Origin of the sequence: Paenibacillus sp. HB172176 (assembly GCF_011947265.1) — a bacterium.
Classification (GTDB): Bacteria; Bacillota; Bacilli; order Paenibacillales; family Paenibacillaceae; genus Pristimantibacillus.
The window spans coordinates 115,344-173,014 of the sequence record NZ_JAATHD010000011.1 but is presented as its reverse complement, the minus strand read 5'-3'; the positions used below and the strand labels follow the sequence as shown (position 1 = coordinate 173,014).

Genomic DNA, 57,671 nt, shown 5'->3' with positions numbered 1-57,671 from the left:
CATGTTGGCGGAACGGCGCAAATCCCTCCTATGGAGCTTGTGCAAGAGGAGCATGTCGGCGGCGCATCCGTCATAGGCATCCGGGATTCGGACGCGCTGGTCGGCTATGTGCAGCAAATTCTGTCTTCCGACGAAACCATTCCTGAGCAAACGGAGTCTGCCGACCCATCAACCGATTCATCGGGCAGCGACGGCTCGGGCGCCAGCTCGTCCAGCAGTCAGTAGCTGGTCGCTGGCGCTGGAACGGACAGCACTTGCAGCGTAAACCAAAGGCAGCCGAAGAGACTGCCTTTCTTGACAGTATAGCGTATAAAATGTCTGAGTGGAGTTGTCTGCCTGCCGTGTTGGCTCTCTCAGGATTGGACGACAGGGAGCCTCGTCTCCGCGCACTTTACGCTCTGCAAGTCGATTTTTTCGACTTACGACCTCGTCTTCGCGCACTTCACGCTCTGCAAGTCGATTTTTTCGTCTTGCAGCCCCGTCTCCGCGCACTTCACGCTCTGCAAGTCGATTTTTTCGACTTACGACCTCGTCTCCGCGCACTTTACGCTCTGCAAGTCGATTTTTTCGACTTACGACCTCGTCTCCGCGCACTTCACGCTCTGCAAGTCGATTTTTTCGACTTGCGGCCCCGTCTCCGCTACACATTGTTGCCCAGCAGCCTGTAAATGATGACTGCAGCCTGCGCTCTCGTCGCTTGGGCCTCGGGAGCAAACTTACCCTCTCCAACCCCTTGGATGATTCCCGCTTCCTGCATGCTTCTTACGGCCTGAACGGCATAAGGGCTGATCGACGACTGATCTGCGAACACAGCCTGCTCCGCCTTCCCCTCCAATTGCAGGTTCAAAACCTTCATAGCACGGAACAGCATAACCGCCATATCCTGCCTGCTGACGGGGTCGTCAATCCCGAAGAAGCTCTCCGATTTGCCTTCAACGATTCCGAGCTGCTCAGCGCTGGCGACAGGGGTATAGTACCAAGTCGCAGGCAACACATCCGCAAACTTTGTTACCGCAGCGGGATCATTCAGATCGAATGCGTTCATTAGCATCGTGATGAACTGGGCTCTTGTCACGCTCCCGTCCGGATCAAATTTCCCTTCACCGACTCCTTCAATCATCGTTCTTGCCGCCATGCCTTCGATGGCGTCCTTCGCCCAATCCACATGGGCAATATCCATGAAGGTCACATCCGCATAAGCCGCCGCGTAAGGACTGAAGTGCTTCGGCTTGAATTCCGCCTGTCCGGAAGCCGTGTTATATTTGCTATTCTTGACAACCTCAAGCTTGCCGTCATCGGTTACGTAGTAAATGACGATCGTGTGCGGATTCTCGCCCGGCTTCAAAGTATACGGTATTCCAACTGTTATCTCATTGCCGTGGAAGGATTCCATGAGTTTGCCGTCTACGCTGAGCTTGAAATCATAAACGACGGCGCCTTCTCCCAATTGTTCTCTTAATTCCTCTGACAGCCTTGATGAATCCAGGGCTGCAACGGACAGCTCCAGATTGGCTGAAGCGGTATGTGTCCCGTTTTTCAATAGCTTCGGATTGATCGTTACGGTTGCAAACCCGGTATCCACCCTTATCGCCTTCAGCTCCTTGTCTCCTGCCATCCGGATTTGCTCCACTCCAATCTGTACTTGAACCTCCTTCGTTCCCTCTCCCGGCTTCACCTCGATCAGCACCTGTTTATCCGTCGCGGCCTCAATCGCTCCCAGCAGCTCTTCCGCTTGAATCGCTACCGCCGCCACTCCGCTGTCGTCCGCCTCCGCTTCTACTTTGATAGCCGACGATGGAAGAGGCGTTGGCTTCGGTGTTGCGGACGATGTCGGCGACGGCGTTGCCGATGGTGCAACAGACGGTGTCGGCGATGGCGTTGCCGATGGTGCAACAGACGGTGTCGGCGATGGCGTTGCCGATGGTACAATAGACGGCGACGGTGACGGGTCGGCGCCTCCAGATGCGACTTGTACGGATAAACTGTCATCCAACGTACTGTCATAGGATACCAGCTGCTCATCTTCCCTAACAATTTGAGTTATTCTCGTCAGGCTGACATGAGCTTCTCCTTCGCTGATCGCTTTGAATGTGATGGTAAATAACAGCTTGTCTCCTGATATTCCCGGCACTTCACCTATTAAAGAATGGGCCAATATTAACGGGTTCCTATCATTGATCAAAACGGGAAACACATCTTCGACATGCTGCACGGTTTGAACCACTTTCAAGCGATCAGCATCGTAAGCAACTCGAACATCGATTCCGTATAGATTCTTCAAATCATTCCCTTCCACCGTCACCTGGAAGGTATCCCCCTTCTTCACCGACGAGCTTGCCGTCTTCAAGGAAATGAAAGGATTCCCCTCCGCGGCAACAACCGCAGAAAACAGCCCCGTATACAAAAGCAGCAAAGACAGGATCAAAATCCAAAACTTGCGGGCCATATGCTCTCACACCTTCCCAATCCGCCCTTCCGGATACATTCCGGAAGGGCTTGTATTCCTTTATTATCCAGTCACCTTTATTGTCCAGTCAGTTTCCTAGCGATCAACGTCAAATCCATTATGCCTATTTCGCCGTCATCATTCAGATCGGCGGCTTCATATATACTCCATTCAGGATCTGCGGAAGTTCTGCCGTACATGCCGACCAGAATACCCAAATCGCCGATAGAGAACTTGCCGTCACCGTTCAAATCCCCTGGCAGGATGTCCAGAATCGTGACCGAATGAGGAGCGGTGACAACTTCCGATTCCTCCCCAACCGTATTGGTAATAACATGCTGCCCTGCCGTGAATAATCCCTCTGCCTGTTGATCTGTAGACTTCGCAGCGAACGTTAGCTTCAGCAAATCGCCGTCAGCCGACAAAGCATCGTTGCCGCCGCTGGAGAGGATCAGGCGAACGCCGTTGTCCGAATCTTCCGTATGGGTTACGATGTTGAAATTCGGCAACAACGCCTCCGCAGACACAAACTCGAATAATTCCGGATCAAAACCCACCGTCAGATCTTCTCCTACTATTTCACCCGTCACCTGGTTCAATCCGAGCGTGAGCTCGTATAGTTGTCCTTCCTGAACAGTCTGCATTCCTGAAAGTATTCCTGAAGCTGACACCGGGGACACATCTACAGGAGGTTCCGGATCGACCGGATCTGTTCCTGGATCAGCGTTGACAGGCTTCAACTCAATACTATGGACTGCGCCGGTGTAGTTATACACATTAAAATAGCCCTCTGACGCAATAGGGTTGTTTTCGTCGGTATCCAGAAAGTTCAATACCGTGTTCCCATCCACTTTCAGTATGACGCGCTCTCCTTCTTCCGTCTGAACCGCCCCGAATTCGATTTCATATTCCCCGCCGGCAGGCATAACCGTATTCGGAATAATTTGAATCATGGTTTGACCCGGCTTCCAGCTTTGCAGCTCGATATCATACTCTTTAATGACGACCAGATAACCCTGATTGCTGCCCACCCAAGTAGGGTCGCCAGCCCGCTCGGAGCGAATCGCAAAGCCATACCAGCCCGTACCGTACCCATCGATCTTCGCTTTGAAACGAATCAATCCGCTGCCGAACTTCGCGCCGTCATAGCCATAAACGCCGTTGCCGTACATCTCGACAGTGCCGTCGGTATGATAGACAGAATCCGAAACCGTCCAATGCTCGCTGTCGCTCAGATGATCGTCCAAGTTAATAATCGGATATTCCGACGTTTGAACGGTAACAGGGATTTCCGCTTTCAAGGTCGGGTCTTCCTGCGATTCGGCCGTTATAACAGCCGTTCCTTCGGAAACGCCGGTTGCCAGCCCGGTGTCCGTAACGGTCGCGACGGATGGATCGCTTGAGCTCCAGTTGATCCCCTTGGAAGTAGCGTCAGATGGAACGACCGTCGCTTCGATTTGTCTGCTTCCGCCCGGCTCGAGAGCCAGGTGGTCAGGACTTGCTTGAATAGCCGTTACAGGCACATGGGCCATCGATACAACGATATCGTCGAACCATAGTTCGCTGAAGCCTCCCACGTAGAAGCCTATCGTTCCCGATGGATTGGAGCTTGGATTGGAGCCTTCCAGCTTCAGCTCTCCATCCACATATACGCGAATATTCGCGCCATCGGCCACGATTCGGAACTCATATTCTGTATCCGGCAACAAATCCTCATCAGGAAGGACATTGGTTTCAAGCTCTGCCCAATCCTTATTATAGAGAATCCACTTGGAGCTGCCGTCCGCAAATTTCTTGTATCCGATAATGCCCGATTTGCCGGAAACTTGACGGTCGTATACATAGAATGTTCCCAGCTCCGGTATCACTGCAGGCGTTTTCAGCTTGAAAGTCATCTCGTAATTCTCAACCGTCTTCGGATGAAGCGCGTTGGCGCCCTTGACAATTCTATACATCTTATTGCTGTTCACCGTCACGATGCTCCGGTTGGGGTCCACCGGCCATCCGCTTGCCCCCGATTCGAAATCTGTGGAGATCAGAATGTCCGATATGATAATGGCGGCAGAGGCGGTTGCTGCCGGATTGACCGTCGATGTGACAGTAATCACGGTCTCCCCTTTGGCCAGCGCGGTCACTACTCCACTCTCATCTACAGAAGCGATCTCCGGATTGGAGCTTTCCCAGACCACTTCACGGTCGGCGGCATCCGACGGATCGAATTGGACCGTGAGCGGCAGCTGCTCTCCCATCACCATATTGTAGCTGCTCTTATCCAGCAGCAATCCGGTAACATCCTCGCCGGGAACCGCGAACTTGATGTCGTCGAACAGGAGATAGTCGAAGCCGCCGGCATAGAATCCGACTCGACCGGAAGGAATATGTGTCGGATCGGCAGCCTTCAGCTTGAGCTCGTCGTTGAGATAGACACTGATTTCCGCTCCCTTGACGATTACCTTTATGTTGTAGACCGTATCCGGCAACAGCTCCGGAGCTTCCAGCTTATTCTCCTTAACGGTAGCCCAAGCTCCATTATAGAGGAGCCAGGAGGCGGTGCCGTCCGCAAGCTTGCGATACCCGATCCGGCCGCTGGTGCCGCTCCGATCCTGCCGATCAAAGATGTAGAACGTGGCCGCTCCCGCAATCGTTGGAGGCGTTTTCATCTTGAAGCTCAGCTCGTAATTGCTGAACTCATTCTCATTCAGCGTCGTTGCGCCTTTGAGCAGCTTATACATATGGTTGCCGTCGTCCATAGCCACGACGCTCCGGTTCGCATCGCTCGGCCATTCGTTGCGGCCGTTCTCGAAATCCGTATACTCCATAATCCCGTCGCCGACTTCAACCGTTACCTGGATCTCATCCTTCAAGAGCGGGTTGTCGGCGGAGAATGCCGTAACGACTGCATTTCCCAGATTAATCCCCTTCAAAGTGCCGTCCGCATCCACCTTCACAATATCCGGGTCGCTGGACACATATTGAATGTCCTGACTTGATGCGTTCCAAGGAAGAACCTCCGCGTACAGCGAATACTTTTTCCCGATTCCGATAGTGACGGCATCTTCATACAACTGAACCTCTTCAATGGGAATGACATCCGGCGCCAGATACGGTCCGACCTTTCCGGTGGTTCCCATCTCGCTGAACGGAATCGTCTGGAACCCCGGAATTTGCTCGAACACCTCCGCGTCCTCCTTCAGGTTCAGATCGCCTCCGGCCAGATCAACGAAGCCGGGATCTTGATCCGTCACCCAATTGTTCGCATATTGAACCAGATCGAGATTATCCAGCGCTCCATTCTCATTCGTCGCGCTGCTTCTTGTCTTCGTCGGATTGTATACGACATTGTTCTCGAACGTGTTGGTGTCCGGATAATACCGATTCTCTGTGAAGAAATCCGCGAGCTCCGGATATTTCTCCAGATGCGGCATGCCTTCGAAGTTGTTGTAGCGGTCGAACAAATCATGCCACGGGCCCATATAATTTTTGCTGATTTGCTGCTCCGGAGCATCCCCCAGGTACAGATCCGCAAATTCATAAGGAACCTTCGCATCGATGAATAGATTATTGCGTGTTTGATTATGAGCGCCTCCGTTGTTCAGAATGGCAGAGTTGCCCATTTTGTAAAATATATTTTCTTCAATCGTAATTCCCATCGTGAAGTTGTCCGGATATACGCCTTGCACACCGGCCTTTCCTTCTCCGATATTGTGGAAATAGTTCCCGCGAATGATCGAGCCTCGCTCTTGCGGAGCAGCCCCCAGATTCATATAGATAGCGCCGAGATCCGAGAACGTCTTGCATACATCATAGATGTTGTTGTTTTCCACCAGATGATCGTTGCCAAAAATCAGAATGCCGGGATGAGGCGCGTCATGAATTTCGCTGCCGGTCACCCGATTCCCGGCTCCAGTCAGAATGACGGCTGGATTATAGGCCTTGTGGTAATAGGCGAAATCATGGATGTGGCTGTTCACCACCGCATTGTTGCCCGGCTCCAGCGTCAGTCTGTCCCCGCCGTTCAGAATAACGCCCGTTCCCCCGATATGGTGGATATGGGTGCTGATGACGGCATGATTCACGCCGTCCGCCTTGGCGAAATCATTATACAGCCACCGGCTCGGAGTATTGATCTGCACTCCGCCGTTGGCGAAGTTTCGGATCTCGCAATGTACGATCTGAACACTGTCTCCACCCATGATTACCACTGCTGAATCTCTTCCATTCTCCAGGATCAGATCCTCGAAGTTGACATGCGAGACGTTGACGGCGTTGATCATCGGAGTATTCAACATCGAGACGGTAATCTCCGGATCGTCTGCCTGGAAGGCGACTGTCGGCATGAAATAAAGCACGCCCTCGCTCCGGTCAATATAATACTCCCCGGGCATGTCGATCTCTTCCAGCAGGTTCTGGGCGAAATGGAAGTCCGGATACCAGTTTTTGAACAGACCGCTCATTTCTCCGTAAGCCAGCGTAATCGTCTTGTTGGTCGTATCGATGGAGGCGATTTTGTTGTAGGACCATTCCCAGCTGTAGCCGAAAATCCCGTCCAGCCAAATATCGTCAGCCTGACTCCATAGCTCCGGCCTCTGATAGGTATACTTGAAAGTACCGCCCCGGGTCTGAAGATCGGGATCCTTGCGAGTTGGACCCGCATCGATAATATCGCCCATCTGAACCGTTCCATTGTTAGGCCAGCGGGCCAGAGTCATGTCTTGACCGTCTATGTACAGCTCCATAGGAGGAACCTCGCTGACATCATTGGCTTTGTAATAGCCATGACGGCTCATGACGCCGTAATCGGTAATGCCATGGCCCTTCAAGTCCGCCTGCAGCACCTTGGTCCGAGCATCCTCGCTGATGATCCGGTTCAGAATCGCCGGGTCCGAGACCGCGGTGAACCAGCTCTTCTCCAGCGCCAAGCCGCCGTTCAGTCTTACGCTTTCGCCGGGGTAGGCTTGGTAGGTTATCGGCTTATCCGCCGTCCCCGAATCCTGTTCCTCCAAGAGGAAGCTTCCAGCCCGATTGTACACGCCGCCCCTCAGATACACGGTGACGCCTCCGTCTGGAAGACCCTCGTCCTGCTTCAGCTCGCGGATTGCATCCCTCGCCTCTTCCAGAGTCTGGAAGGGCGCCTCCAGCGTTCCAGGATTGGAACCGCTTCCATCATTGGACACATAGAAGACAGCGCCTGGACTCGGAGCTTCCTCCGCCTGAATTCCGGTAACCGGGAAACATCCGAGCAACAAGATGACCATCACAAAAACGACAAGCTTTCTTCTTATTCCAATTCTCATAACCCTTATTCCTCCTTCTCATGCTATCAATGGAGCGCCGCCGGTCGGCCATTGTTCCGCTATCGAACGACCGGCAGCGCTCTTTCAGTCTCTCTAATCTGTTTGGGCAGCCTTACTTAACAAGTCCCTTTTCCTTCAAGTACTCGTTAAATTGCTTGGTCACCTCCTCTACGTACTTCTCTTCGCCCGCTTTTTTCAGTCTTTCATACAATTCAGGCCAGGTTTCGTCGAAATCCAGAGTTCCTGTCGCAAGGCCCTTCTTGTATTCACCCCACACCGCATTCAAGTTTGCGATTTCCGTAATGACCGGCTCGGAATTGAACTTGAAATCGCCCACCGGATTTACATTCGGAGTGGCATTGATTTCCTTCGTTTTCTCCCATACGTCAGCCGGTTGGCCTTCCTTCAGATAGGCATTGAATACGCTGCCGAACACCCAATCCATATTGGGCTTGTAGCTGGAATTTTCCTTGGCCTTCACCACATTATCGGATAATTTGTCATAATGGACGCCCTCCACTCCGTTCGTCAACAGGTTGTACAGCGTCTTGTCTGAATTGACCAGGTTGAGGAACATCATAGCGCGCTCGGGATTCTCGGAAGTCCGACTGATTGCCTGATTGGTTGTGGCGGAATAGCCGTTGGAGAACCAATCGGTAACTGGAATCGTAATCACTTCATTGCCGCCGTTCTTCGCCTTCACTTCCGCTTCCACGCCCGGCTTCAGAACATTGTTGAATTGAACAGCCATAAGTCCCTTGGTCTCGTAATCCCCCATCTTGGCTGTGGCCGCGTCTTTATAGATATAGCCGGCTTTGTACCATTTGCTCGCCAGTCTGAAATTGTCCAAATCCTCTTGGGGATAACGGAGAAGCTCATAGCTGTCATCTCCCCGTTTAATATAGAAGTGGTCGTCAAGTCCCGGCAAAACCCAGAGGTCTTCACTGTTCAAGCCCGTTACCGCGCTGCTGAAGGTACTGCCGAATGGAATAACGTCCGGCTCGTTCTGCTTGATCTGCTCCAGGAAAGGCTCGATATCGGTAATCGTCTTGATCGATGCGGGATCCAGATTGTACTTGTCCGCATAGCGCTTCTGAACGATGAAACCAAGTCGATTGCCGTTAATTTGCTGATTGGGAATACCGTAAATATGGCCGTCGATCGATAACCCGTCCCACATGACCTGAGGAACATCATTCATCAGATCAGGCGCATAATCCGTCAGCAAATCATCCAAAGGCTGAATGGCGCCTTTTCTCACCAATTCCTCCTGCTTCAGCAGATAGCCTGTCCAGAGAATATCGAACTTCTCGCCCGAAGCCAGAATGGTGTTCATCTTCTGGACATAATCGCCGATCGACACCGGCATCAGATTGACCGTGGCATTCAGCTTTTCCTTGGTAATCTTGTTGACTTCTTTCTCTACCGTCTTCTGATCCGGCTGCAATTGGGATAACGGATAATACCATGTGAGCTTAACCGGAGACAGCGTCTCCCCCGTTTCGGCCGTGGCCGACGCATTGCTCGTCGGCGGTGTCGTGCTTTCCTCGGCCGCGCCGTTATTGTTTCCTTTCCCGCAGCCTACCATCAGCATGGCAGACAGCGAAAGCACCATTGAAGCCTTCATCCATTTGTTCATTCTTCGTGACCTCCTGAATTTCATATTATGTTCTATGTTAACCCTTGAGGGAGCCAACCGTTAGCCCTTTGACAAAAAAACGCTGGAAGAACGGGAAGATAACCAGCATCGGCCCGCCGGCCAGAACCGCAATCGCCATCCGTGCGGAATTGCTCGGAAATTCCGACAGGTTAATCCCCATCTGACTGGCAAACTCCGAATTGGAGGTCAGGAATTCCATACTGTTCAGAATTCGCACCAGCAAGAGCTGCAGCGGCACCAGGTTCTGATTGTCAATATAGAGCATGGCATTAAACCACTCGTTCCAGTAAGCAAAAGAAATCAACAGCCCCATCGTGGCGAGTGCCGGCGTGGACAGCGGAATAATGATGGTAAAGAAAATCCGGAATTCCCTGGCGCCGTCGATTTTGGCGGATTCGATAATTTCCAGAGGAATCTTGGACATAAAGCCTTTCATGACCATGATATTAAACGGAGACAGCAGCACGGGAAGAATGAGCGCTAACAGCGTATCCTTCAAATGCAGGTACTGTGTCATAAGAATGTAGATGGGTACCAGCCCGCCGCTGAACAGCATCGTGAAGAAGACATAGAAGGTGGTGATTCTGTTGTACCGGTAGTCCCTTCTCGAAATCACATAGGCGGTCATTGCCGTAATGAGCAAGCCGAGCAAAGTGCCTGTCACTGTGATCAATGTTGTAATACCGTAGGCACGAAGAATCATATCCGGGGACTGAAGAATGTACCGGTACGCGTCCAGGCTGAAGGTTTCAGGGATAAACTGATAGCCGTTCTTCATAATGCTGCCCTCACTCGTCAGAGATATAACAATAACGAGAGCGAAGGGCAGCACCATCAGAATGGAAATGACAACAAATACGAAATGAATCGCGCCCTGATAGGGTTCAAATTTGTCTTTCATAAGATGCCTCCTGAGAGATTTTTCGCAACGGTTAAGCCGGCTGTATACGCGCCTACCATAGAGAGTGATCCGGATTGATTTTTTTGACAATAGAATTGGCCATAAGCACCAGCACCAGTCCCACAACCGACTGATACAATCCTGTTGCGGCGGACATCCCGACATTGCCCAGCTCTCGCAGCGAACGGTATACGTAGGTGTCGATGACATCGGTAGCGCCATAGAGGAAGCCTGAATTATTGGGAATAAAATAATGCAGACCGAAGTCTCCGCGGAACATGCCGCCTATGGACAGAATCAACATAATGATCACTAGCGGCGCCAGCAGCGGAATGGTAATTTTCATCGCCATCTGTCTCTTCGTAGCCCCGTCAATCTTGGCGGCTTCGTAATACTCGCCGTTAATCCCCATTATTCCCGCAAAATAGATGAGCGTGGAAAATCCTGCCGCCTTCCATATATGAAAGATAATGAGAATATAGGGCCACGCTTCCGGATTCTGATACCAGCTTACCGGGTCCGCTCCGAAGGAAAGCAGCATTCGGTTCAGAAAGCCTTCGGAATGGTTCAGAAAGGCATAAGCGATATACCCGACCAGCACCCACGAGAGAAAATGGGGCAAAAACAGCGAAGTCTGATAAACCTTGGTCCACCTGGCCCGGATTTCATTCAACATAACAGCAAACAGAATCGCGATACAGGTCGTCAACAAAAGATAGGCGCCATTATAAAGGATCGTATTGCGGGTGATGCGCCAGGCTGCGTCTCCGGTGAACAAGTATTTGAAGTTCTCCAGTCCTGCCCAGTCGCTCCCGAATATTCCTTTGTCGTACCTGTACTTCTTGAAAGCAATCAATAACCCGACCATAGGAAGGTACGCAAAAATGAGTTTGTATACGATCCCCGGCAAGGATAAAATGAACAGCTCCCGGTTTTTCCAAAAATGACGCATTTCCCTTCCAACAAAATTCAGCATAGATTTAGTTCCTCCTGTTCAACGATGCTTGCTGAGGTGTGACAGGTCTAACAGTAGGACATGAATGGCGGAAACGGTACTGTACATACGCAAGATATCTGCAAAAACACATGTACATATCCCATTTTGCTGCAACTGAAGGCCCTTCAAGCGATGTACAGTCAGGGTAAGTCGGGGAGAGTAATCAACAAAGAAAAACCCTCCGTTTAAAAACGGAAGGCTGTTTCCAGTATGTTGATTCTATGCGAGATCGGCAAGGTTCGATTGCTCATGTATTTCGATTAATGGCCGACCTCAGCCGATACTCCTTCGGTGTCGTGCCGTACTGTCGTTTGAACAATCGGTAGAAGTAGCTTTCATTGCCGTAGCCGACCTTATCCATAATCTCCGCCACCGTCAAATCATGGTTCTCCAGATACATTCTGGCCATGGCCAGTCGAGTCTGATTAATGAAGTCGACCACGGTTATCCCCTCTTGCCCCTTGAAAACCTGTCCAAGATAAACATGGCTCATCCTCAGCATATCTGCAATCTTCTGAACGTTGAGGTCCGGGTCCGAATAGTGCTTCTCCACAATTTCTTTAATCGTATCGGCGATGAGCTGTGATTTCTCATCGCGTGCGCTTTGACGCTTATCGAGCACTTCACCGATGGCATCCATCAGCACCTCATGGATTTCATCCAAAGTTTCCTTCTCCAGAATGCGCTGATTGATGGCCTGCAGATTGACGGAAACCGGATTCAGCTTGTTATGGTTCATTTCGCTCAAGGTATTGTTAAGCGTCACCACCATATGCAGCAGCGCGGAAAACATATTCTCAAAGCTGAACATTCTTATAAGCTCCATCCATCGCAGCACACCGTCGTTAATGCTTTCTCTGTCGCCGCTCTTCAATCCCTCAGTCAATTGGCGTTCCAGCTCCTGTGGAATATGAAATTGCTCGAACTCTTCGTTGTTCTTTACTGTATCGGGGTCGATGATTGCCTGCTTGCCCAGAATCATCCGGTAATTGGAATGACGAAGATCCTGCGTATAATAGGTTGTAATATCCCGGTAAGATTCAAATACGCGGCTTAACGTAACGGAGAAGGTAACCCGGTAGTAACTTCGCACCATCTCCTGCGCCTCCAGAAAGATCTTATGCAGGTCGTCAAGTCCAATCCCTTCGCTCTTGCTGATTACAAAAACCAAATGATCGCTTTTCAAATCAACAGCTTCGCTGGAGTAGCTGCGGCGCAGCAGCTCCTGCGTAATATTGGAAATAGCGAAATTGAGCAGCGACAAGGCTGTATCCGCAGTCTGGCTCGAGATTTCTCGCAGATTGTCGATGCGTACCAGAGCCACGACCAGACTTCCATGCGGCAAAACATCAATGCCGTACTGCTCTCTTCGAAGTTGGAATTCCTGCTCGGAAATGCTCTCGCTAGCCGTGATCAGGCTCCTCAGGTGATAGACCTTGGAGATATTGATTTGGACAGTCTGGTCCTTCTCCATCTTCTTCAGCTTATCCGTAATCTCAGAATAACTGGTTGCGATAACGGACAGCTCGTCGCGGGGCTGATTCGTTTTCCCATGGGGTCCATTGCCCTTGACCAATGTCAGCAAATGGCCTACAGGCCGGTAGATCCGGACAGAGAAGTAGACGGAAATCAGCACCGTTAACAAGACGACGGAGAACGTGACCTGAGCCGCCGTCCATTTTAATTGCCGGACGTTGTTCATCACCACACTATAATCCTGCAAGCTAATAATCTGCCAATTGTTCATACCTCTGGTCAGATAAGTTACCCTGTATTTTTTGTCATGCTGGTTATAGGTGAAATAATCCATTGTTTTACCCGATGAGGCAATGCGCTGCAGCAACGTATTTTTTACATCCTGCTCCTCCAGCGGGTTGCGATCATTGGATATGAGCACCTTGCCCTCGCTGTCGGTTATAAAGATAACATCATTCTCCCGGTCCGCCAGTGCATTAAGCGTTTTCAAATTGTCAAGCATCCAGGTCGGCTTTATATTGAGAACGAGAAGATTGCTGTTTACCGAATTCACAGTGGGGCCGTCGTATACAAACAAGGAGAATACATCAAAGCTGTCATCGTCCCCATCCATCTCCATGGGAATCAACTGCAGCTTAGGAATGGTGGTATGCGAATCGACATACCGACCAATGGCATCATAGAGCTGATTGTTCTCGAGATCGTGATTAAGGGAAGAGAAATAGCGATCCTGTTTGCCGTTATAAAAAACAATAGAATGGAGATAAGGCGATGTGGCCACAAGGCCGTTCAGCTTTTCCAGCTTCAGAATGCTCTGCTTGAAATCAGCTCCGGATTTCAAAGCGATCATATCCTCGTCATTAAATAAAGAAACGGCCAATTCTTTGACGATTTCATTCATATTCTCAATGTTGAAATTAATCTGGGTCAGCAGTTTTTGGTCCGCGTCATTTTGCATACTGAATACCTTGCTTTGGGCATTGAAATAGAGGATGACCGAGGTCATCACCAGGATAATGACAACCAGCATGAAGCTAAGCAAAATTCGCTGCAAGTATTTCCGCGACCGGAGCAACTCAAGAATATTCATTGACAACCTCTCCCGAAAGCAAACTTGTGCTAACACTATATATGGTAAGGTTGGCGATGTCAATTGCATTTCCACGCCTGCAAGCCCCGCCCCTCTCCGAGCCGCTTGTATGCCGCCCCTCGTACCTGCAGTGCAAATTTACAAAAGTCTTATTGAAATGGTATCATCAAAAGAGCTATGAAAGGAGCTCATCCATGACCAAATCCAGACCGCAATCCGCTGCGCTCTACGAGCAAGCGCTCCAGCATATTGTAGGAGGCGTGAACAGTCCGTCCCGGTCGTTCAAAGCCGTCGGCGGCGGCGCGCCCGTATTCATGGAACGCGCAGAAGGCGCTTATTTCTGGGATGTCGACGGCAATAAGTACATCGACTATCTGGCCGCCTATGGCCCGATCATCGCGGGACATGCCCATCCCCATATTAACGAAGCAATCATCAAAGCCGTTCAGAGAGGCACCTTGTACGGTACGCCGACAGAGCTGGAAATCCACCTTGCGCGCATGTTGAAGGAGGCTGTCCCTTCCATGGACAAGGTTCGCTTCGTCAATTCCGGCACCGAAGCGGTCATGACGACCATTCGCGTTGCCCGCGCCTATACGAAGCGCAACAAAATCATTAAATTCGCCGGCTGCTATCACGGCCATTCCGATCTCGTGCTTGTCGCGGCGGGCTCGGGCCCTTCGACGCTTGGCATTCCCGACAGCGCAGGCATCCCGACCAGCATTGCGACCGAGGTCATAACCGTGCCGTACAACAATCTCCCGGCGCTGAAGGACGCGCTGGAACGCTGGGGCGATGAAACCGCCGCCGTCATGGTCGAGCCGATCGTCGGCAACTTCGGCATGGTTATGCCGCATGAAGGCTATCTCGAAGGCTTGTGCAAGCTGACGCGGGAGGCTGGAGCGCTTGTCATCTACGACGAGGTAATCAGCGCATTCCGCTTCCATTACGGCTCCTCCCAGACGTTCGGCGCCTTCCCGGATCATGCGGCGATTGAACCCGACCTTACCGCGCTTGGCAAAATCATCGGCGGCGGGCTTCCCATCGGCGCCTATGGCGGACGCCGCGACATTATGGAGCAGGTCGCTCCTCTCGGACCTGCTTATCAGGCGGGGACGATGGCGGGCAACCCCGCCTCCATCTCTGCCGGCATCGCCTGCCTGGAGGTGCTTCAAGAGGCGGGCATCTACGACCGCATGGACGCGCTCGCCGCCAAGCTCGCCGAAGGCTTGCAGGCTGCAGCGTCCAAGCACGGCATCCCTTTGACCATCAACCAGATCAGAGGTTCGTTCTCCGCCCATTTCTGCAACCATCCCGTTACGAATTACGAGGAAGCGCAGGATACCGACGGCGAATTGTTCGGCAGATTCTTCCGTCTGATGCTGGACAGCGGCATCAATCTGGCTCCCTCGAAGTATGAAGCCTGGTTTCTCACGATCGCTCATACGGAAGAGGATATTCATACAACCATTATTGCCGCAGAGCAAGCTATGTCCAGTCTGTAGCAGACGACATCGTTTCAACGGAGTCTTCAACAAGGCACCGTCAGAGCCACATCTGCAAACCAAAAAAGGGCTGTCCCTTGTCAGTTACGACATGAGGGACAACCCTGTCTTCGGCTCCTTATTCCCACTTGAACTCAGGAACGAATCCCAGCATGGTTGCCGCCTTGCTGCAATCATGCACGCTCGCGTTGCCCGGCAAAGGGCACCTCAACTCGGCATGAGGGAAATAATGCGCTAACAGCTCCTCAGTTTGCCTGACAGATTTGCTGTTTGCCGCGGTAATGTGAAACACCTCGTGCCCCTTGAATTCCGCTTCGATGGCGAGTCGGAATGCCCTCGCGCAGTCGCGTATATCAATATAAGTCCATAAATTATCAATTGCGCTTGATTCAGGATCATTCAATTGCTTGCGAAAATAGTCCATATCGTATGCTTCCGGCATCAAAACCTCGGAGATGCGAAGCGAAGCAATCGTCATGCCGAATCTGCGCGCCATGCCTTCGGCCACCTGCTCGCCGACCAGCTTGGACATCCCGTAACTGTTGTCCGGCGTTGCCGGATGCTCTTCATCCAAAGGGAAGTACAGCGGAATGCTTTTGGTATAATTGAACGTATTTCCAAGCGCGCAGTCGCTGGAAGCGATTGCCGCCTTACGCATGCCAAGCTGTCCCGCCGCCAACAAGGCATTATAAACTCCCAGCACATTGTTATGGAACACTCTTGAGTCCTCGTTCTTCATGGGAACTGGAATCGCGGCAAGATGGATAACGGCTTGACAGCCTTCGAACGCCTGCATAACCTCATGGTATTGCGTCATATCGGCAACCTTGTTGATAACCGATTCAAGATCATGTTGCAAGGGCTGAAGCGTAACCGCGGTTACGTCGTAACCTTGCTCAAGTAATTGTCGCACCACGGCTTTGCCTACTTTGCCGTCCGCTCCGGTTACAGCCACGCGCATGCGTATAATACACCTCCCCCTAATCGCAAGCTTCGGTCTGCTCAAGCGCCTGCAGCAGCTCCTCATGCAAGTAACCGTTCGTAGCGGCAACGTTCCGCACGCCAAGATGATAGGTTTCTCCCCTCGTGTCCGTCACCGTTCCCCCTGACTCCTTGATGAGCAAATACCCCGCCGCCATATCCCAACTGTTTAGTCCGATTTCCCAGAAGCCGCTTAAGCGGCCGGCAGCCACATATGCCATGTGCAGCGCCGCCGAGCCGGCAATTCTCAAATTTCTCACCTGAGGGGCGATAGCTTGTACGCCTTTCAAATTGACGGGCAGCGCATACGTATGATCAGCCGGCAATCCGGTCGCGATCAAGCTGTCTCTCAGCTTCGATTCAGAGGATACCTCCATTCTGCGTCCATGTACATAAGCGCCCTTGCCTTTCTCTGCGACGAATAGTTCATCCTTGATTGGATCATAGACAACGCCGACGATGACTTCGCCCTTATAGGCCAGCGCGATAGACACGCAGAAGAAGGGGAAGCCATGCACGAAGTTCGTGGTCCCGTCAATCGGATCGACGATCCAGAGATACTCGGCGTCGCTTACGTTCGCCAGCGCTTGAGCGGACGCCTCCGGACCCGGCTCAACGCCTTCTTCTCCAAGAAAAGCATGATGGGGAAAATGTGTTCCGATCAAGTTTCGAATGAGCCGCTCCGAGCCTTTATCGACCTCGGTCACAAGATCATGCGATGAATATTTCAAATCGAGCTTGGTGTAGTTGCCAAGCTTGGATGTAATCCATTCTCCCGCTTTGGCCGCGCAATTAATCGCAACGGCGGTAAAGCTTTTGCTTCCCAATACGGAGCCTTCGTTGTTACTATTCTCGCTCAAGTCTGTCACCCCTTACTAGATTCGATCTTCTCATCATACGTTTTGCAAGGTCCATTGGTTTCTAGCAAACGTACCCTATCTGCTTTCATTTCAAATTTGGACTTTCCTCTTTTCTGTCCTTCGTTCAGCTTGATCGTCTAACCGCTCATCTTAGCAGCGCAGCTGGAGCGGCCATTTCACCGCAAGCGGTTTCATCTTATCCCGAACGACTTTGAAATCACTATCCTTCTCTTCGGCGAGCGCCGCGAACATGAGGACAGGGACGATGATGACATCGCCCCCCGAATCCTACTATGCTTCCACACATGGCTGCGAGCAAGCCGGGAACAATTAAGATTATCCATTCCATCTTGTTGCAATCATCTTTTTGATTCCGCGCCACGCAACAATCTATTTCATCATAGCTTGTCCGAATTCATTCGGAGTCATCCATTCACATGCTCTCCGAAGAACATCTCGTCCGCGAGCGCCGTCTGGATGCGCGCTTCCTCCTCGGTCAGCTTGCGAACAAGCTCCATCTCGACGCCGGTAATTTCTTCTCCCTGGAAGTTGATTTCCGCAATGGAGGCGGATATGCGCACAATCGCTATCGCCTCGTTATTTGGCGTATAGGCGATGACCTTCTGTCCTGTCGGATAGACGCGGAAGCCCTTCTTCACCATCTTACCCTTGCCGTACTCGAGCAATTCATACAGCTCTTGCTCGGATTTGAATTTGCATACGGAATTAAACTCGGTCTCAAAGCCCATAAATCATTCTCCTTCGCCTATTAAATAAGATACCTCTATAAGGTTTCACCGATGAAATCAATGTTCTGCTTCTCTGCATGACGTTCAATCGCAAGAGATACGAGCGTATCAAGCAGTTCCTTGTACGAAACGCCCGTTTCGCGCCATAGCAATGGGTACATGCTGAACGGCGTAAATCCCGGCAATGTATTTAATTCGTTAATGTACAGCTTATTATCCTGCTTTTGCAAGAAAAAATCGACTCTGGACAATCCCGACCCGTCAATAGCCTGAAAAGCCCGGATCGCCATCTCTCGAATTTCATCCGTCGTCTCCTGCGGAAGCTCCGCCGGTATGATCATCGAGGACTTGCCGTCGATATATTTGGCCTTGTAATCGTAAAATTCGTTGGATGGGGCAATCTCACCGGGAACGGAAGCCCTCGCCTCGTCATTCCCCAGCACGCTGACCTCGATCTCGCGAGCGTCGATGAATTCCTCAACGATAACTTTGCGGTCGAATCTGAACGCATACTCTACCGCAGCTATGAGCTCCTCGCGGTTCTTCGCCTTGGATACGCCGACGCTTGAGCCCAGATTGGCCGGCTTGACGAAGCAAGGGTAACCGAGCGAAATTTCGCATTCCAGCAATTGATATTCCTGATCCTTCTTCCACTGCGCTCGGTTGAAATAACGGAATACGCATTGCGGCAAGCCTTCCTGCGCGAAAATCTTCTTCATCATGATCTTATCCATGCCCACTGCGGAAGCAAGCACGCCCGCGCCGACGTAAGGGATATTGGCCATCTCGAACAAGCCTTGGATGGTGCCGTCTTCTCCAAAGGTGCCGTGCAACAACGGAAACATAACATCAATCGAGCCCGACTCGGAATCCCCGCCCTCTGCAATCGCGCCGGATTGTCCGCTGATTGCGGCTTGCTTGGCCGTTTTGGTCAACGGCGAATTTGCCGCTTTTGAAGACTCTCCTAAAGCGGAGTCGTCAAGAGCGCTGAACAACGGCGCAAGCGATCTGCTCGAAGTACCGCCATCCCCGTCTCCAAAACGCAGAGCGTTCGCATCGGCAGGCGGAGCAAGCAAAGCCGCGCCAGTCTTCCACTCTCCCGTTTTCGTAATATAGAATGGCTTTATTGTGTATTTCTTATAATCGAATTCGCGCATGACGGCGTATGCGGTCTGCAGAGACACCTCATGCTCTCCCGACTTCCCCCCGTATACGAGTCCTACTGTTATCTTGCTTCCCATGGCTAATCCTCCGGTATGTTAAGTGGTTGTAACCTTTAAAGCGTGTCTGATAGATGGAAAAAACGATACTTGGTCTGCGGCGTCCATGCGTACGAATCCTGATAATCCCAATAACGATGTCTGCTTGCTACCGTATTCGCGTTCACGAGCGGCTGTCCCGCCGCATCGAACGCCGTCACAATCGTGCTGTGCTGATAGCGATTGTCGCCGTTCCAATCGTAGGTAATAACATCGCCAAGCTCCAGCTCATCCGCGGACTGAACCATCGTTGCTCTAAGACCGCTTTTGCGCGCAGCCGTCAGATAGGTCATAAGCGCATGCGAAACCGCCCAGCTATAGCTCCACAGCTCCTGACCTTTATTTCTCCCCTTATACCACCAGCCGCTTCCTCTTCCATCAGTATAGTTCATAGGAGCATTGCCTGCAAAGATGCATTGCGATACATAATTCGTGCAGTTCACATCGAACAGCTCGTATGCCGGATTCCCCTCATTCCACCAGCGATCCGCATATTCGGCTGCCAATTCCCTCCTGTATTGGATAGGGATTGGACGGTGTTTGAATTGCCGCATTAGGTCATAATTAAGATAGGGCATCGACGGCGTCTTCGTACCGGTTTCCTCCGGATAAGCATCATGCTCCGTGACCCATTGTTGGCTGGCAGAGCCGTAGCGCGGTCTTCTCTCGGCAATTACAGGCTCTACCTTGACAATCGCCCATTGCTTGTCGAATCGGCTTAGCCATAACCGTTCCGTTTCCAATCTCTCTTCCTTATAATAAAGCCCGTTCTGCTCCATTCTGCGCGAGACATGAAGCTGCAACAGAAGCGTAAGCTCTCCTGACGCTTCGTTCAAGCGCATTATTTTCGCCTTCGTTTCGCTGCCCGCGGTCAAGGCGCCTCTCAGCAAATCGCGTTCGCGAAGGCGCGCTAGACGACTGCCCAGTCTTTCATTATGAATGTCATCCGTTACGAAATCAGATAATACTCTTGCGTGCTGCTCCGTCTCGGCTTGATTGTAGCGGTTGACATATTGGTGAACGAGAGATTGCCAATCCTTGGCTTGAGTCTTCTGAAGCAATGCCGATTGGACGGAATCCGAGGTTTCGAGAATAGAGCTGAGTTTAAGTTGAATGGGATGTTCGGGCTTTTTCTTGCGCGGCAGCGACAACTTGGCATGCGGACGTACGGCGTGCGTGCGAACCAACTCCCGTCGATTTATCATAGTAGCAGTCCCTGGCATAGCTTGCCGAATATTGCGCTTATGTCGTTGTCGATTGGGCATTCGGCCCCCAGCTTTCGACATTACGCATCCTCCTGACATGATCACGATTTCAATGTTGGTACATTATATGATCGGCAATTCCAAATCATGTAACTTTTGATGGAGATCATGGATGAAATGGACTTTACGACAGGCTTCTTTAGAGCTATACTAGAAGCATAAGGATTTTGAAATTGTGTTTCATATAGTGAAACAACAATGGTTGACCATCATCCGTTGAATCTAAAACCAAGTAAGGAGAATTGCGATGTCTAAACAAAATCAGTATTCCGTCCGCACTACGCTCGACGCCGGCGGCAAATCCTACGCTTACTATCGTCTAAGCGGTCTGGAAGAGCAAGGTCTCGGCGACATCTCCAAGCTGCCTTTCTCAATTAAGGTATTGCTTGAAGCCGCTGTCCGTCAGTTCGACGGCCGTGCGATTACCCCCGAGCATGTCAAGCAGCTCGCCAACTGGTCAAAGAGCCGCGAGGACAAAGAAATTCCGTTCATTCCCGCACGTATCGTGCTGCAAGATTTTACAGGCGTGCCTGTTGTCGTTGATCTCGCCGCAATGCGCGACACGGTGAAGAAAGCCGGAGGAGATCCGAAGCAGATTAACCCGCTTGTTCCGGTTGATCTTGTTATCGACCACTCGGTTATGGTTGATGCATTCGGCAACGAAGATGCGCTGGAATACAATACGAAGGTTGAATTCGAACGCAACGGCGAGCGTTACCGCTTCCTGCGCTGGGCGCAAACCGCATTTGACAACTTCCGCGCCGTTCCCCCTGGAACAGGTATCGTTCATCAGGTTAACCTTGAGTACTTGGCATCCGTCGCCGCTACGAAGAGCGTTGACGGCGAAACCGTTGTCTATCCGGATTCGCTGGTAGGCACCGATTCCCATACCACCATGATCAACGGTCTCGGCGTAGTTGGCTGGGGCGTTGGCGGTATCGAAGCGGAAGCCGGCATGCTTGGTCAACCGCTATACTTCGTAATGCCTGAGGTTATCGGCTTCAAGCTGACAGGAAGCCTCGCGGAAGGCTCCACAGCGACCGACCTCGCGCTTACCGTTACACAAATGCTTCGCAAGAAGGGCGTTGTCGGCAAATTCGTCGAATTCTTCGGTCCTGGTTTATCCAACATCAGTCTTGCCGACCGCGCAACGGTTGCCAACATGGCTCCTGAGTATGGCGCTACCATCGGCTTCTTCCCGGTAGACGGCGAAACGCTTGATTTCATGCGTCAAACCGGCCGCAAGGATGAGCAAATCGAGCTTGTCGAAGCTTATTACAAGGCGCAAGGCATGTTCCGCACGGATGCAACGCCTGATCCGGTGTTCACCGATATTATCGAGCTTGATCTTTCCACAATCGTGCCTTCCCTGGCCGGACCTAAGCGTCCGCAGGATCGCGTAGAGCTTACTTCCATGAAGCAAGCCTTCAACGACATTATCCGCACGCCGATCGAAAAGGGCGGCTATGGACTTAGCGACGAGAAGATCGCTCAATCCGTTCCTGTGGCCCACCCGGACGGCAAGCAATCCAAGCTTACGACTGGCGCGGTTGTCATCGCGGCGATTACGAGCTGTACGAATACATCCAACCCGAGCGTTATGCTGGGCGCGGGCCTTGTGGCGAAGAAAGCCGTTGAACGCGGTTTAATGAAGCCGGGCTACGTGAAGACCTCCTTAACGCCGGGCTCGCTCGTTGTTACGGAATATTTGAAGAAAGCCAATTTGCTGGAATCCCTTGAAGCCCTTGGCTTCTACTTGGCCGGCTATGGCTGCGCGACTTGTATCGGCAACTCCGGTCCGCTGCCTGAGGAAGTCAGCCACGCTGTCGCTGAGAACGACATGACCGTTGCTGCGGTCCTTTCCGGCAACCGTAACTTCGAAGGCCGCGTCCATGCGCAGGTGAAAGCGAACTATCTGGCTTCTCCTCCGCTCGTTGTCGCTTATGCAATTGCTGGAACGGTCAACATTGATCTGACGAAGGATCCAATCGGTCATGATCCGAACGGCGAGCCCGTTTATCTGAAGGATATCTGGCCAACGAACGACGAAATCAAAGAAGCGGTCGCGACTGCCCTGACGCCGCAAATGTTCCGCGACAAATACGAGAATGTATTTACGCAGAACGAGCGTTGGAATGCAATCGACGTGCCGGAAGGCGAAAGCTACGAGTGGGATGATAAGTCCACTTATATTCAAAATCCGCCGTTTTTCGAGAATCTGAGTCCCGAGCTTTCCGATATTGCGAACATCCCGTCCGCTAACGTGCTTGCTCTGCTCGGCGATTCCGTAACAACGGATCATATTTCCCCTGCGGGCAACATTACCGTGAACAGCCCGGGCGGCAAATATTTGATCGAGAACGGCGTGGAGCGCAAAGACTTCAACTCCTACGGCTCGCGTCGAGGCAATCATGAAGTGATGATGCGCGGAACATTCGCGAACATCCGTATCCGCAATCAGGTTGCTCCGGGCACCGAAGGCGGCGTGACGACCTATCTTCCTACCGAAGAAGTGATGTCCATCTATGACGCATCCATGCAGTATCAAGACAGCGGCAAAAACCTGGTTGTTATTGCCGGCAAAGAATACGGAACGGGAAGCTCGCGCGACTGGGCTGCCAAAGGTACGTACCTGCTCGGCGTGAAGGCCGTTATCGCGGAAAGCTTCGAGCGTATTCACCGCTCCAACCTGGTCGGCATGGGCGTTCTGCCGCTGCAGTTCCAAGAAGGCAGCGGATGGAAGACGCTCGGCATTACAGGTCGCGAAGTATTCGACATTACCGGGTTGTCCAACGATATCAAGCCGGGTCAAGCCGTGAAGGTAACGGCAACTCGCGAAGACGGAACCAGCTTCGAGTTCTCCGTCAATGTTCGTCTTGATTCCTTGGTCGATGTGGATTACTATCGCAACGGAGGCATCCTGCAAACGGTGCTTCGCCAGATGATTGCAGAAATGAAATAAAGAAATACGAAAACAAAAACCCGTCATACTGCTCTTCCAAAGAGCGGAATGACGGGTTTTTCCGTGTGCTGCAACTTACATCTATTAGCGAATCATCGTTCCCATGCGTTTGGCGGCTTCAATCATAACTGGAGCGTATTGCGCCATAATCTCCATCGTCATACGACTAGCAGGCCCTGATACCGACAATGCGGCCGCAAGCTGCCCTGTTCGATCGAAGATTGGCGCGGACAACGCCGCCGCTCCCGGCTCCCGTTCCTCGAAGCTGGTCGCGTAACCAAGCTTAAGCACCTCCTGGAGCTGCTTCCGGTATGTGCCTTCCTCAATATAGTCGGGCCAAGCCGGCGAGTTTAGAATGCTGTCCTGCACGATTTCTTCCGAATAGGCGATCAGCACCTTGCTCGACGCTCCGGCGAACAAAGGCAGCCTGACGCCGACGGGAGCAACTCTTCGGACCGGTTGATTGCTCTGTACGGCCTGCATGCGAATACGGTCGGTTCCGTCTCTGACATAGATGCTGACTGTTTCGCCTAACTGATCGCGCAGTCTAACCATCTCCGGCAGCCAAATTGTCGCTTGATCATCGGTTCGCGAAAGATTGGCGGATAACTCCCATACCTTGAGGCCCAGATGATAGCGCTCGGTTGACGGCTCCCGCTCAATAAAGCCTTTCTCCTCCAATGTAGCCAGCATCCGATGAACGGTGCTTTTGTGCAAGCCTACATGCTCGGCAATTTCCGTCATGGCCCAATCTGTTTTCGCTGTGAAGCACAGCAGAATATCCAATGCGCGATCTACCGCGCGAACCGTCGATCTTCCTTCCGCTACGCGTTTATCCCCTGTGTCCATGAACGGCACTCCTTCCCTCATGCTGAATGATGCGGAGCAGATACACTTCTGTTTCATATATTAAAACTTAATTTCAAATTCAATGAAATCAATTCTCATTTAGTATACCGAAATCTTGCAGCCTCGTAAAGCTTTGGACGGATTATTACATATGGTTACAAAGAACTAACAATCTCTCGACATGAATTGACAGATGCATACTAAGGGGCCTACCATTAAAGTAGAACAGCTTTTAAATCCGATACATTTTTTCCATGACAACAATGACATTATCCGAGATGATATGTGGCAGCGCTTGCAATATTTTCACACCAACCTTCTGCACTCGACCCGCACGCATAACCGACAAAGGAGGGCTTCGAATGAATTCCATCTACCCTGCGGCCAACTTGCCTGCCAACCTTCCCTCCCTTGAGGTTCCGGGAGTCAAACGGGGCACGCAATACCTGACAGCAACGATTGCAGCATTCTTGGCGCTGCTTCTCATAACCGCCTTCATCTTTCACGGCTATGTGGCGTGGATGCTTGCCTATCCCTATGTTGCTCCTCTTCACTCCAATCCTGAGAAAGCCATTGGATTAGCATATGAGGATGTTGTGTTCCCCAGCCATTCCGGCAAAACAACCGTAGGCGGCTGGTACATTCCCGCGAGCTCAAATGATGATCACACCCTTCAGAGCGCGATTGGCTCCGCTTCTTCTCGCACCGTCGTATTCAGCCATGGCTACGGCGCCAACCGCGAAGAAGATTGGGTGCCGATGTACGAGCTGGCGGAATTGCTCCATGATATGCATTATAATGTGCTGATGTTTGATTACGGCTATGCGTCCAAGCAATACAAAGCCCCTGCCACAGGCGGTCATGAAGAATCGCAGCAGCTTCTCTCCGCAATTGACTATGCCCATTCGAGAGGCGCAGAGGAAATCGTCGTATGGGGCTTCTCCATGGGAGCCGGCACTGCGCTTCAAACGGCCCTTTTGACCGATGAGATCGATGCGATGATACTGGACAGCTTGTTCATTCCAAGCTCGGAGACGCTATTCGATAACTTGAAGCAGTTCGTGCCGCTCCCCAAGTTTCCCTCGCTGCCTCTGATTGAAGCTCTAATCCCGCTTTGGACAGGAACAAGCTTCGGCTCCATCCCGGCAGAGAAGGTAGTCGCAACCGATTATCGCATGCCCGTCTACATTATTCACGGCACCAAGGACGCGAAGGCCTCCTACGCCACGGCCGAGGAAATTTCGGAGCGCCAGTCTAATCCGTTGTCCCGATCCTGGATCGTTGAAGGCGGCCAGCATGAACTGCTGTTCCGCAGTCATCCGCGCGAATATATTCAGCGCACTTCTTTATTCCTGAGCCAGGTGGATCAAATCTTGCATGCCTGATTCCCCCGAGCTATTTTTCAATAGTTATATCAAGTTGAAAAAGGACAAGCACACCTCCATGAATGGAAGAGGTTTGCTTGTCCATTTCTTTCATCTTCGCTCCCTGAGCCCCTTGAATGACGAATTATTGCTTAAGCAATGCCAGAAATTCCGAGCGAAGCGCCGAGCTGCTGCGGAATTCGCCGCGTACCGCCGAAGTGACGGTTTTGCTGCCGGGCTTCTTGACTCCTCTGGCGCACATGCATAGATGCTCGCCCTCAACAACGACCATCACGCCATGCGGCGCGAGCTCCTCATCGAGAATATTCGCAATTTGCGAGGTAATCCGCTCCTGCACCTGCAGACGGCGGGTAATGGCTTCAACCAGGCGCGCAAGCTTGCTCAGTCCTGCAATTTTGCCGCTCGGAATATAACCGATATGCACTTTGCCGAAGAATGGAGCCATATGATGCTCGCATTGACTGTAGTACACGATATCCTTCACGATGACTAATTCTTCATGCTGTTCATCAAAGGTTACGCCAAGCACATCCCTCGGATCGACTTCATAGCCTGCGAAGATTTCTTCATACATGCGGGTGACGCGGGCGGGCGTTTCAAGCAGACCTTCCCTCTCCACGTTCTCGCCAACGAGCTTCAGAATTTCCTTCACATGATACTCGATCTGTTCCCGGTTGCTTGTTACCTTAGAATTGACGTAATCTTTCTTTCCCGCCATTCGTTATCGCCCCTTCCGGTTCCGCATGAAGCCTCTTATTTGCGAGGCGCTTTTTGGTTTTTCATGAAATTTTGGTTCTTCATCATGTTTTGCGCACGTGTCATCTGTTGTTTGTTGAGATTATAGCCCATTTGCTTCGCCATGCGCTGCATCATCTCCGGATTATTCTGCATGCTTTCAAGCTGTTTTCTCAAATAATATACCCCGACGAAAAAACCGCCGACAGCCCCCACAAGCAGTGTCGCGATCGGAATAACGATATTGTACCATTCCATCTATATCACCTTTCCCTTTCCATTTATATACGCCAAATTGAGCTACGACAACCTGTATCATAGCATGTTCCCACTAGCTTCTGCAATGAATTACTATCTTGGAATTGATGGATGTGATCGCAGCAGAGCGCAAATCTGCGGAATGCTGCTATTTCAATCCTTTGCCTGATCCTGAATGCTTTGAATCGCGGTCGTGATGAGCTCGCGCGCTTCCATATCCTCTTCGCGTTCATACGCCGTCTCCAATGCGTCTAGAGACTGATTCCCTCCTATTCGGCCAAGCGCCCAGGCAGCGGTTCCCCGCAATACAGGCCGTGGATCCTCCTTCAGCACGTGAACGAGTTCGGGGATCGCCGACTCGTCCTTGAAATTGCCCAGCCCGATAATCGCGTTGCGTTGAATCGGCTTCCTTCCCCTCCACGCTGAAGAGGTCGCTCCGTACCGCTCTTTGAATTCGCGATTGCCCATGGTCAGGAAAGGCTGCAAAAGCGGCTTCACAAGCTCGGGATCGGGCTGAAGATCCGGGTGCTGCGTCCAGTTCTTTCCTTTATTCTCCGGACATACGATTTGACAGGTATCGCAGCCGTACAGCCGATTGCCAATCTTGCGCATATACGTATCCGAGAGCATGCCCTTGGTCTGCGTCAAAAACGAAATGCAACGCTGCGCATCCAACTCCCCCGGACCTACCAGCGCGCCTGTCGGACAAGCGTCAATGCATTTGGTACAGCTTCCGCAGCCCTCCGTAACCGGCTGATCGGGTTCCAACGGCAAATTCGTGATCATCTCGCCGAGATAAATCCACGAACCGAGTTCCGGTGAAATAATCGCGCAATTTTTCCCGCTCCATCCGATTCCTGCGCGCTCGGCTACAGCGCGGTCCGAGAGCGCGCCGGTATCGACCATGCTTTCCGCTCGCAGATCCGGTACCCGCTCTCTAAGCCAAGCCTCCAGTTTCTGCAATCGGCCCCGCAGCACAGTGTGATAATCACTGCCCCAAGAGGATCTGGAGATAATGCCTCTGCAGGCGCCCGGCTCGGATTTTGGTGGATTCGGCAGCTTGGAAGGGTAGGCGACGGCAATCGCAATAATGCTTCGAGGCCTGTCGAACAGCAAGGACGGGTTTGTTCTGCGATCGAGATCCGGTTCTTCGAAGCCCGATTCTCTGCCCAGCTCGCGATGACGAATCAGCTTCTCCTTAAGCGCGTCGAACGTGTTAGGGGAAGAGACGCCTATCGCGTCAATCCCAAGCTCGCGCGAAGCCGCTTTCATCTCTTCTTTCAACTTTACCCAGTTTGCGTCCATTTCCTGCAAACCTCCCTCCTGCATGCCTATAGCACGCTAATCTGCTTGTATGGCCATAGAATGAAATCCGCTCTGCCGACGATGAGCCGCTTCGGAACCGCGTGGAACACTCTGCTGTCCAGACTTGCATGCGCATGCCTGTTGTCGCCCATAACGAAATAACAATTGTTCTGCACGACAACCGGCCCGAAATTCAAATCCTCGATTGGCGAATCCGTATAAGTCTCCTTCATTGGATCTCCGTTTCGATACAGCTTTCCTCCCGAAATTTCGATGCGGTCACCCGGCAAGCCGACTACCCGCTTCACCAAAAATTTCTTTTTTGCGGCAGAGGTTGTTTCTTCCGGGTATGGATCCTCAAGAATAACTATATCACCAAGCTTCGGATTGCCCAGCTTGTAAGCTAATTTGTTCACGAACAGCCAATCGTTCTCGATCAGCGTCGGCTCCATGGAGCGACCTTCTACTGTGGACAGATTAAAGACAAAAAAGTGAAGAATCACAACTATAATGACAGCAATTGTAATGGTCTTGATCCAATCCCATAATTCCGCGCGAAACCTCATTATTCATCCTCTCCGAACTCAGCCAGCCATTCATTGTAGTATTTGAGCGCCGATTCATCATGAAATGGTTCCCTGGCCGTCTCCAGTCTTTCGAGCAGGGCATGCAACCCGCCGCGCACCTTGTCCTGGACATGCCTTGGATAATGATAGAGCTGCCTGTGCTGCTCATATTCATCCTGATCCACAATATACCGATTGCCGTCGACCGTCCGAATCACATCCAGATCATAGTCGATATAGGTCAGCACATTGCAGTGATAATACAGCGGCGATGCGACATTGCAATAATAGCGCACTCCTCCGGTTTCAAGCAGCGCTACCACATTGAACCATTGTCCTGGAATAAAATACGAAACGGCAGGGACTCTGCTGATCCATTGCTTGCCGTCCGATTCCTGTATTGGCGTTTGCTTATTGATAAGAACAATCATGGACTCCTTTTTGTGCGCTTCCTTCATTCTCGACTGCGGGATCTTCCAATTCTGCTGCCACTGCCGGTGCAGATGACCGTCATGCTTAAAGCTCTTGATCACGCATTCCTCATAATGTTCCATATCTGGCTGTACCCCTTGTTTCCTGACTTGCTTGCTCAACATCTATTGTAATAAAGCTTAACCATTTTATTAGGATTAGAAAACCGTTTAAAATAAGAAAAGCATACCTGATCGCCAATTGCAATGACGATTAGACATGCCCTAGTTCATTATAATTGTCGCTTGTCTATTTAACATATAGGAAAGTATATAAATTTGCTCACACTTTCTCTATATGTTGCGAGAAACGCTGATGTCCTTTGATAAGGACAACGAAGTCGTTTCTTCTTAGCCGGTCACAATACTGAGCTTCTGGAAAGCTCGAAAGAAATCAGTCGCCGCATAGCCCATCGATTCGTACAAAGGCAGCACCGGTTCGTTATGCTCGTCAGCGGTAATGAGAATCTTGCTTACGTTGCGGGCCTGAAACCGTTGACGCAGAGCGGACACCAGCTCCTTGCCCACGCCTTTGCGCTGATGATCGGGAGCGACAGCAATGCGATAATAATATCCCTTATTGTTGTCAATTGTTCCGATAATCATGCCTACGATTTCATGTGCGTGATTGACAGCGACGATAACGAGATCGCTGTCCCATGACAATTGCCTGGCAAATGCTTGCATCGTTTGCTCATAGCATTCCTCGGTAAGAACTTCCTCTAATAATGCAGTTAATGGCTGGTAGTCTGCTAACTGAAAGGAACGAACGTTCATACAATCTACACCTTCTATACTTGTCATAGTCTAGTACTTTTATAAAATACGACGAAAATCCCCGAAATCCTCCTTTAATCTTTACATTTCTTTTAAAAAAGTCATAAAATCGTCTATTTTCTCATGAAAGCGCTTATTTTTAAGCGCTTTCATTATTTTTTCGCTATTTTATGCCGCTCAGATGTCCTCCCGGAGAGGTGTTATTTCTTTTTCTTTTCGTTTTGAATAAAGAAACGCAATTTGTGTTACCTTACCCAATGGCGGTCCAATTGAAACGATTTTGGATGCTTGACTTTTTCAACACAAATGTTGATTTATTCGCCGCAATAGGAGATAATGGACATGTTCTACAATCTACATACATTTTAGGAGGTAATGAATAATGGCTTTTCAACTACCAGCACTCCCTTATGCAAACAATGCACTTGAACCGCACATCGACGCAACAACGATGGAGATACACCACGGACGCCACCACAATGCATACGTTACCAATCTGAACGCGGCTCTAGAGTCCGCTCCAGAGCTTCAAAGCAAATCCATCGAAGAATTAATCGGCGATCTGGCAAGCGTGCCTGAATCGATCCGCACCGCGGTTCGCAACAACGGCGGCGGCCACGCTAACCATAGCTTGTTCTGGGAAACGATTGGCCCGAACGCTGGCGGCGCTCCTACAGGCGCGCTTGCAGCGGCAATCGAAAGCGAGCTTGGCGGCTTCGAAACCTTCAAAGCCGACTTTGCGAAAGCAGCCGCTACTCGTTTCGGCAGCGGCTGGGCATTCCTGGCAGTTGCTGACGGCAAACTCAAAGTATACAGCCTGCCAAACCAAGACAGCCCGATCATGGAAGGCGAAACGCCAATTCTTGGTCTCGATGTTTGGGAGCATGCGTACTATCTGAACTATCAGAACAAACGTCCTGACTACATCGCTGCGTTCTGGAACGTTGTGAACTGGGGCGAAGTCGGCAAACGCTACGAAGCTGCCGTTAAGTAATTAACATTGCTGCATTGCCGCAGCTTTACACGCAAGGTCCTCGTTGTCATGACGGGGGCCTTTTTGTCTATTCTGCAGCGTCGATACGAAAAAAATTCAAGCTTATCACCTCTCTTAAACGCGGGTTCCGGCACTGCTGTTCTATCTCCGGCCGCCTTCCCGCTATCTCACCAATTAGGCGAAAGCCGCATAGTATAGAGCGAGATTAATCCAAGCGTTTCGCATTAGCGCAAAGGAGATTGAGCCCTATCATGACGAGATTGTACAATTATTACCCGCCTCGGTCAGGCAATCCTTGCGGCTGCGGCGGGACAGCGTCGTCTTCATTAACGAGACAAAGACTGTCTCCTTCGGTTTACGACAGCAGGCCAAGCCACGGCGGCGGGTCGGGGCACGGCGGTCCAACGCCTGGACACGGCGGCGGGCCGGGGCATGGACCCTACCCGCCCGGACATGGCGGCGGGCCGGGGTATGGGCCTTACCCGCCCGGACACGGGCCTTACCATCCCGGTTGGCCTTATGCGCCATTTTTCGGACCATATTCAACGCTGCCTGTACCGATTCCGATTCCCATCCCGGGCCCTCCGGTTCAGCAGGGCTATGTTACCGTTTCCATCAATGGCGGAAGCCTGCATCCTGGAATTACCAATGCCTATACCGTCAATTATCAGCCTGGATTGAACGTCTATCAAGCGCTGGCATCGACTGGCGTTGTTCAAATCGCCCCTAACGGCACAATACTCTCCGTGAGCGGTGTTCCAGTCGCCGGAGGCGTCGGCTACCGTATTCGACTGAACGGCAATATCATCGCTTCGTGGCAGCTTAATCAGCCTCTGCAGCCAGGCGATACGGTCAGCCTCGAATTGGTCTAATCCTATCGAGAGGAAGGCGGCACTGCTCAATGCGTGCCGCCTTCCCAATTCCCGATCAGGTGCCGATAACCTTGCCCTTGCCGGACATAATTTTGAGCTGATCATTCTCGTAGCCGACCTTGTAAATCACTTGATATTTGCTAAGTACATATTGTCCGTTCTTCCGTTCGTCGACGGATATAATGGCCGTTACCGTTGCTTCCTCATCATTGCTCGCAGAGTGAATGCTATCGATTACGACATTCCGCGTCATGATATAGCCTTCGCGGAATTTCACGTAGCTTGTTCCATCCTTCCAGGAGCCTCCAAGCAACGAATACGCATACACATAATCGCCATTGTTCAGGCTGTCATAGAAATGAGTAACCAAATATTCGCCGAGCACATCCAAAGACTCTTCCTTGGTCTCCACATCACTATCCTCATCGAGAGACAAGCCGGGAAGCATCGTCATCGGCTCCTTCGACCAGCCTTCGGCAATCGACAGCACATTCGAAATCGGAATGCTGAATCCGATTACGCCGTCATCAAGTCCCGCCGAATTAATGCCAAGCACTGACCCGGTCTTAAGGTCGACCAGCGGTCCCCCGCTGTTGCCAGGCGCTATCGATGCGGAAATTTGGTACAAATCGCTGTAGGTATAGGGTTCGATCTGAAAATTCCTTCCAACACCGCTTATGATGCCGGTAGTAACCGTGTTCTGGAAGCCAAGGGGGCTGCCTACCGCAAGCACATCGTCTCCCACTTCAGCGCGCTCATATCGGACGAGCGGCAGCGGTTCTTCGCCTGCAAGCTCATCGACTCGGACAACAGCCACATCCGTATCCGTGCTAATGCCGATTACCTCCCCTTGAAGCTCCCGGGCGTCCGATGTTTTCACAAGCACATGACGAACACCAGCCACAACATGGGCGTTCGTGATCAAATCCCCTTGCTGGTTGTAGAGAAAGCCGGAGCCTTGCGTGCCGTCTTCCGTTTCAATCATGACTACATGCTTCTGCGTTTCGAATATGACATCCTTAAGCGACTTCTTCTTCTCGCCTACCGCCAGAAGGGGGCCTCCCTTCAACTGCTTCGGCACATTCTGATGAATAGCGAAGATTGCGGCAGTTCCGCCAGCCAGGATTAGGAGGGAGAGAATAAGGCCTGTCCATCTGCGTTTGTTCAATTCGTCGTTCCTCCCTTAATCCAAATACCATTTGGCATGCCCCACCTCTATGACGACATTCTCGGAATAGACCCCATAGATCGTCGCTGTGAAGGACATCTCTTCGCCGGGCTCGATATAATTCGGCGTAACCGTCGCCGTTCCGCTCTCCAGCAATTCTCCGCTGGCATTCGCTACCTTATATTCGACGGTGACATCATAGATGGGTCTTGTAGCAACGCTTTTCATCGTTCCGGTAATGGTAAGATCGCCGAATTCGTCCAACGTCTTGTCAGTTCCTATCACTTCAACGGCATCTGTCTGATTAATCAAATCCTCTTCCGCAGCCGACTTCATCGCTTGTTCGATGCGTTGCTGCTCTGAAGCCTCATAATCGGCTTGCTGTTCCTTGACACGACTTTGCATCTCCAGCAATTGTTCGTCCTGCTTCACCCACACCAGCGCCCTTCTGATTGAGGACAGCGCATCATTGTAATTTCTCTTGCCAAGATAACCGTCCACTTGCCTGGTTGTCAGTTCGCGGATACCTTGGATGATTTGCTCTCTAAGAGCCGAAGCTTCGTCGCCCATAATGCCATTCACCACATTCAACATATCCGTATACTGCTTTAGCGTGGTGAGATGCGGCACTTCGCTCGTCATCTGCATAATCGTCAGCTTCATATCAAGATCCTCCAGCCGCTGACGCTGCTTCGTATAAGCAGGCTCCTTATGGCCGTTGAATTCGGATTTCAGATGGTTGAGACCTCTCTCTGCCTCCTCCAACGAGCCCAGGCTTAACCGGCTCTCTACGTCATTCAACAATCGATTCAGCTCTGACACATGCTGCACCACTTCTTCATCCGCATGCAGAGATTCGAATTCAGGACGCAGCTCGTCGGCTTCGGCAAGCGTATCCAGCGCGCTCTGATATTTGCCCGCAAGAGTGAAAGCCTTCGCTTCCGTCTGAAGCTTCAGCACTCTCTCGTTAATATTCCTCTCATGACGATAGTACGTCCACACCGATGCAGCAACGATAATTGCCAGACTCATTAATCCGAATGAAAGCAGCCAGCTATTATTCGGACGCATTGTCTCAACATGATGGTCAGAGTGCATGCGCTCCACGCCGGCAGCGTTCTCCCCTTGCTCGATCCCCGCGCCAAGTCCGCTTGCTTCAGGGTTGAACCCAGTCCAATCAATGGACACAGAATCCCCGCTACCCGCTAATGGAGAATCTTTTTCGTTATTTATATCAATCTCTTTCCCGCCATCCTCAGGTTCATGCGCATTCGCATTCGAATAATCGGAGCGCTCCCCATCGAATGAGGAAGGAGCCCATATTGAATTATCGGCCGCGATGATCTGATGCGAATTGAGGCGTCTGCCGCATTGACTGCAGAAGTTCGCATCCTCGGGAAAGCTCCTAATGCAATGATGGCAATACAATGACTTTCATCTCCCAGCCATGCAAACTATCTCTATTGTTCTGTCTCTATTCTATACCAAACAGTAAAAAATCACCATTTCATAATTGTGGGAGATCCGCACATTTTCATCGAAAATAAAAACACAGCCTCTTTCCATCGGAGGCTGTGTTAGAAAGTAGAAAAGAATCAGCTAATCTTTCGCCGCTCTAGTGACCTTTTATAGCTTTCAACCGTTTCATCACATCATTGGCGCCGCGACCGAAATAATCATGCAACGCATTATATTCCGCGTAAAGCTTGTCATAAATCGCAACATTGGCCGGGATCGGCTTAAAGGTTTCTTCGCGCACTCGCGCCATGCTCGCCGCGGCGTCCACGACATTGTCATAGCCGCCCTTCGCGGCTCCGGCCGCGACTGCGCCGAACATGGCCGCTCCCAGCGCCGGCGTCTGCTTGGAATCGGCAATCTTGATCTCGCGGTTCGTGACGTCCGCGTAGATTTGCATGAGAAGACGATTCTTCTGCGGCAAGCCTCCGCAAGCGTACAATTCGTTAACCTCCACGCCATTGTGATGGAACGCCTCCACAATCTTGCGAGTGCCGAAGGCTGTCGCTTCCAGCAGAGCCCGATAGACTTCCCAAGGCTTAGTAAGCAGCGTCATGCCGATCATCATGCCTGTCAAGTCCGTATCCACGAGCACGGATCGGTTGCCGTTCCACCAATCGAGAGCCAGCACACCCGATTGACCGGGCTTCAGCTCCTCCGCTTTGCGTGTGAGATAGACGTGGATATTCTCGCCTGCGGCCTCCGCCTCCTTAAGCGCGTAAGCCGGGGCAGCCTCTTCGACATACCATTCGAAAATATCGCCGACAGCCGACTGTCCCGCCTCATAGCCGTAATAACCAGGGATGATACCGTCCTCTACGACGCCGCACATGCCTTCGACTTCCTTCTCTTCCTCCCCGAGCAGCATATGGCAAATCGAGGTTCCCATCGCCATCACCAGCTTGCCCGGCGTTACCACGCCAACGCCCGGAACCGCCGCGTGGGCGTCGACGTTGCCGACAGCGACGGCAATGCCTGGCGCAAGTCCGATGCGAGCGGCCATCTCGGACGTTAATTCGCCGGCCTTTGTTCCAAGCGGAACGACATCGCCTTTCAGCTTCGTTTCTGTCAGATTTTCCAGCCTTGGATCAAGAGCCTTCATAAAGGCTTTGTCCGGATAGCCGTCCGCTTTATGCCAAATCGCCTTATAGCCCGCCGTACAGCTATTTCGCACGATATTGCCCGTCATCTGTCCGACTACCCAATCCGTCGCTTCTACGAATTGATCGGCAATATCATAAATGTCAGGGGCCTCGTTCAAAATTTGCCACACCTTCGCGAGCATCCACTCGGAGGAAATCTTGCCGCCGTATCGGGCCAACCACTTCTCGCCGCGCTCCTCCGCGATCTTATTAATCAAATTCGCCTCATCCTGCGCCGCATGGTGCTTCCACAGCTTCAGCCAGCTATGCGGATTCTCCTTATACTCTTCCTGAAGACAGAGCGGCTTGCCCGCCTCATCGATAGGAAGCATCGTACATGCGGTGAAATCGATTCCGAGCCCGATCACATCCTGCGGATCCACACCCGATTCCTTCATCACGGCTGGAATGGACGTCTCCAGCACCTCAATATAATCAAGCGGATGCTGCAGAGCCCAGTCATGCTCAAGCTTGATGCCGGATTCCGGCAATTGTTCGTCAATCACATGATGACGATATGGCGTCACATGATCGGCAATCTCCGCTCCATTGCTGAGCTCAACCAATACCGCCCGTCCAGATTGCGTTCCATAGTCGACTCCGATTGCATATTTCTTGTTCACTATTGTCAGCCCCCTAATTTTGTCCGTAATAAGCGCCAGCCCCATGCTTGCGCAAATAATGCCTGTCGAGCAGATGCTGATCCATTGCCTGCACACCTGGATTCAAAGCATAGGTATGAACCGCCATCTTGGCGACCTCTTCAAGCACAACAGCGTTATGAACCGCCTCATGCGCGTCCTTGCCCCAGCAAAACGGCGCGTGGCTGTTCACGAGCACCGATGGAATGCGCATCGGATCAATGCCGCTCTTCTCGAACGTTTCTACAATGACATTCCCGGTCCCCAGCTCATAGGCTCCTTTAATTTCCGCCTCCGTCATCGCTCTGGTGCAGGGCACTTCTCCATAGAAGTAGTCCCCATGCGTCGTTCCGAGAGCCGGAATTCCTCTTCCCGCCTGAGCCCAGCTAGTCGCCCAAGGAGAATGCGTGTGAACAATGCCGCCGATTTCAGGAAAAGCTTTATAAAGCAGAACATGAGTAGCCGTATCAGAGGATGGCTTCAGCTTGCTCTCTACCGGTCTGCCCTCGAGATCGACGACGACCATATGCTCCGGCCTCAATTCGTCGTAAGGAACGCCGCTCGGCTTAATGACAGCATAGCCGGTTTCCCGATCTACCGCACTGACATTTCCCCATGTAAAGGTAACCAGTCCATATTTCGGCAAATCCATATTAGCTTCCCACACTTGCTGCTTCAATTGCTCCAACATCACTTGCAACCCCTTTCGGCTGAAGATGAACCATCTACAGCAATCCATGTTTTTCGCCTATTGGTCAGGCAACATAGCTCTATTATAAGTTGTACGTACAAGTGTGTCACGAACTTTTATTTTGCTCCATGTCTAATGCTGCAAGGGCGGGCAGACAGAATCCCGCTCCATAAGAATTGGCTCGTACACCTTATCCGCGACAGTCGTTGCGCCGCCGACTGGCTTGTCCATAAGCCCGACGAGCATTTCGACAGCATCCTCGCCCATTGCCGATTTGGGATGGGCAAGCGTAGTCAGCTTTGTCTCTGTAGCCGTAGCCAGAGTAGCATCGTCAAAGCCTACGATTGAGAGCTGTTCGGGAACCGCCAATCCGGCCAAACGCACCACATCTAGCATGCGTACGGCCAGTTCGTCATTGTAGCATACAAGGGCTGTCGGACGGTCTGCCGAAGAACGCCGCAGCAATGCGGCCAACGCTTCACCAGGCTTGCTTGCCTTCTCCTCCGTCCTGTATCTGAGCAGAAGCTGCGGCTCGATTGCGAGGCCGGCTTCGCGATGCGCGCGCACAAAGCCTCTCATTCGATGAACGCCTTGAAAATCGTCCGTCTTGAAGAAGCCCGCTATTCGGATATGTCCCATGGCAATCAAATATTGCGCCGCCCGGTATCCGCCGAGCTCGTCGTCGACCCGAAGACATGGCGCGTCCACGTCGCTGTACCGCTCGTTTAACATAATATAAGGAATATTCATCGCCTCAAGGGCGAGGAAAAAGTTGAAGTTGGGATTGCCTTCGGCGCTTCTGGTCGGCTCGATAATAAGCCCGGATAACGGTTCGCGAAGCATCGATTCCAAGCTCTGACGCTCCTTCTCCTTCTCGTTGTCCGTAGAGGCAAGCAGCAATCTTGCGCCCTTCTCCCGCACCTTCGACTCTACTCCTCTGACGATGGTCGGGAAGATATAGTCCGAGATATGTGTCGTAATCATGCCGATCGTGACGCCTCCATAACCCGAAATGCCATGGCGGCCGGCAGGCGCAGATTGCAACGCAACGAAAGTGCCTTTGCCTTGCTCGCGGTACAGCCAGCCTTCCTGCTCGAGATCGCCCAAAGCCTGGCGCACCGTCTGCCTGCTTAAGCCGAACAGCTTGCTCATCTCGTTCTCGGACGGCAATTTTTCATTCGGCTGGAACTCTCCCTTGACGATCCAGGCGAGAATTTGTTCTTTCAATTGTTTATATTTTGGCGCAGTGGGCTCCAACAATATCGCACCTCAATCTATTCGTTGTATGCGAAATAGTATAACACACCCTTACTTGTACGTACATGATACCTATTCTGCGAAGACGCAACTGATCAATTGCGGTTAGAGACAGTCGACATGAAGACGCCCCAAGCGTGAGAAGCCCGGGACGTCTATACTTCTGCAATTCTTTAAAAGCTCTATCCGGCTTTTCCGCTTAGCGGTCGCCGTCAAGCAATCTTCCGAGGCCGCCAAGCACGCTTCCCTCTCCCTGACGATTCGTAGCTGCCATTCCTCCTGCCGCGGCCATTCGATCGGCAAGTCTGCTGAACGGAAGCGTCTGCAGCCACACCTTGCCCGGCCCGCGCAGCGTGGCGAAGAATAGTCCCTCGCCGCCGAAGAACATCGTCTTCACTCCCTTCACCATCTCGATGCTGTAATCCACATCCTGCGTCATTGCGACAATACAGCCCGTATCAACGCGAATGAGCTCTCCAGGCTGCAATGTCTTCTCGCAAATGGTGCCGCCTGCATGCACGAAAGCAAGACCATCGCCCTCGAGCTTCTGCATAATAAAGCCTTCGCCGCCGAAGAAGCCCGTCCCCAGCTTGCGCTGGAATTCAATGCCGATGGAAACGCCCTTCGCCGCGCAGAGAAACGCATCCTTCTGACAGATTACTTTGCCGTCCAGATCACTTAGATCCATGGGAATGATTTTGCCAGGATACGGCGACGCGAAGGAAACGCGTTTCTTGCCCATGCCTTCATTCGTGAACACCGTCATGAACAAGCTCTCGCCTGTCAGCATCCGCTTCCCCGCTCCGAATAGCTTGCCCATGAAGCCTCCGCCTTGATTGCTGCCGTCGCCGAAGATCGTCTCCATGCGTATGCCATCCTCCATCATCATCATGCCGCCCGCTTCCGCAACGACGCTCTCCTCCGGATCCAGCTCAATCTCGACATATTGCATTTCGCTTCCCAGAATTTCATAATCAATTTCATGTGCGTTCATACCGGCAATCTCTCCCTTAATAATATCATTTATGATTGAAGTTTTTGGATCTCTGCTTCTGATAATCCCGTTGCTTTAACAATAAGGGAGACGTCCAAACCTTCTCTCAATAATTTTTTTGCTACCTCTTGAATGCCTTGTTGAATGCCTTGTTGCATGCCTTGTTGAATGCCTTGTTGAATGCCTTGCTGCATGCCTTGTTGCATGCCTTTGGCTATTCCGATTTCCATCCCGCGTTCTTCAGCCGTCTCAGCCCAGTCGCGAAGAGAGGCTTCGTCCATCATAGCCTTTTGCCTCATTTCATACATGGCTCGCGTTTCTTTGCTTTGACTGATGAAATCAAGTGTTTTCATCGCTTTTTTTAATTCCGGCATATCCATCGCCAATTCCTCCCCATTCACTTTATTCGGAAATCTCAGAAATAACAGCCATTTCGTTAAACGATCGTCTGCATTCACATCATCCCAATCAAGCTTTGGCAATTCCAAGAAATGAATTTCAATATCAGTCGTTAATATATGACCGGTACGATCCTCTCGCAGATGAAACACATTATGATATCGATCATTCGGCACAACTCTGAAATTAACAATGTTAATGGTAATCGTTTGGCGTAAATCCTTATACATCTGCCCTTCTTCCAATTGATCCGCATACATTCTGGACCAATAGAAGAGCGTTCGTTGAGCAATATCATGCTTGTCAAACAGTTGAATTTCCAAATTAATTTGTTTGTCATCATCCGTAAGAGCACGAATATCCAGAATGGAAAGCTTATCCCTCAGAGAATCTTTATCTATAAAAGTATTCACGAGAATGATCTTGGTAAGCTTTTTATGCTGGGTTTCTTTCAAAGCTTCATTCAAAAAGGCCAATAAAACATCTTTGTTTTCTTCACTGCCGAATATCTTCTTAAAAACAAAGTCGACCTTGGGATCAAGCCATTCAGACATCTCTTCATCTCCGTTTTTCAGAATATTTCTCATGCTTTGAAATGTTCCGGTGCGAATACAGGATGTCTGACTCTGACTAATTCCCCTATATTATAACATTGAACTGATCATCTTATCTAACTAAAATGAACAAAAACAACATGAATTCCATTCAAATTTAGCCTTCAATAACAATCTTGCTCCACCTTCGTGCCGCTGTCCTCAATAACGACATACGCGCTGCCGGACAGATATTCCGTATAACCGCATACGCTTATTTTCCTCTCCACGCTTCGCTCATCCGTCACCTTCATATAAACCGCGCCTTCACCTGTTAGAGTAAGATCGGGCCTTAACTTCTTCTTGCCTCCGCTTGCGATCTTGGCTTGAGAAATGTCTGTAGAGTTTCCATCAACAATACCACTCTCGATGGAAACAATGTCGAAGCTCGATTTGTTGTGGATCGTCACTGTGAAAGGCCGAAGCATATTGCCAAACATATTGTGAATCATAAAGATGCCTAGACCGATTATCAATCCGACAAATAGGACAAAACCGCCTGCAAAGTACAAAGTCCGTTTCTTCACTTACTCGCCCCCTTCATCTACACGCATATAATTCATATCGCCGGTGATTATCCAACCGTGTCTCATTTTATATTCTATTTTATGTCCAGATCCGGCGCTGGCGAGAGCTTGCTTCTTCAAGCGATTTAATTCCTCATCATCTTGTACAGCTGTGCGTTTGCCGAGCTTCAGATCCACAACTTCATAATCAAATTTCGACTTTTCTGCCTCTTGCCCCTCCCTTGCTTCCTGCTTCACACTATAATGAGCAAGCAAGACATCACCTAACACACTATCAGCGAACCACCCTGCTATCTCCACAAAGCGTCCTGAGCCGATCTTCTCTTGCACAGTGATCGCTAAATGTGCCTCCGCATCGTAGAAGGTCAAGCGATCCGATGCCACCAATGGAAAGTCGCTGTCATCAACTAGCACAGGTTGTTCTCCACCGTCTTGAGCTTCCACATGCACGGAGTAGCTACCGTCCGGACTCCATTCAAAAGGCTTGCTCAGCTCATGATCATCATTAAACCCGACTTTTTGCAGGCTATTTCCGTCCAAATCATAGAGTCGATAATCTCGCTTCTCCTGATTCGCATACCAGAATTCCGCACCGTCAGGAGAAGGGATTAAGCCAAATGTCGGCCACGAGTTGCGGAACACCCCCTCCCATTGATGGACGGTTCTATCCAGCAGATTGAAGTTCCATAACTTTCCGCTTCCATAGCTGTTCAGCACGAGAATACTGGTATTTCCCTTCTTATACAGCCATCCGCGCCCATAATGATCGTTGTCATCAATCTGTGGAATCGAATCAAATAGAACGGCTCGCTGCCCTGATACGATATCCAGCGTCTCGATGCTGTAATGACAGCCCCCAGCCGAAACGTCATCATTAACAACCGATACATATAGGAGGCTTCGCGCATCCAGAAAGCCGTAAGCGCCTGCCACAGAATCTGCCGCGTATGAATCCGCCAGATCGGCGTCGACAAGCGGGAAAGCCTTGAAAGACCTGGCTTCGGGGTCTACAACCACCGCATCAATCCGGTAATGCTCGCCTCCTCCTTCTGCAGGCACGATGGAACGCAGCAGGTGTACGGCATATTCATGCGCGCTCGTTTCGCTTGGTGGCGCGATATAAGTGTTTTGAACATATACATTCCCGATATCTTCATAGGTGATTTCGAATCCGCTCTGGGATGGAGCAAGCTGAAGCCCCAGCCTCTTCACCACAGGATTTTCTTGCGTGAACGAATCGTCTTTCTCCTGAACGTCCTGAGCGGAATCATCTTCATCATAGGTCATCTCGCAGCCCTCGCATTCAGTCTGCGCAAAGCTCTCTCCTGTCCAGGTATACAATACATCCCTATAAGCCCGTTCATTCATATCATAGAATCTGTTCACAAAGCTGTTATTGCCTGCCTTCTCGTAAGCAATAGAATAGGAATGATCAGCCGTGACGAGCCCCTCATGAAGCACTACTATGCCTTCCGGCTTTAAAGAATAGATAGTATAGAGGGAAGCATTCGAGGACAAATATTGCCCAATCGTGAAATCCGGATAGCCGTCATCGTTATAGTCCTCCAGCTTAAGCTCGAAGCTCTTGCCGTCCCGGAATTGGAGCTTTTCTCCGTCGAAGGAAGGATTGACATCAAGCTTGCTAAGCAGGGCTCCATCAGCCGAACGAAGTTCGAGCGCCGCATTCCCCTTCCAATAGGAGCCCTGGAACGGACCCGGTTCTGCATTCTCGATGACTGTTCCGGAAGTCGCTCTAAGAAGCAATCTTTCGTCTAATCCATCATGGTTGTAGTCGATGTTCTTCTGAGCCAGCACATGAGCTGATGAACGTTCATCACCGTTCCCGTCCTTCGTATGGTTGTCCCCAGCCTTCTCGCTAATAACAATCGCCAGCAATAGCGCCGTCGCCGCAGCGCAAATTCCAATCGCGCTCTTTCGCATTCGATAACACCCCTAATCTAATTCGTGGCTATTATTTACAACGAATGGAAAGGAAGAAAAGTTTCGTTCGTGAACTAACAAAACGATATCCGCTGCGATAGTCATGATCCGATTCCTCAAACCGAGCAGCGCTTGAAACCTGGGAACAAAGGTCAAAGCGATAGCCGAAAGCTCTCTTACAGAAAGCTTTCGGCTATCGCTTCTCCAGAATAATCTGTTCTCTCCACTACTTGTCGTTACTTTCTTTCGTTCCACTTAAATCGTTCTCGGCTTCGAACTTCTCCTTCAATCTGAACGCCAGCTCGTTGTCGCTCAGCGGATTGCGATGCGTGTTCTCCAGATAGATATGCTTCTCCGTCTCCGGCATGAGAAATTCCTTGTACCACAGGAAGAAATCCGGACTGTCCCCATGCATGCGCAGAAATTGCCTCAAGGTGTCCACATTGCGAACCGTGCTCTCGATATTCGTCAGCCAGTCAGCCCGGTAGAAGTTTTCCCACTTCCCATGCTCCGAGTCGCGAAGCGCTTTCAGCCCTTCCTCATAGCTCCACATGGACTGCGAAGCCATCACGAACGCTTGCGGATAGCGTCCCTCCGCATACGCCGAATAAGCGCGGCACAGCCACATAAAGCCTTCGCAGCCGGAGCGATGAAGCAAACCGTGAAATTTCAAATGATCCTCCACTCTTCTCCGATCATCCGCTCCCTGATCTCCCGCCGACAAGCGCTCTACCGCAGCTTCTACGCGATTAAGCCAGGCATTCCAATTCCGCAAGCCTTCCTCACAGCGCGACTCGAAGGATTGAACTTGCTCCGCGAACGTCCCCTCTCCCGTTGCCCAGAGAAGACGGCTGTCCGTCTGGTCTCCCCTACCCTGCAGCCAATGCCCTATTATGCATCGCGCCGGATGATGATAATATTCATCTCCCGCCAGATCATCCGGATGGGGACCGTACGCAATCGCCGTCTCTCCATACAGCCTGAATAATTCCGCAAGCTCGTCAAATCCATTATCAAAATAACTTCGAACAAAGACGCTCCGATGTCTGCCAGTCTCTACCTCTCCTTCATCCCAAAGCGCTCTGATGAGATCAAGAATATATACATGCGGACGAATATTGCCGCAATTTAATAATAAATATTGATCCGCTCCGGCGCGAAAAGCTCCTTCGACCTCCGATTTGATAAATTCAGCCGAACCCGGGAACATCGTCAGATGATTTGAGGCTTGCAAATCATGGAAGGTCGCATGATAATAGATGCCGTGCTTGCCGGCTTCATCCCCTTGGGGTAAAGCGGGCACGCGCAAATTCAGGTTGCCGTGCCTTCTGGAGACCATTTTGCCATACCCGTTATCCGCCCAAATCTTGATAACATCCTCCGGCAGACTTACATGCCCTTCCTGATACAGCTCAGCGATCTCCCCGTACAGCGCAACGCAGAATACAGGCTCGCGCACCTCGGCCTTAATCATCTCATACTGAATCCGTATCACCTTGCCAATCATCGCACCGCGTTTTTCGGGCGTATCGAAGGAAGGATCATTTTCCCAGAACGGCTTGTCGCCTTGTCCGCGGAAGGAGAGCACCCACAGAATCTTATCCTCCTTCTGCTTCTCGATCGCCTCCGCCCACAGCTTCTCGAACAGCTCTGGCTGCTCCAGATAGCTTACGTTTCGCCCCGGATAGGCTCGAAGGAACATTTCCGCTCCCAGCGGCTCGGCATGATGATGCGTCAGCCATAGGCCCATCTCCTTCGCAACCGCCAAATGAACGCCGCTCTTCGGCAAATCCGTCCCCGGAATAACCATATTCCCCTTGCAGCGAAGCAGCGCTTCGAACACATGCAGCCATATTTCGCGGCTGGGCGGGTACTCCTCCTTCCAGCCAATTAAGCACACTTCATCGTTGACGAACCAGCCGCGAAACTTCACCTTACTGGGCTTGCTATCCATATTATCCATCGCTATTGCGACATATTCCTCCTGCCGAATCGATTGATCCATCCAGAACCAGAATGGGTGAATGCCCAAGTAGATTTCCGTAAATTGCAGAATACCATAGAGAAGGCCGAGTTCGTCCCGACCGATGATATCAAGCCGGTTTCCCTCTTCTCTCGAATGGAACCTGAAGCCATACGCCTCTTCATGCATCGGACACTCATCCTCTGCCGCTGCATACCGGATGCGAAGCTGCGTCCCATTATCATCCATTGTCGTCATAACCGGCGGAACGCCCAGCTTTGTCTCGAGATCTCTCATCAGCATTCGCAAGCCGTGGCCAATGGCCGATGACAAGCCATCCGGAGCTGCAACCTTCACTTCACCGCTTAACAGCCATTCATTTCCATTTCCGTTCAACTTCACTAACAGCTCCTCCTCGAAAAAGATCATGGCGCTTCCCGCATAAGGGACCGCGCCATGATCGATTTCCATTGTTTTATGCACTATAATTGCCAATTCTTATTTCTGTGCGTCCGCGTATTCGTCAGCCTTCTTCATCAGCTCCTCGTACGCTTGCTCCGGAGTCGACTTATTGAACATTAACTTTTCGACGACGGTCTTGTAATCCTTCTTGAAATTGCCCCAGCCTTGCGGCTCCGCTACGAAATTTTGAGCGTCAGGCGCGACCTTGTTAATAAACTCCTGCGATGTTTTATCCGCATCGCTGAAGTTGGCCTGCAGGCCTTCCACGATTTTTGCGTTGCCCGGAATGCCGCGTGACAAGCCCAGCACCTCCGCCGCATCTTCGTTATTAATGAACCACTCGACGAATTTCTTCGCTTCCTCTCCGTTCTTCGATCCCGCATTTACGCTCCAGAACATGCCCGGCTTCAGCCAGCCGCCTGTCTCCGAGCCCTTCGGAAGCGACATGAAGGAGAAGGAATCCGGCTTGAGGCCGCTGATGGAGCCTACTTGATTGGAGAAGATATGACGCGCCAGCGCGTTGCCGTTCACGACGCTGTCCATCTTCGGGTCAAGCTCTTTGTCCGTTACGGTCATGTCCGCAGGCGTAATAATGCCCGCTTCGCGAAGCTCGTTCTGCTTCGTCATGTAGGCGATCCAGGTATCCTTGTCGATGGTCAGCTTGCCGTCTGTGAATACTTGTCCCTTGCCCATGCTGAGCTGATAAGCGGTATAATCGTAGAGGTCGGAGCTTTGATCCACGAACACGTATTTGTCCTTGCCAAGCTTCGCCTTCGCCTCTTCTCCGAACTTGTAATAATCGTCCCAGGTCCAGCCGAAATCAGGAACCTCCAGCCCCAGCTTCTCCACGACCGCTTTGTCTACGACCATGCCGAACGCCGCGCTGCCAAGCGGCATCGCATAAAGCTTGCCGTTCACCTTGCCCGATTCGATCAAGGCTTTGTCCATCTGGGACACGTCCACGCTGTCCAGATCGGCAAGCAGGTTTCTTCCTACATATTCATTCAAATACGCAGCGTCCATCTGAATAATATCCGGAGCGTTTTTGGCCGAGAACTGCACGCCCAGCTTGTCGAAATAGCCGTCCCAGCCCGAGAATTCGCTTTCAAAGGTGACGTTCGGATGCTGTTCCGTGTATAGCTCGAGAGCCTTCTGCGTCGCGTCGTGGCGTTCCTGCGAGCCCCACCATGCGATGCGCAGCTTGACGGGATCGTTTGAAGCCGCGGAAGATTGTTCGGGCGATGCCGAATTCTGAGCCGCGTTGTTGTTGTCTTCATTGCCCCCATTGTTTCCGTTGTTGCCGCATGCGCTGAGCGATACTGCTGTAACAAGCGCCAATGCGGCGGTCATCCATTTCTTTTTCATATTCCATTTGCCCCTCTCGAGTTAGTGCGTTATTCGCAATTCCATCGTAGCTCCTGAGACGTTTGCGGTATAGGAGAGAATCGAACACTCTTCTTTCACTATTTGTAAAAGGAGCGGATTATCGCTTATTTTTTCAGCAATTCGCTTGGATTCACGCCGCAATATTTCTTGAACAGCGTGCTGAAATAAGGAACGTTCTGGTAGCCCACTTGCTCCGCCACCTCATAGATCAGCAAGTCTCCTTCGAGCAAGAGCGACTTGGCCTTCTCCAAGCGCACGCGAATGACATAGTTCATAAAGGTTTCGCCGGTCACCTTTTTGAATAGTTGGTTGAGATAGTTTTTGGATATGAACAGCTGTCCGGCAAGCTCGTCGAGCGTAATGTCGCTCGCGTAATTCTCGTGAATATATTGTATCATCGTATCCACTGCCGCCCTGTGCTTATGAGCAATCACGGGCTTCTGTGTCCGTTGCACGCGCCTGATCATTGCCTGCAAATAACCCTCCAGATCTCCCCGGTTGATTACGGTATCCGGCTGCGAATACAAGGCGCCTTCCGCTTGCTCGTCCATCCGCAACCCCGTACGTTCCACCGCGTACAAGAACAGCGCGGTCAGCTCGGCGGCCAACACCTTATAGATAATAACCCCGTCCTCCGCCCCGTCGACGTTCTCCCATTGCGAAATATATTGCATTAGCGATTGCCAAAGCTCCTCTTCGCTCGATTTGTCCAGAGCTTGTGCGATAACATCCACCAGTTGGAGGGCGGCAGGGCTTCGCCATTCATGCAAATCCTCGAGCGCGCGATCCGCCGATTCCTTCAGCCCGGCAAGCCGGGCCTGTCGGCTTCCTACACCTATGGCGACCTTCAGCTTAAGAAACTGATTCATGGTGTCAATCAGCTTCTCGCTTAATGCCTCTATGCGCGACTCAAGAGCTTCATCGAGTTCTTCCCGTTTCATGTGCAGCACAACCGCAGAAATCGGGCCGTACAACCACGAGAAATGAGACTGGGGCCATTCTTGCCCGAGCAGCTCCTCAATCACATTCGACATCGCGAAACGGAACAAATGCCAATCGGCAATCGAGATATGGGACACTCTCTCCGTCTTCACGAGTTCAAGCAGAAGAACCTGCTGGTCCATGGCATGCCACCACTCCGGTTGACCGGGCAACTCAAGATCGGACGGCAACTGATCCACTTTCCCGGTCAGAAGTCCCGCAATTTGTTCTTCTGAACGCATCAGCTCGTAATTTCGCAAGGAATGCAGCAGCTCCGTCTTCTCCATTTTCTCCAGATATGTCTCCTCGAGCTGCTGTATGGTGCCCAGAAGCACCTTCCGAAGCTGATCAATGGTAATGGGCTTGTTCAAGTAATCATCAACATCCAAGCGAATGGCTTGTCTGGCATATTCGAAATCCGTATAGCCGCTAAGAATAATGAATCGGCAATTCCTGTTCTCGGAACGCAGCTGTTGAATCATGTCGATGCCGCTTATGCCAGGCATATACAAGTCGGTAATGACGATATCGGGCTCCTGCTTCCGAACAAGCTCGAGACCATGCTCCCCGTCTATCGCATCTCCTACGAATTCGGCGTCGAGCTCTTCCCACGGAATAATGCTCCTAAGCCCTCTCAGCACTTGAAAATCATCGTCAATGATCGCGATTTTCCACATTGTCCGTCCGTCCCTTCTCCTCATTGGAAATCTTATTCAAAGGGAATGAAATCCACGCTTCCACGCCCGAATCTTCCCCATTTCGATTTCTCATCTCCATCGTGTAATCATCGCCGAACAAGGCCTCCAGTCGCTCTTGCACGTTCTTAAGACCATAGCCGCCCCGTTTGCGAGGCTTGCTGCGCCAATTTTCGTCCAACGCCTTACCGTTGTTCACGATAAGAATGTGAAGCTCCTGCTCCTGCCGCCAAATACGGATTCGAAGCTCCGCCCGCGACATGCCATGAAAGCCGTGAATAAACGCGTTTTCGATAAAGGGCTGCAGGATAATTTTCGGAATGGGCTCCTGCCATGCATCTCCTTCCACCTCGATGGAATAGGACAGTCGATCCTCCCATCTCACCTTCTGAAAGCGCAAGTAACATTCCGTATGGGCAAGCTCTTCCTTCACGGTCACCAAGCTGTCCGTATTCGAGAGCGCCAGCCGGAACATGCCCGCGACCTCGGTCAGCATCTGACTCACTTGATTCTGCTTCGATTCTATCGCCATCCAATTAATCTGATCGAGCGTATTATAGATGAAATGAGGATTAATCATCATTTGCAGCGATTTTAATTCCGCTTCCCTTTGCCTTTGATGCTGAATTTTCAAAGAAGCGTACAGCTCCTCGATTCTCTCTGTCAACCGCCGGTAACCGTCAAATAAGCGTCCGAATTCATTGGAGTAATCTCCGGGAACCTGCTTCTTCTCCCCGATTGCGTATTGATCCATCGCACGAAGCAGCAGGTTCATCGGCTTCATGAAGCGGCTCGAAAGAGACAGCGTTAGGAGGAAGACAAGCAAGATGGTCGTAGCGCCAAGAATAAGGAATAGCCTTGCCGTATGCCGCGTGCCTTCCGTCATCTCCAGCCAGGAATTCGCTTCAATCAAGGTCCAGCGGGAATCGGGCGATTTCGCCCATACATAGAATTGATTGCCGACTCGCAAGGAACCGCTGGGCTTCTTCATCTCGTCCGCAAGCGCCGCCGCAGCTTGTATCAGCAGCTCGCCATTCCCGGAATGAGTAAGCAATTTGTTCGCGGCATCCAGCAAGCCTCTATTGCTCGAATTATCCTCCGAGGAAATTAGCTGCTTGAAATCAGATACCTTGATGTTGAATACCATGAGACTGTAGAACTGGTTGCTGTTGTTGAACACCTTCCGGGCGAAGCTGATGACCGCTTCTTCACCCGAATTCGTCTCTATGACATGCTCGGGCAGCCATTCGCTGTCCGTATCCTGAATAACGCCATACCATGGCTCTTCGCTCACCCTGCTCATTGGCAGAAAGGCGACCGGTCCTTGGCGGTCCGTTGTAAAGGGATAGCTCGAATAGATATGGATGGACTGAAGAATCGTCGTTCCGAACACCACATAATTCATCTGATCCCGAATTTCGGATTGCAGCCGCGCTTTCTCGTATGCGTCTCCTTCCTGCAATCTGGCGTACAGAAGATCGAAGCTCTTGGCGGCCGTGTTCGAGGTTTGCTCCACGCCGATCAGGCTCGTATTCATCTTCTTGCTGAGCTCGTTAAGAAGCTGCTGCTGATAATACGATGTATTCTGCTCGATCTGATCGGAGGTTCGGTTATAGCCGATCATGATCAACAAGCCAATCAACAGCGTTATGATAAGCGCCGAGCCGAAGAAGAACACCGCGCTGATTCGATAGGTTTTAAATGGATTTTGAAGCATGGCTTCATCGCTCCCGTAGCTTTATTTACAAGTGGTGAAACGAAGAAAGAAAGCTGCGTCCAATGGAGCAGCTTCCCCTTGTCTACAAATGTTACCCTTTTAATGCTCCCGAAGCAATACCTTCCACAAAGTGCTTCTGAGCGAGGAAGAAGATTACAACCGCCGGCACAACGCTAAGCAGCGACATGGCCAGCATTTCTCCCCATGGAATTGTGCCCTGGGAATCGATGAATAGCTTCAACGCCAGGTTAACCGTATATTTGTCAACCGTATTAATGTAGAGCAGTTGGCCGAAGAAATCATCCCAGTTCCACAGGAAGCAATAGATCGCCACCGTAACCAGAGCGGGCTTGGTCAGCGGAATGATGATTCTCCAGTAGATGCCAAACCATGAGCATCCATCGATCTTGGCCGATTCATCGAGGTCGCGAGGAATGGACCGAATGAACTGAACGAGCAGGTAGATGAAGAACGGTCCTCCGATGCCTCCCGCGAGCAAATGCGGAATATAGAAAGGCAGATACGTATTGATCCAGTTCAGCTTATTGAATAGCACATATTGCGGCACGATCGTAACCTGGGTCGGAAGCATGAGCGTGACGAGCAGAATCGCGAACCAAATTTTGCGGAAAGGAAAATCCAATCTCGCGAAGGCGAAGGCCACCAGGCTGCAGGAGATGACGCTCGTGAATAACACGCCTGCTATTAATTCAAAGGTGTTGAGATAGAACAGACCGAAATGGTAGTTGGGAACCGACACCCAGCCATCCGAATAATTGGACCAGTGAAGCGTGTCCGGGAACAGACTGGGCGAACGCATCTCGTCATTGGTCTTGAAAGAGGCCCCGAGCCACCAAAATACGGGATACATCATGATCGCGCTTGCCAGGATCAGAATGCCATGCGCGGACCAGCGTTTGTAATTGCTCACTTGCCTTTCCCTCCTTGCGTTTCGTAGAAGACCCAGTACCTCGATGTTGCGAATATGACGGCGGTGACGGCGGCTATGATCGCAAGCAGGATCCAGGCTAGCGATGAAGCGTAGCCCATCTGGAATTTCGAGAAGGCGCGCTCGTACAAGTACATCACATACACATAAGTGGAGTTAATCGGTCCGCCATTGGTAATGATGAAGGCTTGCGTGAACATCTGAAAGGAATTGATCGTCTGCTGAACAAAGTTGAACAGAATGATCGGCGACAGCATCGGAAGCGTGATGGTGAAAAATTGCCGCATCTTGCTTGCGCCGTCGACCGAGGACGCTTCGTATAGATCCTTCGAGATTTGCTTCAGTCCGGCGAGGAAGATAATCATGGCCGAGCCGAACTGCCAGGCCACTAGCAGCACCAACGTGCCAAGCGCCGTATCGGGATCGGCGATCCATGCCTTCCCTTCAATGCCGAATACCGAGAGAATTTGATTGATAACGCCATCTTTGCTGAAGATGTTTTTCCACAGAATGGATACCGCTATGCTCGTGCCAATCAGCGAGGGGAAATAAATCATCGTGCGGTAGAAGGAAATTCCCTTGATCCTCCGATTCAGCACCATCGCTACCGCCAAAGCGGAAATAAGCTTGAGCGGCACGGAGAACAAGACGAAGAGCAGCGTTACTTTAATCGAATCGCGGAAGGTATCGTCCTCCGTCAGGATATGCTTGTAATTGCTCATTCCTACCCAGCCGGGCTTATCGAGGAGCGAGTAATCCGTGAAGGAATAGTAGAACGACATTGCGATTGGACCAAGCGTCAGAAGCAGGAATCCGATCAGCCATGGCGAGAGGAACAGATAGCCTGCCAGCGGCGATTCCCATTTGCTGAAGAAACGCGGCTTCTTGCCCGGCGTCTTCGCCATAGGGACTTTGGGTTGTATGGCGGTGTCTTTCATTGCTAAGTCCAACTCCTTATTCTTGTAGATGATCTCTTGTATACTGTCGATAGTTGTATTATATCGGGCAATTCGAGGAGCTTACATTGCGCAATGAATCAAGTTCTTTCACTTTCTCACACTCGTCTTTGGGAAGAACGCCTGACGGCGTCCTTTGAAAAAAGTCACTTGTTCTAACGGACTTTTCGTCCTCTTAGACAGTGTTTTTCAACATTCGCTTGCTCTAATGGACATGAGAGACCTTATTCGGCTAAAATTCGGGGATTTTCCATTTTGGCGGACATGAGAGACCTTATTGTGTGGGATACACTCTTTTTTTCCTCGATTTGTTACAAATAAGAGCGCTGGTGTCCGTTTAAAATGACAAATGATGATTTTTGATGGGAATAAGCGCATCTCTGTCCGTCAGCATGTCATTCGGCGCTTTTTTATGAGACTGTTCACAATGAATCGACAGCCTCGAATATGTCCGCTACAGTCGCAAGCATTCATTACTATTGAAATTTCATACATACAATAAGGCAACGAAAGAAACCCGAGCAGAGGCTGCCCGGGTTTCTTCGCGTACCATTTATGAGATTCGGTTTTATTGCGTTTGAAGCAGCTTGTAGAACATAACGGCCGCCTCCGCTCGACTCAGCTTATCCTTGGGATGAATGGCGTTGTCATAGCCGGAAATGATGCCGGAATGCACGAGGGACCCCACACTGTCCAGCGCATATTGGGCGATATCGGCTATATCCGCGTAAGCTTCCGAAGACAGCTCGGATGCTTCCAGCGGAGACTTCATGGCAGTCATCGCTCTGGCGACCAGCACCATCGCATCCTCGCGGGTAATGAACGCTTGCGGCTGGAAGCTATTCTGTCCTGTGCCCTCTACGATGCCAAGAGCCTTCGCGCTATTCACCGCATCATAATAATAATCAGTTGGCAGCACATCCTGAAATCCGCTTGGAGCATCACCATCTAATCCTAGCAAACGAGCCAGCAATACGATGAAATCGGCTCTGGTCACGGACGATTGCGGATTGAAATTCGCTTCGTCTACTCCGCGAACAACGCCTTTCGCGGCAAGAACTTCAATGGCCTTGCGAGCCCATTCAACGCCGTTCAAATCCTGAAAGCTCTTCTGGTCGAAGATGATGGCGTACGTGCTGAAATGATAAGTTGTGAAGGTCACGCCGCCGAGAAGCTCATTATAATGGGCATTCGACACGGGAACCATATTCCCGTTCTCGTCCACATACATCACGGTAAGATGCTCGATGCTCTGATGCTCTTCCTCTGTCGGCGAATATGGAATCGTAACTGTTACCTTCGCATCAAGATTACTCCAATGAATCAGCTTGCCACCGGCGTACAGCTCGAGATTAATGACGGGGCGCCCGCCGATTTTGTCCCCAGCTTCCTCGTTCAGCGAAGCTGTAGACAGCCCGGATACGCGAAGCTCAATCTCGTCGCTCTCGAGCTTCATGCCGCTAAGCATCTGATCACTTAGAAGCAAGGTTCCGAGCGGCGAGTCCAAGGTGATTGCTGCGGCATGATCCGTATTGGACAGTGCTGAGACAGGAAAGCTCACGCGATAACCCTTTGTGCCAGCCTCTCCTTCTACCTTCACTTGAATCTGCTTGATGCCGGCTTGATCCGCCGTCGCGGCTTGCATGGCTTGATCGAAGGCCTCGGCGGAAATAACCGCGGAGCCGTCGATTCCGGCTGCCAGCTTAATAATCGAGCTGTCGGACGGTTGCTCTGGGGACGAAGGCGTTTCTGTGTTGCCGTTATTGTCGTTGCCGATGTCGCCTCCGGTGTCGCCTCCAGTGTCCCCTCCGGTGTCGCCGCCAGTGTCGCCTCCAGTGTCACCGCCAGTGTCGCCTCCAGTGTCGCCTCCAGTGTCACCACCGTTGTCGCCTCCGGTGTCGCCGCCAGTGTCACCGCCGGTGTCACCACCAGTGTCGCCGCCAGTGTCACCACCGTTGTCGCCTCCGGTGTCAGGATTTGCATCCCGATGCACGTTTAACGTGTAGGTCGTATTAGCGGTGCCATCCGCGGAAACGACGACAATCTCGATATTATTGTCTCCCTCTGACAGCGGCAGCGCGGGCGAAGCTTGACCGCTGGCGACGGAATGTCCGTTCACCTCAATATCGGCTTGCGCGTAGCTTGCCTCAGGCGTAACAATTAGCTCCTCTACGGCAAACGGCAATGTCACCTCATACGCTGTCACGTCTTTTGCAAATGCCGGCGTCAATTCACCGTTGCTCAGCGCAATGTCTTTGAGCGTAGAATCGAGCAGCGGCGAGATCCGGTTCACTGTAACCGTATAGGTCTTGACCGTCGCTCCGTCCTCTGCCGTCACTTGTACCGTAATGACCGTTTGATCCTCAGTCAGAGGAATTGCCGCCGATGCTGATCCGCTGGCGACTGCCTCCCCGCCGACTGCAATGGCGCTGACATTCGGACTGCTTGCCGTAGGCGTTAATGCGATGCTTTGGGTCTCTGCGGGCACTTCAATTACATAGCTGGATTCGTCCACAGCCGTCAATGCTCCAGCATCGCTGACAAGATCGGACAATGTCGCATCATATTTGGAATACGCCTCGCCCTGCGTCACTTTGAAATTATCGATATAGGCGCTGCCGTAGTTCGAGCTGTTGGCATAGAAATCGATTCTCACAATATCCTGCATGTCTCTGCGGAATGCGGCATTGTCGACATATTGCTCGCCGTCAATGAATAAATCGAAATATTGGCTGACCGTGTTGATCACAATCCGCACATGATACCACTTTTCAAGCTCGTAGCTCATCAATTCATTGTCCGATGAGCCTTTGTAAGCATGAATCTTGTTCTTGCTGAACGAGAAGCTGACGCCCGGAGAGGTGCTGCTCCCGCTTCCGTAAATATAAGGCAAGCTGATCCAATTGTTGCCCGACACATAAGGATCATCGCGCATAACATCCGCTTCAACGGTAACAATGCCCTTCAGCGGCTCGTCGAAAGAACGCGACAAGGCTGTGCTTCCGCTGTTCGAGGAACGAGTCAGCTTGGCGCTCTTATTATCCGCGTCAGGCGTTTCGACAACCTCGAGCTTGCCCCCGGAGGTACTGATCGTCAAGCCATCCCCGGTTGCCAGATTGCCGCTCGCCAAATTGTCGAATGTATAATCGAATAACGACTCGGGAGCTTTGCTTGCCAGCAGCAATTCATGAATATTCGTTACGCTTGCCGGCGTAACCGTCACATTCTCGAGCAGAGCATCGCGATAACCCGCTTTCACCGCTTTAATGACATAATTGTCCCCGATTGGAACCTCGGATAGGCTAATGCTTCCTGTCTCGTCCGTTTGACCCGATGCCAAAATTTCCGAGTCGTACATGACGTATACCGTTGCTCCCGCGAGCGGATTCGTTTTGTCGTCCAGAAGTTGACCCGTCACTGAGCCATACGGACTCTCTGAGGTGATAACAAGATCCTGCATCGTCATATTGCCGAAAGCGATGGATACAGGCGCGCTTGCGCTTGCATAACCTGTTTTCGAAGCCGTCAATTCCACATCGTCAGCGAATGGAACATCGCTGATGACATAGTAGCCCTTGGCGTCGCTTGCCGCTGAATAAACCGAATCATTCACCGTCAGGCTTACTGTCGCGCCGCCGACCGCCTTGCCAGAGCCATCCATAATTTTCCCGCTGATGGCTTCCGTCAAGCTTGCTTCTTCGGTGTAATATTCGAAAGCTCCAATATCCGGCGCTCCGTTATACAGCAGATTGCCTGTGTAATCTTCTCCTCCGTTTGCATCTATCACCAGACCGGCATTTACCAGCACGGATCCTGATTGCGAACGCAGGCCGAGAATGGCATTTAATTGCGGGCCCGTCTCTTCTGTGCCTGAGGGACCCGGACTTATGCTTGAGAATTTAGGATCCGCCTGCAGCGCTTTCGTATCGACAGAAGGAATCTGAAGAGCGGCTCCATAATAGTTGTTGTTTTCATAAACAATCGTATCGCTCACGGTTAAGACCGCATTGGCTTTCGTTGAATAGATATTATTGTTGCGAATATTGTACTTCGCATTCAACGAGCTTCCATAGCCATACATCAAATAATTGCTCTTGTCGTTATAGATCGTATTGTTATAGACCTCCGCAATCGCTTTGGCATCCGAATGCAGGTAGATCGGATATCTCGTGTTACTCTTGATGACATTATAACGAATGATCGTATCGCCGAATGAGAATTGACAGATCAATACGCCGTCGCCGTTATCATGAATATAGTTGTACTGAATGACAATATTCGTCGTCGCTTTGTCGGGATCGATGCCGTTGGAATCCGCCCCGCCCGCCTTCTGCTGCGTCTCGTACACTTCGTTGTATTGAATCGTAATCGCATCGGCGTAATAGGCTTCAATCCCCGAAGTTCCCGCCCTGTACACGACATTATGCTCCACCAGGCCGCCGCGAATATTAGTCAGATACATGCCGTTGCACCCATAAGCCGTGCCCTCTTGCGTAATGTAGTTATTGCGAATAACGATATTCGTATGCGGGGTGAAATCGGGATCCGATCCATTCGCCCGTTCTCCCCAGCCGGTCGCCGTTGCAATGGTATTGCCGTTTTCATCCTTGCCGTCGCCTGTATATTGCTTGAAGATAATGCCGGCGAACGAAGTATTCTTGATCGTGGACTGCTCGATCACGACATCATTAATCACTGTCGCTTGACTTGGCGGATTGAAGATATCCGGCACAGTCGTATCGAATACGATGCCGCCTGTTTTCTTCGAATTGTCCCAGCCCGTCTTGAACCGGATGCCCGGCTGCGGCGGATTGGGCTGCGTGCCGCTAATCCAGTTAATCTCTCCCGTCACATCATGCACATCGACCGTCACAATGCGGAAGTAATCGAGCTGCGTGCTATTGTTGCCAGAGACATGGATGCCGCGGAAATCGCCCAGATTTTCGCCCGGCACGCTGGTTGCAGGCACCTCATTGGAAACATCCAGGTTATGGATCTCCCAATATTCCTGGTTGAACAGCTTAACCGCGTCATCGAATGCGCCATTGCTTGCGATGACTGGCTTGTCGCCGCTGCCATAGCTTGTTATGACGATAGGAGCGCCCTCCGCTCCCGACCCTTTGGGCCAGAGCTGCTCGCCTTCCCATTTTTCTCCCGCTTTCAACTGTATAGAATCGCCGGGCTGAAAGGTGAATGCGCTTACTTTGGCAAGCGTCCTCCACGCCTCCCCTTCGCTCGTTCCCGAATTGCTGTCATCTCCCGATGTTGCGTCTACATAATAAATAGTTCCTGAGGCAGCGCCTGCTTCAACCTTCACTGCCGGGAACAGAGCTGACATCGCGCTGAATAACACGGCCGCCGCAAGCAGCATTGCCATGCTTCTTCTCATCGCGATTCTCACATACCTTCTGCTCATCTCTCGTCATCCTCTCCCTTATAAATTCACTTAACAAGCTCAAAGATCGAACAAGATTAATCCTGTTCGATCAATTGAAGCCCATTATAGGTGAAGATTTCCGAGGAAGGTATACGAGCAATGAACAATCCGCTTTCACTATTGACCACTATTATGGCTTGAAGCTGTTATTTGCTGCAATATGCTACCCCTTCACCCCGCCGATCATAACCCCTTTGACAAAATATTTCTGAAGGAATGGATAGACGCACAGAATCGGAATCGTCGCCACGATGATGGTAGCGTATTTGATCGTCTGCCCGATCGGCATCTGATCGCCGGAGGAGACGCTGGTTAGCATATCCGATGTGTCGTTCGAGATCAGAATCTCTCTTAAGATGAGCTGCAGCGGGAACAGTCCGCGATCCTGCAGATAGATCATCGCCGAGAACCACGAATTCCAGTGTGACACACCGTAGAACAGCAGCATAACGGCGATGACCGGCATGGACAGCGGGAAGACGATGGACCAGCAAATGCGGAAATCATTCGCACCGTCGAGTCTCGCCGACTCCTCAATCTCGACCGGAATGGCCTGGAACGCCGTGCGCATAATGATGAGATTGAACGCGGAGATCGCGCT

Annotated in this window: 41 protein-coding genes (2 of these 41 cut by a window edge); 6 read left to right on the top strand and 35 right to left on the bottom strand. The window is 51.3% G+C overall.

What is annotated here, in order from left to right; all coding sequences use genetic code 11:
- On the top strand, positions 1 to 225 hold the final stretch of the coding sequence (locus tag HFP08_RS16010; protein ID WP_168121600.1) for an LCP family protein. Its footprint begins 849 nt before the window's first position; the window shows 225 of its 1,074 coding nt (coding positions 850-1,074); the start codon falls outside the window, past its left edge; its stop codon occupies positions 223 to 225.
- Positions 226 to 640: 415 nt separating this feature from the next.
- On the opposite strand, the gene HFP08_RS16005 is transcribed toward HFP08_RS16010, so the two are convergent.
- From HFP08_RS16005 to HFP08_RS15980, 6 genes are all read right to left on the bottom strand, one after another.
- Complete coding sequence (locus HFP08_RS16005; RefSeq protein WP_168121599.1) at positions 641 to 2,446, bottom strand: S-layer homology domain-containing protein; 1,806 nt, start codon at positions 2,444 to 2,446, stop codon at positions 641 to 643.
- A 77-nt stretch (positions 2,447 to 2,523) separates the two neighbouring features.
- Complete coding sequence (locus HFP08_RS16000) at positions 2,524 to 7,740, bottom strand: Ig-like domain-containing protein (RefSeq protein ID WP_168121598.1); 5,217 nt, start codon at positions 7,738 to 7,740, stop codon at positions 2,524 to 2,526.
- Positions 7,741 to 7,852: 112 nt separating this feature from the next.
- Positions 7,853 to 9,379, bottom strand: a complete 1,527-nt coding sequence (locus HFP08_RS15995; RefSeq protein ID WP_168121597.1) for an ABC transporter substrate-binding protein — start codon at positions 9,377 to 9,379, stop codon at positions 7,853 to 7,855.
- A gap of 37 nt (positions 9,380 to 9,416) precedes the next feature.
- Positions 9,417 to 10,301, bottom strand: coding sequence for a carbohydrate ABC transporter permease (locus HFP08_RS15990; RefSeq protein WP_168121596.1), 885 nt, complete (start codon positions 10,299 to 10,301; stop codon positions 9,417 to 9,419).
- Between the two features lie 52 nt (positions 10,302 to 10,353).
- Complete coding sequence (locus tag HFP08_RS15985) at positions 10,354 to 11,277, bottom strand: ABC transporter permease (RefSeq protein ID WP_168121595.1); 924 nt, start codon at positions 11,275 to 11,277, stop codon at positions 10,354 to 10,356.
- Between the two features lie 268 nt (positions 11,278 to 11,545).
- Positions 11,546 to 13,864 (bottom strand): helix-turn-helix domain-containing protein, encoded by a 2,319-nt coding sequence (locus HFP08_RS15980; protein ID WP_168121594.1) that lies wholly within the window; start codon positions 13,862 to 13,864, stop codon positions 11,546 to 11,548.
- A 194-nt stretch (positions 13,865 to 14,058) separates the two neighbouring features.
- Between HFP08_RS15980 and HFP08_RS15975 the strand changes: the two genes are divergently transcribed.
- Positions 14,059 to 15,369, top strand: coding sequence for a glutamate-1-semialdehyde 2,1-aminomutase (locus HFP08_RS15975; protein ID WP_168121593.1), 1,311 nt, complete (start codon positions 14,059 to 14,061; stop codon positions 15,367 to 15,369).
- Between the two features lie 118 nt (positions 15,370 to 15,487).
- Here HFP08_RS15975 and HFP08_RS15970 read toward each other — a convergent pair whose 3' ends face one another.
- From HFP08_RS15970 to HFP08_RS15950, 5 genes are all read right to left on the bottom strand, one after another.
- A complete protein-coding gene (locus HFP08_RS15970) occupies positions 15,488 to 16,330 on the bottom strand; it encodes an NAD-dependent epimerase/dehydratase family protein (RefSeq protein ID WP_168121592.1) in 843 nt (280 codons plus the stop codon).
- A 19-nt stretch (positions 16,331 to 16,349) separates the two neighbouring features.
- Positions 16,350 to 17,210, bottom strand: coding sequence for an inositol monophosphatase family protein (locus tag HFP08_RS15965; RefSeq protein WP_168121591.1), 861 nt, complete (start codon positions 17,208 to 17,210; stop codon positions 16,350 to 16,352).
- A gap of 425 nt (positions 17,211 to 17,635) precedes the next feature.
- Positions 17,636 to 17,959 (bottom strand): hypothetical protein, encoded by a 324-nt coding sequence (locus tag HFP08_RS15960; RefSeq protein WP_168121590.1) that lies wholly within the window; start codon positions 17,957 to 17,959, stop codon positions 17,636 to 17,638.
- Between the two features lie 35 nt (positions 17,960 to 17,994).
- Positions 17,995 to 19,200: a D-alanine--D-alanine ligase family protein gene (locus tag HFP08_RS15955; protein WP_168121589.1), complete on the bottom strand. Its 1,206-nt coding sequence runs from the start codon at positions 19,198 to 19,200 to the stop codon at positions 17,995 to 17,997.
- A 35-nt stretch (positions 19,201 to 19,235) separates the two neighbouring features.
- Positions 19,236 to 20,504, bottom strand: a complete 1,269-nt coding sequence (locus HFP08_RS15950) for an amidase domain-containing protein (protein ID WP_240941461.1) — start codon at positions 20,502 to 20,504, stop codon at positions 19,236 to 19,238.
- Between the two features lie 226 nt (positions 20,505 to 20,730).
- On the opposite strand from HFP08_RS15950, the gene acnA reads away from it, so the two are divergent.
- Positions 20,731 to 23,445 (top strand): aconitate hydratase AcnA, encoded by a 2,715-nt coding sequence (gene acnA, locus HFP08_RS15945; protein WP_168121588.1) that lies wholly within the window; start codon positions 20,731 to 20,733, stop codon positions 23,443 to 23,445.
- 84 nt (positions 23,446 to 23,529) lie between these two features.
- Here the strand turns inward: acnA and HFP08_RS15940 are convergent, their stop codons facing one another.
- Positions 23,530 to 24,294, bottom strand: coding sequence for an IclR family transcriptional regulator (locus tag HFP08_RS15940; RefSeq protein ID WP_168121587.1), 765 nt, complete (start codon positions 24,292 to 24,294; stop codon positions 23,530 to 23,532).
- A 362-nt stretch (positions 24,295 to 24,656) separates the two neighbouring features.
- On the opposite strand from HFP08_RS15940, the gene HFP08_RS15935 reads away from it, so the two are divergent.
- Complete coding sequence (locus HFP08_RS15935) at positions 24,657 to 25,679, top strand: alpha/beta hydrolase (protein ID WP_168121586.1); 1,023 nt, start codon at positions 24,657 to 24,659, stop codon at positions 25,677 to 25,679.
- Between the two features lie 124 nt (positions 25,680 to 25,803).
- Here HFP08_RS15935 and folE read toward each other — a convergent pair whose 3' ends face one another.
- From folE to HFP08_RS15905, 6 genes are all read right to left on the bottom strand, one after another.
- Positions 25,804 to 26,397: a GTP cyclohydrolase I FolE gene (gene folE, locus HFP08_RS15930; RefSeq protein ID WP_168121585.1), complete on the bottom strand. Its 594-nt coding sequence runs from the start codon at positions 26,395 to 26,397 to the stop codon at positions 25,804 to 25,806.
- A gap of 35 nt (positions 26,398 to 26,432) precedes the next feature.
- On the bottom strand, positions 26,433 to 26,672 hold the full coding sequence (locus HFP08_RS15925; RefSeq protein ID WP_168121584.1) for a YneF family protein: 240 nt from the start codon (positions 26,670 to 26,672) through the stop codon (positions 26,433 to 26,435).
- A 153-nt stretch (positions 26,673 to 26,825) separates the two neighbouring features.
- A complete protein-coding gene (queG, locus tag HFP08_RS15920) occupies positions 26,826 to 27,977 on the bottom strand; it encodes a tRNA epoxyqueuosine(34) reductase QueG (protein ID WP_240941460.1) in 1,152 nt (383 codons plus the stop codon).
- 26 nt (positions 27,978 to 28,003) lie between these two features.
- Entirely contained in the window at positions 28,004 to 28,543 is a 540-nt protein-coding gene (gene lepB / locus HFP08_RS15915) for a signal peptidase I (RefSeq protein WP_168121582.1), read from the bottom strand.
- On the bottom strand, positions 28,543 to 29,097 hold the full coding sequence (locus tag HFP08_RS15910) for a DUF402 domain-containing protein (protein WP_168121581.1): 555 nt from the start codon (positions 29,095 to 29,097) through the stop codon (positions 28,543 to 28,545). The genes lepB and HFP08_RS15910 overlap by 1 nt, the downstream gene beginning before the upstream one ends.
- Before the next feature lie 267 nt (positions 29,098 to 29,364).
- Entirely contained in the window at positions 29,365 to 29,790 is a 426-nt protein-coding gene (locus tag HFP08_RS15905) for a GNAT family N-acetyltransferase (RefSeq protein ID WP_168121580.1), read from the bottom strand.
- 382 nt (positions 29,791 to 30,172) lie between these two features.
- Here HFP08_RS15905 and HFP08_RS15900 point away from each other — a divergent pair, with 382 nt between their 5' ends.
- Together HFP08_RS15900 and HFP08_RS15895 are read left to right on the top strand one after the other, a co-directional pair.
- Positions 30,173 to 30,784 (top strand): superoxide dismutase, encoded by a 612-nt coding sequence (locus HFP08_RS15900; protein ID WP_168121579.1) that lies wholly within the window; start codon positions 30,173 to 30,175, stop codon positions 30,782 to 30,784.
- 251 nt (positions 30,785 to 31,035) lie between these two features.
- Complete coding sequence (locus HFP08_RS15895) at positions 31,036 to 31,656, top strand: hypothetical protein (protein ID WP_168121578.1); 621 nt, start codon at positions 31,036 to 31,038, stop codon at positions 31,654 to 31,656.
- A gap of 55 nt (positions 31,657 to 31,711) precedes the next feature.
- Here the strand turns inward: HFP08_RS15895 and HFP08_RS15890 are convergent, their stop codons facing one another.
- The 17 genes from HFP08_RS15890 to HFP08_RS15810 all read right to left on the bottom strand — a co-directional run.
- The gene (locus tag HFP08_RS15890) at positions 31,712 to 32,824 is read right to left on the bottom strand and encodes a S1C family serine protease (RefSeq protein WP_168121577.1); all 1,113 of its coding nucleotides are present in this window, start codon (positions 32,822 to 32,824) and stop codon (positions 31,712 to 31,714) included.
- 15 nt (positions 32,825 to 32,839) lie between these two features.
- Positions 32,840 to 34,012 carry an FxLYD domain-containing protein gene (locus tag HFP08_RS15885; protein WP_168121576.1) on the bottom strand — a complete coding sequence of 391 codons (1,173 nt, stop codon included), beginning with the start codon at positions 34,010 to 34,012 and terminating at the stop codon, positions 32,840 to 32,842.
- A 427-nt stretch (positions 34,013 to 34,439) separates the two neighbouring features.
- Positions 34,440 to 36,104: a ribulokinase gene (locus HFP08_RS15880; RefSeq protein ID WP_168121575.1), complete on the bottom strand. Its 1,665-nt coding sequence runs from the start codon at positions 36,102 to 36,104 to the stop codon at positions 34,440 to 34,442.
- Between the two features lie 13 nt (positions 36,105 to 36,117).
- Positions 36,118 to 36,813 (bottom strand): L-ribulose-5-phosphate 4-epimerase, encoded by a 696-nt coding sequence (araD, locus tag HFP08_RS15875; protein WP_168121574.1) that lies wholly within the window; start codon positions 36,811 to 36,813, stop codon positions 36,118 to 36,120.
- Positions 36,814 to 36,945: 132 nt separating this feature from the next.
- The gene (locus HFP08_RS15870; RefSeq protein ID WP_168121573.1) at positions 36,946 to 38,073 is read right to left on the bottom strand and encodes a GntR family transcriptional regulator; all 1,128 of its coding nucleotides are present in this window, start codon (positions 38,071 to 38,073) and stop codon (positions 36,946 to 36,948) included.
- Positions 38,074 to 38,269: 196 nt separating this feature from the next.
- Entirely contained in the window at positions 38,270 to 39,064 is a 795-nt protein-coding gene (locus tag HFP08_RS15865; RefSeq protein WP_168121572.1) for a TIGR00266 family protein, read from the bottom strand.
- A 29-nt stretch (positions 39,065 to 39,093) separates the two neighbouring features.
- Complete coding sequence (locus HFP08_RS15860) at positions 39,094 to 40,017, bottom strand: Rpn family recombination-promoting nuclease/putative transposase (RefSeq protein WP_168121571.1); 924 nt, start codon at positions 40,015 to 40,017, stop codon at positions 39,094 to 39,096.
- 164 nt (positions 40,018 to 40,181) lie between these two features.
- Positions 40,182 to 40,583 (bottom strand): hypothetical protein, encoded by a 402-nt coding sequence (locus HFP08_RS15855; protein WP_168121570.1) that lies wholly within the window; start codon positions 40,581 to 40,583, stop codon positions 40,182 to 40,184.
- On the bottom strand, positions 40,584 to 42,524 hold the full coding sequence (locus HFP08_RS15850; RefSeq protein WP_168121569.1) for a TolB-like translocation protein: 1,941 nt from the start codon (positions 42,522 to 42,524) through the stop codon (positions 40,584 to 40,586). It abuts the gene before it with no gap.
- A gap of 226 nt (positions 42,525 to 42,750) precedes the next feature.
- Positions 42,751 to 44,970 carry a glycosyl hydrolase 115 family protein gene (locus HFP08_RS15845; RefSeq protein WP_240941454.1) on the bottom strand — a complete coding sequence of 740 codons (2,220 nt, stop codon included), beginning with the start codon at positions 44,968 to 44,970 and terminating at the stop codon, positions 42,751 to 42,753.
- Between the two features lie 15 nt (positions 44,971 to 44,985).
- On the bottom strand, positions 44,986 to 46,314 hold the full coding sequence (locus HFP08_RS15840) for an ABC transporter substrate-binding protein (RefSeq protein ID WP_168121568.1): 1,329 nt from the start codon (positions 46,312 to 46,314) through the stop codon (positions 44,986 to 44,988).
- 125 nt (positions 46,315 to 46,439) lie between these two features.
- The gene (locus HFP08_RS15835) at positions 46,440 to 47,993 is read right to left on the bottom strand and encodes a response regulator (protein ID WP_168121567.1); all 1,554 of its coding nucleotides are present in this window, start codon (positions 47,991 to 47,993) and stop codon (positions 46,440 to 46,442) included.
- Positions 47,971 to 49,728: a sensor histidine kinase gene (locus HFP08_RS15830; protein ID WP_168121566.1), complete on the bottom strand. Its 1,758-nt coding sequence runs from the start codon at positions 49,726 to 49,728 to the stop codon at positions 47,971 to 47,973. The genes HFP08_RS15835 and HFP08_RS15830 overlap by 23 nt, the downstream gene beginning before the upstream one ends.
- A gap of 91 nt (positions 49,729 to 49,819) precedes the next feature.
- The gene (locus HFP08_RS15825; protein ID WP_168121618.1) at positions 49,820 to 50,602 is read right to left on the bottom strand and encodes a carbohydrate ABC transporter permease; all 783 of its coding nucleotides are present in this window, start codon (positions 50,600 to 50,602) and stop codon (positions 49,820 to 49,822) included.
- Positions 50,603 to 50,655: 53 nt separating this feature from the next.
- Positions 50,656 to 51,615: a carbohydrate ABC transporter permease gene (locus HFP08_RS15820; protein WP_168121565.1), complete on the bottom strand. Its 960-nt coding sequence runs from the start codon at positions 51,613 to 51,615 to the stop codon at positions 50,656 to 50,658.
- Positions 51,616 to 52,201: 586 nt separating this feature from the next.
- Positions 52,202 to 57,049, bottom strand: coding sequence for an S-layer homology domain-containing protein (locus HFP08_RS15815; protein WP_168121564.1), 4,848 nt, complete (start codon positions 57,047 to 57,049; stop codon positions 52,202 to 52,204).
- Positions 57,050 to 57,233: 184 nt separating this feature from the next.
- Positions 57,234 to 57,671: the 3' end of a carbohydrate ABC transporter permease gene (locus tag HFP08_RS15810; protein ID WP_168121563.1), read on the bottom strand. The gene runs 438 nt beyond the window's last position; 438 of the gene's 876 nt are visible here — the last part of the coding sequence; its start codon lies beyond the right edge, outside the window — the gene reads right to left on this strand; its stop codon occupies positions 57,234 to 57,236.

What these genes read in the sequence shown, in the direction of transcription:
- HFP08_RS15940 (WP_168121587.1), bottom strand. Translation starts at nt 24,294, where the DNA reads ATGGACACAGGGGATAAACGCGTAGCGGAAGGAAGATCGACGGTTCGC.
- HFP08_RS15895 (WP_168121578.1), top strand. Translation starts at nt 31,036, where the DNA reads ATGACGAGATTGTACAATTATTACCCGCCTCGGTCAGGCAATCCTTGC.
- HFP08_RS15970 (WP_168121592.1), bottom strand. Translation starts at nt 16,330, where the DNA reads ATGCGCGTGGCTGTAACCGGAGCGGACGGCAAAGTAGGCAAAGCCGTG.
- HFP08_RS15830 (WP_168121566.1), bottom strand. Translation starts at nt 49,728, where the DNA reads ATGCTTCAAAATCCATTTAAAACCTATCGAATCAGCGCGGTGTTCTTC.
- HFP08_RS15990 (WP_168121596.1), bottom strand. Translation starts at nt 10,301, where the DNA reads ATGAAAGACAAATTTGAACCCTATCAGGGCGCGATTCATTTCGTATTT.
- HFP08_RS16005 (WP_168121599.1), bottom strand. Translation starts at nt 2,446, where the DNA reads ATGGCCCGCAAGTTTTGGATTTTGATCCTGTCTTTGCTGCTTTTGTAT.
- HFP08_RS16000 (WP_168121598.1), bottom strand. Translation starts at nt 7,740, where the DNA reads ATGAGAATTGGAATAAGAAGAAAGCTTGTCGTTTTTGTGATGGTCATC.
- HFP08_RS15980 (WP_168121594.1), bottom strand. Translation starts at nt 13,864, where the DNA reads ATGAATATTCTTGAGTTGCTCCGGTCGCGGAAATACTTGCAGCGAATT.
- HFP08_RS15975 (WP_168121593.1), top strand. Translation starts at nt 14,059, where the DNA reads ATGACCAAATCCAGACCGCAATCCGCTGCGCTCTACGAGCAAGCGCTC.
- HFP08_RS15950 (WP_240941461.1), bottom strand. Translation starts at nt 20,504, where the DNA reads ATGTCGAAAGCTGGGGGCCGAATGCCCAATCGACAACGACATAAGCGC.
- HFP08_RS15835 (WP_168121567.1), bottom strand. Translation starts at nt 47,993, where the DNA reads ATGTGGAAAATCGCGATCATTGACGATGATTTTCAAGTGCTGAGAGGG.
- HFP08_RS15850 (WP_168121569.1), bottom strand. Translation starts at nt 42,524, where the DNA reads ATGCGAAAGAGCGCGATTGGAATTTGCGCTGCGGCGACGGCGCTATTG.
- HFP08_RS15960 (WP_168121590.1), bottom strand. Translation starts at nt 17,959, where the DNA reads ATGGGCTTTGAGACCGAGTTTAATTCCGTATGCAAATTCAAATCCGAG.
- HFP08_RS15995 (WP_168121597.1), bottom strand. Translation starts at nt 9,379, where the DNA reads ATGAACAAATGGATGAAGGCTTCAATGGTGCTTTCGCTGTCTGCCATG.
- HFP08_RS15825 (WP_168121618.1), bottom strand. Translation starts at nt 50,602, where the DNA reads ATGATGTATCCCGTATTTTGGTGGCTCGGGGCCTCTTTCAAGACCAAT.
- HFP08_RS15815 (WP_168121564.1), bottom strand. Translation starts at nt 57,049, where the DNA reads ATGAGCAGAAGGTATGTGAGAATCGCGATGAGAAGAAGCATGGCAATG.
- HFP08_RS15840 (WP_168121568.1), bottom strand. Translation starts at nt 46,314, where the DNA reads ATGAAAAAGAAATGGATGACCGCCGCATTGGCGCTTGTTACAGCAGTA.
- HFP08_RS15900 (WP_168121579.1), top strand. Translation starts at nt 30,173, where the DNA reads ATGGCTTTTCAACTACCAGCACTCCCTTATGCAAACAATGCACTTGAA.
- folE (WP_168121585.1), bottom strand. Translation starts at nt 26,397, where the DNA reads ATGGCGGGAAAGAAAGATTACGTCAATTCTAAGGTAACAAGCAACCGG.
- HFP08_RS15985 (WP_168121595.1), bottom strand. Translation starts at nt 11,277, where the DNA reads ATGCTGAATTTTGTTGGAAGGGAAATGCGTCATTTTTGGAAAAACCGG.
- HFP08_RS15820 (WP_168121565.1), bottom strand. Translation starts at nt 51,615, where the DNA reads ATGAAAGACACCGCCATACAACCCAAAGTCCCTATGGCGAAGACGCCG.
- HFP08_RS15935 (WP_168121586.1), top strand. Translation starts at nt 24,657, where the DNA reads ATGAATTCCATCTACCCTGCGGCCAACTTGCCTGCCAACCTTCCCTCC.
- lepB (WP_168121582.1), bottom strand. Translation starts at nt 28,543, where the DNA reads ATGAGGTTTCGCGCGGAATTATGGGATTGGATCAAGACCATTACAATT.
- HFP08_RS15955 (WP_168121589.1), bottom strand. Translation starts at nt 19,200, where the DNA reads ATGGGAAGCAAGATAACAGTAGGACTCGTATACGGGGGGAAGTCGGGA.
- acnA (WP_168121588.1), top strand. Translation starts at nt 20,731, where the DNA reads ATGTCTAAACAAAATCAGTATTCCGTCCGCACTACGCTCGACGCCGGC.
- araD (WP_168121574.1), bottom strand. Translation starts at nt 36,813, where the DNA reads ATGTTGGAGCAATTGAAGCAGCAAGTGTGGGAAGCTAATATGGATTTG.
- HFP08_RS15925 (WP_168121584.1), bottom strand. Translation starts at nt 26,672, where the DNA reads ATGGAATGGTACAATATCGTTATTCCGATCGCGACACTGCTTGTGGGG.
- HFP08_RS15910 (WP_168121581.1), bottom strand. Translation starts at nt 29,097, where the DNA reads ATGGAACATTATGAGGAATGCGTGATCAAGAGCTTTAAGCATGACGGT.
- HFP08_RS15865 (WP_168121572.1), bottom strand. Translation starts at nt 39,064, where the DNA reads ATGAACGCACATGAAATTGATTATGAAATTCTGGGAAGCGAAATGCAA.
- queG (WP_240941460.1), bottom strand. Translation starts at nt 27,977, where the DNA reads ATGGACGCAAACTGGGTAAAGTTGAAAGAAGAGATGAAAGCGGCTTCG.
- HFP08_RS15905 (WP_168121580.1), bottom strand. Translation starts at nt 29,790, where the DNA reads ATGAACGTTCGTTCCTTTCAGTTAGCAGACTACCAGCCATTAACTGCA.
- HFP08_RS15860 (WP_168121571.1), bottom strand. Translation starts at nt 40,017, where the DNA reads ATGTCTGAATGGCTTGATCCCAAGGTCGACTTTGTTTTTAAGAAGATA.